The 53,511-nt window shown below is 43.8% G+C and carries 48 protein-coding genes, 3 tRNA genes and 1 other RNA gene (1 of these 52 cut by a window edge); 31 read left to right on the plus strand and 21 right to left on the minus strand.

What is annotated here, in order from left to right; all coding sequences use genetic code 11:
• From AC5JPO_RS12730 to adk, 3 genes are all read left to right on the plus strand, one after another.
• On the plus strand, positions 1-471 hold the 3' portion of the coding sequence (locus AC5JPO_RS12730) for a cytochrome c-type biogenesis protein (protein WP_442967645.1). The gene continues 18 nt to the left of window position 1, outside the view; only the last 471 of its 489 coding nucleotides appear in the window; the start codon falls outside the window, past its left edge; its stop codon occupies positions 469-471.
• Positions 468-1,748: a c-type cytochrome biogenesis protein CcmI gene (gene ccmI, locus AC5JPO_RS12735; RefSeq protein WP_319050642.1), complete on the plus strand. Its 1,281-nt coding sequence runs from the start codon at positions 468-470 to the stop codon at positions 1,746-1,748. The genes AC5JPO_RS12730 and ccmI overlap by 4 nt, the downstream gene beginning before the upstream one ends.
• A 338-nt stretch (positions 1,749-2,086) precedes the next feature.
• Positions 2,087-2,740: an adenylate kinase gene (gene adk / locus AC5JPO_RS12740; protein WP_319050671.1), complete on the plus strand. Its 654-nt coding sequence runs from the start codon at positions 2,087-2,089 to the stop codon at positions 2,738-2,740.
• A gap of 256 nt (positions 2,741-2,996) precedes the next feature.
• Here the strand turns inward: adk and secB are convergent, their stop codons facing one another.
• From secB to rsgA, 4 genes are all read right to left on the minus strand, one after another.
• Positions 2,997-3,449: a protein-export chaperone SecB gene (gene secB, locus AC5JPO_RS12745; RefSeq protein ID WP_057760989.1), complete on the minus strand. Its 453-nt coding sequence runs from the start codon at positions 3,447-3,449 to the stop codon at positions 2,997-2,999.
• Between the two features lie 216 nt (positions 3,450-3,665).
• Positions 3,666-3,929, minus strand: coding sequence for a glutaredoxin 3 (gene grxC / locus AC5JPO_RS12750; protein WP_443526099.1), 264 nt, complete (start codon positions 3,927-3,929; stop codon positions 3,666-3,668).
• Between the two features lie 330 nt (positions 3,930-4,259).
• Entirely contained in the window at positions 4,260-4,712 is a 453-nt protein-coding gene (locus tag AC5JPO_RS12755; protein ID WP_319050640.1) for a rhodanese-like domain-containing protein, read from the minus strand.
• A 171-nt stretch (positions 4,713-4,883) separates the two neighbouring features.
• Positions 4,884-5,987 carry a ribosome small subunit-dependent GTPase A gene (gene rsgA / locus AC5JPO_RS12760; protein ID WP_443526101.1) on the minus strand — a complete coding sequence of 368 codons (1,104 nt, stop codon included), beginning with the start codon at positions 5,985-5,987 and terminating at the stop codon, positions 4,884-4,886.
• Between the two features lie 234 nt (positions 5,988-6,221).
• Between rsgA and orn the strand changes: the two genes are divergently transcribed.
• Entirely contained in the window at positions 6,222-6,809 is a 588-nt protein-coding gene (gene orn / locus AC5JPO_RS12765) for an oligoribonuclease (RefSeq protein ID WP_201598474.1), read from the plus strand.
• A 145-nt stretch (positions 6,810-6,954) separates the two neighbouring features.
• On the opposite strand, the gene AC5JPO_RS12770 is transcribed toward orn, so the two are convergent.
• Both AC5JPO_RS12770 and AC5JPO_RS12775 read right to left on the minus strand, forming a co-directional pair.
• Positions 6,955-7,827 carry a UDP-2,3-diacylglucosamine diphosphatase gene (locus AC5JPO_RS12770; protein ID WP_443526103.1) on the minus strand — a complete coding sequence of 291 codons (873 nt, stop codon included), beginning with the start codon at positions 7,825-7,827 and terminating at the stop codon, positions 6,955-6,957.
• Between the two features lie 123 nt (positions 7,828-7,950).
• Positions 7,951-8,466, minus strand: coding sequence for a peptidylprolyl isomerase (locus AC5JPO_RS12775; protein ID WP_179798385.1), 516 nt, complete (start codon positions 8,464-8,466; stop codon positions 7,951-7,953).
• Positions 8,467-8,781: 315 nt separating this feature from the next.
• On the opposite strand from AC5JPO_RS12775, the gene AC5JPO_RS12780 reads away from it, so the two are divergent.
• The 5 genes from AC5JPO_RS12780 (at position 8,782) to AC5JPO_RS12800 (ending at position 14,435) form a co-directional block, all read left to right on the plus strand.
• Complete coding sequence (locus tag AC5JPO_RS12780; protein WP_443526105.1) at positions 8,782-10,521, plus strand: glutamine--tRNA ligase/YqeY domain fusion protein; 1,740 nt, start codon at positions 8,782-8,784, stop codon at positions 10,519-10,521.
• 164 nt (positions 10,522-10,685) lie between these two features.
• Positions 10,686-11,438: a phospholipase D family protein gene (locus AC5JPO_RS12785; protein ID WP_443526106.1), complete on the plus strand. Its 753-nt coding sequence runs from the start codon at positions 10,686-10,688 to the stop codon at positions 11,436-11,438.
• 211 nt (positions 11,439-11,649) lie between these two features.
• On the plus strand, positions 11,650-12,288 hold the full coding sequence (locus AC5JPO_RS12790) for a peroxiredoxin (protein WP_443526107.1): 639 nt from the start codon (positions 11,650-11,652) through the stop codon (positions 12,286-12,288).
• Positions 12,289-12,509: 221 nt separating this feature from the next.
• Entirely contained in the window at positions 12,510-13,160 is a 651-nt protein-coding gene (locus AC5JPO_RS12795) for a glutathione S-transferase family protein (protein ID WP_319050634.1), read from the plus strand.
• Between the two features lie 324 nt (positions 13,161-13,484).
• On the plus strand, positions 13,485-14,435 hold the full coding sequence (locus AC5JPO_RS12800) for an META domain-containing protein (RefSeq protein ID WP_443526109.1): 951 nt from the start codon (positions 13,485-13,487) through the stop codon (positions 14,433-14,435).
• 236 nt (positions 14,436-14,671) lie between these two features.
• Here AC5JPO_RS12800 and ruvC read toward each other — a convergent pair whose 3' ends face one another.
• Positions 14,672-15,256, minus strand: a complete 585-nt coding sequence (gene ruvC, locus AC5JPO_RS12805; protein ID WP_443526110.1) for a crossover junction endodeoxyribonuclease RuvC — start codon at positions 15,254-15,256, stop codon at positions 14,672-14,674.
• A gap of 153 nt (positions 15,257-15,409) precedes the next feature.
• Here ruvC and AC5JPO_RS12810 point away from each other — a divergent pair, with 153 nt between their 5' ends.
• On the plus strand, positions 15,410-16,033 hold the full coding sequence (locus tag AC5JPO_RS12810) for an FxsA family protein (protein WP_443526112.1): 624 nt from the start codon (positions 15,410-15,412) through the stop codon (positions 16,031-16,033).
• A 118-nt stretch (positions 16,034-16,151) separates the two neighbouring features.
• Here AC5JPO_RS12810 and ssrS read toward each other — a convergent pair.
• Positions 16,152-16,347, minus strand: a non-coding RNA gene (gene ssrS / locus AC5JPO_RS12815) — 6S RNA.
• 246 nt (positions 16,348-16,593) lie between these two features.
• Between ssrS and gpmI the strand changes: the two genes are divergently transcribed.
• Both gpmI and AC5JPO_RS12825 read left to right on the plus strand, forming a co-directional pair.
• Complete coding sequence (gpmI, locus tag AC5JPO_RS12820) at positions 16,594-18,252, plus strand: 2,3-bisphosphoglycerate-independent phosphoglycerate mutase (RefSeq protein ID WP_493853998.1); 1,659 nt, start codon at positions 16,594-16,596, stop codon at positions 18,250-18,252.
• Between the two features lie 231 nt (positions 18,253-18,483).
• Positions 18,484-19,977 carry a S41 family peptidase gene (locus AC5JPO_RS12825; RefSeq protein ID WP_443526114.1) on the plus strand — a complete coding sequence of 498 codons (1,494 nt, stop codon included), beginning with the start codon at positions 18,484-18,486 and terminating at the stop codon, positions 19,975-19,977.
• 99 nt (positions 19,978-20,076) lie between these two features.
• Here the strand turns inward: AC5JPO_RS12825 and AC5JPO_RS12830 are convergent, their stop codons facing one another.
• From AC5JPO_RS12830 to AC5JPO_RS12840, 3 genes are all read right to left on the minus strand, one after another.
• On the minus strand, positions 20,077-21,816 hold the full coding sequence (locus AC5JPO_RS12830; RefSeq protein WP_443526116.1) for a sigma 54-interacting transcriptional regulator: 1,740 nt from the start codon (positions 21,814-21,816) through the stop codon (positions 20,077-20,079).
• Positions 21,817-21,978: 162 nt separating this feature from the next.
• The gene (locus AC5JPO_RS12835) at positions 21,979-23,736 is read right to left on the minus strand and encodes a sensor histidine kinase (protein ID WP_443526117.1); all 1,758 of its coding nucleotides are present in this window, start codon (positions 23,734-23,736) and stop codon (positions 21,979-21,981) included.
• Positions 23,737-23,771: 35 nt separating this feature from the next.
• The gene (locus AC5JPO_RS12840; RefSeq protein ID WP_319050626.1) at positions 23,772-24,407 is read right to left on the minus strand and encodes a response regulator; all 636 of its coding nucleotides are present in this window, start codon (positions 24,405-24,407) and stop codon (positions 23,772-23,774) included.
• A gap of 437 nt (positions 24,408-24,844) precedes the next feature.
• Between AC5JPO_RS12840 and AC5JPO_RS12845 the strand changes: the two genes are divergently transcribed.
• Complete coding sequence (locus AC5JPO_RS12845) at positions 24,845-25,927, plus strand: serine hydrolase (protein WP_319050625.1); 1,083 nt, start codon at positions 24,845-24,847, stop codon at positions 25,925-25,927.
• 93 nt (positions 25,928-26,020) lie between these two features.
• Positions 26,021-26,680, plus strand: coding sequence for a thiamine phosphate synthase (locus AC5JPO_RS12850; protein ID WP_443526119.1), 660 nt, complete (start codon positions 26,021-26,023; stop codon positions 26,678-26,680).
• A gap of 72 nt (positions 26,681-26,752) precedes the next feature.
• On the opposite strand, the gene AC5JPO_RS12855 is transcribed toward AC5JPO_RS12850, so the two are convergent.
• On the minus strand, positions 26,753-27,082 hold the full coding sequence (locus AC5JPO_RS12855) for a TraR/DksA family transcriptional regulator (RefSeq protein WP_443526121.1): 330 nt from the start codon (positions 27,080-27,082) through the stop codon (positions 26,753-26,755).
• 167 nt (positions 27,083-27,249) lie between these two features.
• Entirely contained in the window at positions 27,250-27,399 is a 150-nt protein-coding gene (locus AC5JPO_RS12860; protein ID WP_443526123.1) for a hypothetical protein, read from the minus strand.
• Between the two features lie 121 nt (positions 27,400-27,520).
• On the opposite strand from AC5JPO_RS12860, the gene AC5JPO_RS12865 reads away from it, so the two are divergent.
• The 5 genes from AC5JPO_RS12865 (at position 27,521) to ruvB (ending at position 32,705) form a co-directional block, all read left to right on the plus strand.
• The gene (locus tag AC5JPO_RS12865) at positions 27,521-28,735 is read left to right on the plus strand and encodes a phosphoglycerate kinase (RefSeq protein ID WP_443526125.1); all 1,215 of its coding nucleotides are present in this window, start codon (positions 27,521-27,523) and stop codon (positions 28,733-28,735) included.
• 254 nt (positions 28,736-28,989) lie between these two features.
• Complete coding sequence (locus tag AC5JPO_RS12870) at positions 28,990-29,376, plus strand: hypothetical protein (RefSeq protein WP_443526127.1); 387 nt, start codon at positions 28,990-28,992, stop codon at positions 29,374-29,376.
• 438 nt (positions 29,377-29,814) lie between these two features.
• Positions 29,815-30,852: a class II fructose-bisphosphate aldolase gene (gene fba, locus AC5JPO_RS12875; RefSeq protein WP_443526129.1), complete on the plus strand. Its 1,038-nt coding sequence runs from the start codon at positions 29,815-29,817 to the stop codon at positions 30,850-30,852.
• Between the two features lie 81 nt (positions 30,853-30,933).
• Positions 30,934-31,554 carry a Holliday junction branch migration protein RuvA gene (ruvA, locus tag AC5JPO_RS12880; protein ID WP_319050617.1) on the plus strand — a complete coding sequence of 207 codons (621 nt, stop codon included), beginning with the start codon at positions 30,934-30,936 and terminating at the stop codon, positions 31,552-31,554.
• A gap of 170 nt (positions 31,555-31,724) precedes the next feature.
• Positions 31,725-32,705 carry a Holliday junction branch migration DNA helicase RuvB gene (gene ruvB, locus AC5JPO_RS12885; protein ID WP_319050670.1) on the plus strand — a complete coding sequence of 327 codons (981 nt, stop codon included), beginning with the start codon at positions 31,725-31,727 and terminating at the stop codon, positions 32,703-32,705.
• Between the two features lie 97 nt (positions 32,706-32,802).
• Here the strand turns inward: ruvB and AC5JPO_RS12890 are convergent, their stop codons facing one another.
• From AC5JPO_RS12890 to AC5JPO_RS12910, 5 genes are all read right to left on the minus strand, one after another.
• Positions 32,803-34,230 (minus strand): FAD-binding oxidoreductase, encoded by a 1,428-nt coding sequence (locus tag AC5JPO_RS12890; RefSeq protein ID WP_443526130.1) that lies wholly within the window; start codon positions 34,228-34,230, stop codon positions 32,803-32,805.
• A gap of 95 nt (positions 34,231-34,325) precedes the next feature.
• Positions 34,326-35,984 carry an ABC1 kinase family protein gene (locus AC5JPO_RS12895; protein WP_443526132.1) on the minus strand — a complete coding sequence of 553 codons (1,659 nt, stop codon included), beginning with the start codon at positions 35,982-35,984 and terminating at the stop codon, positions 34,326-34,328.
• A gap of 115 nt (positions 35,985-36,099) precedes the next feature.
• Positions 36,100-36,804 carry a ubiquinone biosynthesis accessory factor UbiJ gene (locus AC5JPO_RS12900; protein ID WP_443526134.1) on the minus strand — a complete coding sequence of 235 codons (705 nt, stop codon included), beginning with the start codon at positions 36,802-36,804 and terminating at the stop codon, positions 36,100-36,102.
• 89 nt (positions 36,805-36,893) lie between these two features.
• Positions 36,894-37,871, minus strand: coding sequence for a bifunctional demethylmenaquinone methyltransferase/2-methoxy-6-polyprenyl-1,4-benzoquinol methylase UbiE (ubiE, locus tag AC5JPO_RS12905; RefSeq protein ID WP_443526401.1), 978 nt, complete (start codon positions 37,869-37,871; stop codon positions 36,894-36,896).
• Positions 37,872-38,073: 202 nt separating this feature from the next.
• Positions 38,074-38,778 (minus strand): FFLEELY motif protein, encoded by a 705-nt coding sequence (locus AC5JPO_RS12910; protein ID WP_443526136.1) that lies wholly within the window; start codon positions 38,776-38,778, stop codon positions 38,074-38,076.
• 467 nt (positions 38,779-39,245) lie between these two features.
• Here AC5JPO_RS12910 and AC5JPO_RS12915 point away from each other — a divergent pair, with 467 nt between their 5' ends.
• Positions 39,246-40,916 carry an ATPase gene (locus AC5JPO_RS12915; RefSeq protein WP_443526138.1) on the plus strand — a complete coding sequence of 557 codons (1,671 nt, stop codon included), beginning with the start codon at positions 39,246-39,248 and terminating at the stop codon, positions 40,914-40,916.
• A 773-nt stretch (positions 40,917-41,689) separates the two neighbouring features.
• The gene (locus AC5JPO_RS12920; protein WP_443526140.1) at positions 41,690-43,297 is read left to right on the plus strand and encodes an inorganic phosphate transporter; all 1,608 of its coding nucleotides are present in this window, start codon (positions 41,690-41,692) and stop codon (positions 43,295-43,297) included.
• 109 nt (positions 43,298-43,406) lie between these two features.
• Here AC5JPO_RS12920 and AC5JPO_RS12925 read toward each other — a convergent pair whose 3' ends face one another.
• Positions 43,407-44,693, minus strand: a complete 1,287-nt coding sequence (locus AC5JPO_RS12925; protein WP_443526402.1) for an aminotransferase class I/II-fold pyridoxal phosphate-dependent enzyme — start codon at positions 44,691-44,693, stop codon at positions 43,407-43,409.
• A gap of 817 nt (positions 44,694-45,510) precedes the next feature.
• Between AC5JPO_RS12925 and msrB the strand changes: the two genes are divergently transcribed.
• The 4 genes from msrB (at position 45,511) to AC5JPO_RS12945 (ending at position 46,985) form a co-directional block, all read left to right on the plus strand.
• On the plus strand, positions 45,511-45,936 hold the full coding sequence (gene msrB / locus AC5JPO_RS12930; RefSeq protein WP_443526141.1) for a peptide-methionine (R)-S-oxide reductase MsrB: 426 nt from the start codon (positions 45,511-45,513) through the stop codon (positions 45,934-45,936).
• 135 nt (positions 45,937-46,071) lie between these two features.
• Complete coding sequence (locus AC5JPO_RS12935) at positions 46,072-46,557, plus strand: glutathione peroxidase (RefSeq protein ID WP_443526142.1); 486 nt, start codon at positions 46,072-46,074, stop codon at positions 46,555-46,557.
• A 223-nt stretch (positions 46,558-46,780) separates the two neighbouring features.
• Positions 46,781-46,856: transfer RNA gene (locus tag AC5JPO_RS12940), tRNA-Val, on the plus strand.
• Positions 46,857-46,908: 52 nt separating this feature from the next.
• Positions 46,909-46,985, plus strand: a tRNA-Asp gene (locus AC5JPO_RS12945).
• Between the two features lie 351 nt (positions 46,986-47,336).
• On the opposite strand, the gene AC5JPO_RS12950 is transcribed toward AC5JPO_RS12945, so the two are convergent.
• Positions 47,337-48,686 (minus strand): MBL fold metallo-hydrolase, encoded by a 1,350-nt coding sequence (locus tag AC5JPO_RS12950; protein WP_319050606.1) that lies wholly within the window; start codon positions 48,684-48,686, stop codon positions 47,337-47,339.
• Positions 48,687-49,062: 376 nt separating this feature from the next.
• Here AC5JPO_RS12950 and AC5JPO_RS12955 point away from each other — a divergent pair, with 376 nt between their 5' ends.
• The 6 genes from AC5JPO_RS12955 (at position 49,063) to AC5JPO_RS12980 (ending at position 53,239) form a co-directional block, all read left to right on the plus strand.
• The gene (locus tag AC5JPO_RS12955; protein ID WP_319050605.1) at positions 49,063-49,326 is read left to right on the plus strand and encodes a YrhK family protein; all 264 of its coding nucleotides are present in this window, start codon (positions 49,063-49,065) and stop codon (positions 49,324-49,326) included.
• 223 nt (positions 49,327-49,549) lie between these two features.
• On the plus strand, positions 49,550-49,912 hold the full coding sequence (locus AC5JPO_RS12960) for an ArsR/SmtB family transcription factor (RefSeq protein WP_319050604.1): 363 nt from the start codon (positions 49,550-49,552) through the stop codon (positions 49,910-49,912).
• 78 nt (positions 49,913-49,990) lie between these two features.
• Positions 49,991-50,398 carry an arsenate reductase (glutaredoxin) gene (gene arsC, locus AC5JPO_RS12965; RefSeq protein ID WP_319050603.1) on the plus strand — a complete coding sequence of 136 codons (408 nt, stop codon included), beginning with the start codon at positions 49,991-49,993 and terminating at the stop codon, positions 50,396-50,398.
• 16 nt (positions 50,399-50,414) lie between these two features.
• On the plus strand, positions 50,415-51,140 hold the full coding sequence (arsH, locus tag AC5JPO_RS12970; protein ID WP_319050602.1) for an arsenical resistance protein ArsH: 726 nt from the start codon (positions 50,415-50,417) through the stop codon (positions 51,138-51,140).
• Positions 51,141-51,190: 50 nt separating this feature from the next.
• Positions 51,191-52,498 (plus strand): arsenic transporter, encoded by a 1,308-nt coding sequence (locus AC5JPO_RS12975; RefSeq protein WP_442967644.1) that lies wholly within the window; start codon positions 51,191-51,193, stop codon positions 52,496-52,498.
• A gap of 174 nt (positions 52,499-52,672) precedes the next feature.
• Positions 52,673-53,239 (plus strand): DUF411 domain-containing protein, encoded by a 567-nt coding sequence (locus tag AC5JPO_RS12980; RefSeq protein WP_319050668.1) that lies wholly within the window; start codon positions 52,673-52,675, stop codon positions 53,237-53,239.
• Positions 53,240-53,432: 193 nt separating this feature from the next.
• Here the strand turns inward: AC5JPO_RS12980 and AC5JPO_RS12985 are convergent.
• Positions 53,433-53,508, minus strand: a tRNA-Asn gene (locus AC5JPO_RS12985).
• Positions 53,509-53,511: the final 3 nt, after the last annotated feature.

Raw genomic sequence — 53,511 nt, forward strand, 5'->3', positions numbered from 1 at the left:
ATTGATGTTTATGACTTTGACTCTGTACAACAAGAAGCTCAGTATCGCGGTCTCATTGAAGAGCTACGCTGTCCAAAATGTCAAAACCAAAACCTAGCAGGCTCTGATGCACCAATTGCTCAAGATTTAAAACAAAAAACTTATAACATGGTCAAAGACGGCCGAAGTGATGGTGAGATTCGTGCTTATATGCAGGAACGCTATGGCGACTTTATCAGTTATAAGCCACCAGTCCGTCCTTCGACATGGATCTTGTGGTTTTTCCCACCATTATTGCTCATCATCTTGATCATTGGATGGTTTTGGCAAAGCAAACGGCGTCAGCTGGTCGCTAGTGGCGACAGTGGCGTGGCAGTAGAGCATACTACTGAGGCATTATCTGCCACCGAAAAAGCGGAGCTTGAGCGTTTGTTATCACGTGCTGATAATAAAGACGATCATGACATTACAAGCCTTGGGGGCAAAAAATGACCATATTCTCTACGGTTGGCTTATTTATTGCGCTAAGCTTACTTATTGCCTTATTGCTTGGTGTTATCGCGATCAAGCCATGGCTAAAAGCACCGCGCAAACACAGTAAGCCTGTGGACAATCAGCTATTAGATATCAACGTTGCCGTGTTCCGTGAGCGTTTGGCTGAGCTAAAAACAGATAAAGATAGTGGCATCATTGATGATCACCATTATCAAAACCAAAAGCTAGAGCTAGAACGTCAGCTCTTAGATGCTCAGCGTGAAGTCGCCCCTATGGTCACGCCTGGTATCAAAAGTCGATTGATCATCATCGTTTGGGTCCCCGTCCTTACAGCCATGGCCTACTTGATGGTCGCTGATCGTACTCCTGTGTTTGAGCTATGGGCTGCTGAGGACAAAGTAGGTCAAGTGGCTGATGATTTATTAACAGGTAAAATTGATCAGCCGCCAGCCTGGGCTATCGAAGATGGTAATCAGCTGATTAGTGCCATGCAGACCAATGTCTATCGCCATGCCTATGACTACAATCGCTGGATGCGCCTATCAGAGCTATTTTTGTCATTAGAAGCGACTGATTCAGCGCTAGAGGCTCTATCACGTGCTTATCGCCTGTCACCCGACAACGAAGAAATTGCAGCGACTTATGCGCAGATCAGTTTTTTTGCTAATCAAGGTCAGCTAGATGCTAATAGTCGCCGAGTACTAGAAGAGTTATTGGCAACTAACCCAGAGCATGAAGGTGCTCAGATGCTGATGGCAATGGGTGAGGCGCGAGCGAATAACTTTGACCAAGCACAAGGCTGGATAAAACGCTTGCGTGCTAGTATTTCTGCCAAGCCAGGCGATCATACGCAGGCGCTCTCAAGCCTAGATGAGCTGAGTGCTAATGTGGCTATCCAGCAGCAGCAAGCCTCTGAAGGTGTTGAGGTGACCGTTAAGATAAATTCAAGCTTGCTACCGTTGGTCAAAGCTGATGATGTGCTGTTTGTCGCGATTCGTGATGTCAATGGTGGACCACCGTTTGCCGCCAAGCGCTTACCGATCAGCGCCATCAAGCAAGGCGAGGCTACTATTAGCCTAAGCGATCTTGATGCTATGATGCCAGGACGTACTATAGGATCTGCTCGAGGAGACAAAGTACAGTTGGCAGTCATTGCTCGTATCAGCCACAGTGGTAACGCAGTCGCAGAGTCTGGAGACCTGTCAGGTAATCCCGTAGTGATTAGTGCTGATCAAACTCAGGCCAATGTAGAAATCAATCAGCAAATACCGTAGCATAGTCTACTCACTACAAAAGCGTAGCAGCCTCATTCTGGTTGTAAGTGAGATATATTGCTTTGCAGCAGTTAAATAACGGGTGGTTTTAATACTCTTTTAAGTTCGCTGTACTATAGACTTCTCTGTTACTATGAGTCGCTATCACCTTAGTGACACTGTCCGTTATATAAGGGCGCAACAGTGTTGTATGAACAGCTAAGTCATAGCAACTCATAACCGTAATTATGAAAATACTTGAGGTTTGCAAAGCCACAAGGTAAGGTAGCTTTGCAAACCATTAATCCCTAAGTTTTATTAATCCCAAAATCCTATCTATTAAGGAGAGTCGTGTAATGATGCGTATTATTTTGCTAGGACCACCAGGCGCCGGTAAAGGTACTCAAGCCCAGTTTATTTCTAAAGAATATGACATTCCACAGATCTCAACTGGCGACATGCTACGCGCAGCAATCAAAGAAGGTAGCGAGCTTGGCAAAAAAGCCAAGGATATTATGAATGCTGGTGGTTTGGTTTCTGATGATCTTATTATCAACCTAGTCAAAGAGCGTATCGCTAAGCCTGATTGTGTCAACGGTTGTATCTTGGATGGTTTTCCGCGTACTATTCCTCAAGCGCAGGCACTTGCAGATGCTGATGTTGCCATCGATCATGTGGTCGAAATAAGCGTACCTGATGACGAAATCGTCAGCCGTTTGTCTGGCCGTCGCCAGCATCCAGGTTCGGGTCGTGTTTACCATGTGGATCACAACCCACCAAAGGTTGATGGTATCGATGATGTCACTGGCGAAGCGCTTATTCAGCGTGAAGATGACCAAGAAGCGACTATCCGCGACCGTCTGTCTACGTATCATGAGCAAACGTCAGCATTGGTTGGTTTTTACCAAGACAAAGCGACTGAGGGTGATGATGCACCTAGCTATGATAAGTTTGATGGTACGCAAGGTATTGATGAGGTCAAGCAGCAGATCTTATCAGCGTTAAAAGGCTAATGATCGATTGTAACTAATTCATTTAGCCAGTCGATATCGTCATTAAAGACCCTGTTTGATAGCAGGGTTTTTCTATATCTGTTGATCCAATATGTCTATTAATTCAAGATCTTACAGATTTATCTTTCATGATGGCTAACAAATAATTTTGTAAATTCTCATGAGAAATCACACAAAAAAAACCGCTTACTCATTATAAGTAAACGGCCTCTTATCAAATATACGACTGGTAGAGCTCATATATTTTAATTAATGCTTATGCGTTACCTTGAGCATCCACTTGCGCTTGCTGCTGGCTTTGCGCGTATGCTTGATCAAAGTTCACAGGAGCGAGTAGTAATTGCGGGAAGCTACCACGCGTCACGATGTCGCTGATGACCTCACGAGCGTATGGGAACAGCACGTTAGGGCAGTATGCACCTAAGATTTGACCGATTTGGTCTTCTGGGATGTCTTTTAGTAAGAAAATACCTGCCTGATGCACTTCAGCGATAAACGCTGCTTCTTCCGCATTTTTGGCAGTAACGCTCACGGTAAGGATGATCTGATAATGGTCATCATCTAGCTTTTCAGCATTGCTAGACAAGTTGATATCAAGCTCTGGGTTCCACTCTTTGGTGAATACGCTCGCGCCTGGTACTTCAAGTGACATATCTTTTACGTAGATGCGCTCTAATGCCAATTGTGGTTGTGCTTGTTCTTCAGCCATGATAAATCCTCTAAAATTAAATCAAATAATTGGGCAAACGGTCATTTTAATAGAAATTCATTGTAATATAAATAGGGACGAAAACTCGATGTTTTTATCACTACTTCTTGATACTGTATTTATATCAAGGACTACATTTGAATCAAAAGCTATGTTTGAACCCACCGCTGTCTGTCTTTATAGGCATAAAAACAGACAGTAGCGTAAAGTAGCAGATTAACCTGCTAATAGCTCGTCAAGTTTGCCTTGCTGGTTCATTTGGTTAAGCTCATCAAAGCCACCAACAAAGGTATCACCAACAAAAATTTGTGGCACAGTGCGGTAGTTATTGGTTTTTTGCATCAATGCTTGGCGATCTTCACGGCTCATATCATGCATACCGATTTCTTCATAATCAACGCCTTTAGTCTTTAATAATTGTTTGGCGTTTGAGCAGTATGGGCAGATAGGTGTGGTATAAACTTTAACTGGTACAATCATGGTTAATCCTTATTTATAAATTTGTGAGACAACAGCACTATTATAGATAACACGATTAATTATCATAGTCTACGTGTTGGTATAGTCTGTTATCAATGAGTAAAGTACAAATGTATTCGGTTGTGTTCACTACTAAAGTGGGGATAGGTACGACAAATTCAAGCCGTCTCAGTTTAAAACGCCTCACAGCATTAACTTTGTCACTTTAACTTTACTGCCTTATAAGTACTGCACAAAAAAAGACACCTTATTAAGAGGTGTCTTTTTATTTTTTGAGCGCCAGTCAGGTAGTGGTAAACACTAACTAAGCATAGCGTTGAAGCAGGCTTGCTATTTGCTTAGACTGGGCTTTGACTTACCTTTCTTTGATTTAGCGTCTTTTATACCAACCAATGGCATGCCAGCACCTTGCCAACCACCGACACCGCCCTCTAGACGATAGACGTCATCTTTGCCAATCATTTGAATGGCTGCGCCTGCTTGTACGCCCATATCACAGATAATAATTACTGGCTGCTCAATCGCACGAATCTCTTCTAAGCGGTCTTTCAGGTCAGTGAATGGTATGTTGCGGCTGCCTTGAATATAACCTGATTCAAACTTCTTCTTGGCGCGAATATCGATCAGCTGCGCGTTTTGAGAGTTGACCATCATGCCAAGAGTGTTGGGCGATATTTTTCTACCGCTACGTTTGTTTTCAATGGTAAAAAACAGGATAGCAAGTACGGCTAATATACCAAATAAAAACGGGTGGTTGCCCACAAATTCCAGCGCACGATCCAAACCATACCTCCAAAAAAATAAGTGTTCTATCAGGCTGAGAAGCCAGCCCAATGATAATGAACAAGGCGCTATTATACCGATAAGGTCATCTATAGTAAACGGGCGATGACACGGTCAATAATCGAGCTGTCATCTTGCTTTTGAGATGACGTCAATTGAGCCTAATAAGAATTAGTAAGGCTTAGTATCTGCCTCTTCTCTTAGCGTCACGAGGTTTTCAACGCGGCGCTGCAATACAGTCCCATCCGCCACGGCTTGCCATAGTGCACAGCCTTTACTGTTATGAGTGTGGCGACAGTCACGGAATTGACAGTCACCGGCCAATGGCGCCAGCTCAACGAAGCCTGAAATAATATCATCAGGGGTGAGGTGCCAGATACCATACTCACGGATACCTGGGGTATCGACGATACCGCCTTGGGTAAGATCGTCTGGGTTAAATGGCAACAGTCGGCTCGTCGTGGTGGTATGTTGACCAAGCTTAGAGTTTTGCGAGATGACATTGACGCTTTGACCAGACTCTGGAAGTAGGGCATTGATCAGACTGCTTTTACCAACGCCAGATTGACCAGCAAAGATAACTAGCTTTTTATCTATGTAGCGTTTTAGCTCATCGAGTCCTTCTTGTTCGTCACTTTCGGCGACGTTTTCAGGACAATCGACCGAGGTGAGTACGCTCTCATAGCCAAGTGCTGCATACTGTGCCAATAACTCATTGGTATCAACACCGTTTTCTTGAGCCAACAGATCGGCTTTGTTGAGGACGAGTAGTGGTTTGACACCCGCGTGATGGCACACCACCAGATAGCGATCGATTAGTGTTGGCGCGGCGGCAGGCAATGGGGCAAAGACGATGGCCAGAATATCAACATTGGCGGCGACGGGTTTGAGCTTATGATAACGATCAGGACGAGAGACCAGTGAGGTACGCGGCTTGACCGCTTCGATACGTCCAAAGCCGGTGTTGGAGTCGGCATTCCAGCGTACTTGGTCGCCAGCGGCTAGCATCGGTAGATTGGTACGTACATGACAGCGCCAGATGTCGCCAAGCGCGAGCGCTTGCCAAAACGGCTCAGGATCATCAGGGGCGACTTCTGGCTGTTCAGGTATCACTGAAGGCAGGCTTGTGACTTGTACTTCTAATTGCTTACCGTAGTGCGCCATGACCACGCCATCCATCAAGCTATCATCGATGCTGTCTTGATTGGACAGTTGCTGCTTGTCGATGCGACGAATCTGTTGTTTAGTCAGTTTGCGTTGCCGGATTAATGCCATGGGTTTGTGACCTATTATAAAAATATTGCTAAGTGTAGCGTGAAAATTTGCTAACATACAGCCTAAAGCGTCTGCGGCAGACAGTGGTTTTGTAATATTGTAGCGACTCTAAAGGTTTTCTGAACCGAATAGCGCGTTGTAATACTGCTCGAGCACGGATGTCTACGTGTAATACGTTTTTTCAATTGTTTTTCTAAAGTTGCTTTTCCAAAATTATGAATGATAGGATATTTTATGGCTACCGGTGACCATCCCAATAAGATTAAGATCAAAAACCAAGGTAAAAAAGGGCTGGTATGGATTGACTTAGAAATGACCGGACTCGATACGTTAAACGATGAGATTATTGAGATTGCCACCGTCGTAACTGATGAAGATTTGAACGTGCTTGCCGAAGGGCCTGTGTTTGCGATCAAGGTGTCGGATCAAGTTTTAAATAAGATGGATGATTGGAATACCAAGCAGCATGGACAGTCAGGATTGGTCGACCGTGTGCGCCGTAGTACGGTGACACTGGCAGAAGCGGAAGCTGAGACCATTAAGTTCCTAAATAAATGGGTTGATAGTGGTAAGTCACCAATGTGCGGTAACTCTATCTGCCAAGATCGTCGCTTTATGGCGCGCCAAATGCCAGAGCTTGAGCGCTTCTTTCATTATCGTAATCTTGATGTGTCGTCGATCAAAGAGCTGTGTTTCCGCTGGCGTCCTGACATTCTAAAGAACTTTGAAAAAGGCGGCAGTCATTTAGCTTTAGACGATATTCGTGACTCTATTCGTGAGCTAAAGCACTATCGTCAGCATTTCTTTAAATTGATGGACTAGAGAGCAAGCGATAAGTAGCTCAAGCATGTAGTAAACATAAAAAGGGTCTGTTGAACTATCGACAGACCCTTTTTATATTGAAAAGATGTTTTTGAAGATGCATTGTTTAAAATGCCATTAAGTTTAAAACGCCATTACACGCATTTTAGCGAACAAGAAATTCAAACTCGTACAACTTAAACTCAGCATCATTACTATTCAAACTCTCATTTGAATGCTCGTCTTCTGTTACCGCGCCAATTACCGCATTAACTTTTGGCTGGCGAGCGTCTTTACCTAACAGTCGCCAGTCGCCAAGCACATAGCGCTTTTTATCAGTGGTAGCTTGATGGATATCGGGACGGTGGGTATGACCGTGCAGTAGTGCATCGCTAGCAGTAATGGCTTGATATACGGCTTTATCATTCACATCCATGATATAAGCGGCTTTATTGGCATTATTTTTCTGGCTTTTTTTGCGCATATTATCTGCGATGGCTAAGCGTTTTTCTAATGACTTGTTGAGCAGATACCACTGAGTCAGACGGTTACGCATGATTTTACGAAAGAACTGATACTTCTTGTCATCCGTGCAGAGTGCGTCACCGTGTTCCAAGCGGTAATTCTGTTGACCAATAGCCAAAGTATACGGTTCGCTGATCAACTCACCACCGAATAGATTACAAAACGGCTGACCCAACAAAAAATCACGATTGCCATGCATGACCAATATCTCGCAACCATTGATACGTAGCTGCTTGAGTTTGGCGATAAGCGGCGTTAGCCAATGCGTTATTTGTTCGTCCTCTGACCCTTCTTCTTTTAATAGGGGTAAATACATATCATCGCCTAGCCATACCTCAAACCAATCACCCAATATAAAGAGACGCTTAAGAGCAGGCAGAGCAAAACAGTCATCCAGCAGCGTCAAAAAAGCCTGCACTAAGGCAGGCTCCTGAGGCGATAAATGCAAATCGCTAATCAATACTTGCCGCACTTGATGAGGGCGGGTCGTGATTAAGTGATCAAAACTTTGCATTTATCTTTGTCCTCGTGACTTATCGTATAGCGAGCATGACTCAATAAGTTCTACTACAAAATGCTCGCTCATTCACAGCTATTATTGAGTAGCTGCTATTAAGTAGCTTTTATCGAATAGCTATTACTGAGTAACGATGGTTGCTGAATTGATAACAACTGGCTCTTTTGGCACATCAGCATGCATACCGAAACGACCCGTTGGGACGCTGCGCATTTTTTCGATAACGTCCATACCGCTAGTTACTTTACCAAATACGGTGTAACCCCAACCTTGCATGTTTTTGCCAGAGTGGTTTAGGAAGTCGTTGTCTTTTACGTTGATGAAGAACTGGCTGGTTGCTGAATGCGGATCTTGGGTACGCGCCATTGCGATAGTACCTTTGTCATTTTTCAGGCCGTTGTCCGCTTCGTTTTCGATAGGCGCATTGGTTGGTTTTTCATTCATCTCAGCGTCCATTCCACCGCCTTGAATCATGAAACCATCAATGATGCGATGGAAAATCGTACCGTCATACTGACCAGATTTTACATAGTTCAAAAAGTTTTCTACGGTTTTTGGCGCTTTTTCTTCGTTGAGTTCGATAACGATCGCACCCATATTGGTTTCAAGTTCTACTACTGGTGGCATGTCTACCATGGGATATTCCTTTTTGATTGCAGCGCCTTAAATGACGCTGTCAAGTGGTGGTTAAAAGTTGGTGTTTAAAAAGTTACGGGTAGTCTAACGGCTTTTTTATCCCGTGTCATGTATCAGGCTGTTAATGCGTTTGCGAAACCTGATAGAATAACGCAACTTTACCTATTTTTGATCAGCTTTGACAAATTGTGATAATGCGGTTGCACTATCCAAGTTTTTATATTCTCGCTTTATTTTAATACTTTAGTTTAAACGTTTCGTGATGCGTGATGGCACGCACCATGAACTGACAATTTGCGTTAGGAGCAATACCCGATGAGTGAGCACTCAAACAACACTGCACAAAAAGACGAACCAAAAAATGATTTTATTCGTAATATCATTCGTGACGATGTCAATGCGCAAAAGTATGAGCAAATTGTCACGCGTTTTCCGCCTGAGCCAAATGGCTACTTACACTTAGGTCATGTCAAATCTATCTGCCTAAACTTTGGGGTGGCCGAAGAGTTTGGCGGTGTATGCAACCTGCGTTTTGATGACACCAACCCAACCGCAGAAAAACAAGATTTCATTGATAATATTGAAAATGATGTGAAGTGGCTCGGTTTTGAGTGGGCAGGCGAGGCGTACCACGCATCAAGTTATTTTGATCAGCTGCATGCATGGGCAATCCAGTTGATTGAGCAAGGCGACGCCTATGTTGATTTACAGTCGCCTGAGCAAATTAAAGAAAACCGTGGCTCATTTAATGAAGCGGGCACGCCTTCACCATATCGTGATGCCAGCGTCGAAGAAAATCTAGCGCTTTTCAATGATATGAAAGAAGGTAAATACGCTGAAGGTAAGGCTATTTTGCGCGCCAAGATTGATATGGCAAGTCCAAATATGAACTTGCGTGACCCTGTTATTTATCGCGTCATGCATCAATCCCATCATCAAACTGGTGACAAATGGTGTATCTATCCGATGTATGACTTTGCTCATCCGCTCTCTGATGCGCTTGAAGGTATTACTCATTCGTTGTGTACCCTTGAGTTTGAGGATCACCGTCCGTTCTACGACTGGGTCATCGAAAAAGTCGGCTTTGATGTGCCGCCGCACCAGTACGAATTTAGTCGCTTAAACGTTGATCACACATTGACCAGTAAGCGTAAGCTCAAGCAACTTGTTGATGAAGGCATCGTGAGCGGTTGGGACGATCCACGTATGCCGACCGTCGCTGGTATGCGCCGCCGTGGTTATACGCCAGAGGGCTTGCGTGATTTTTGTGAGCGTGTGGGTGTGACCAAAGCGGATAGTGTGGTTGACTTTCGTCTATTAGAGTTTAGCGTTCGTCAGTCATTAGAGACAATGACTGCGCGCGGTATGGCGGTGTTAAAGCCACTAAAAGTGACGATTACTAACTTTAGCGAAGCGGTCAGCAGCTGGGAGACACAAAAAGCCGATAGTGTGAACGCGCGTTTTGATGATGAGGCGCAGACGCTTTGGTTGACTCAGCCCAAACACCCTAACGTCGACATGGGTGAGCGCGAGATCCCATTTACCGAGACGCTATACATTGATCAAGGTGATTACGAGATTGAACCACCAGCAGGTTATAAGCGTCTCTCTCCAGAAAAGCCAGAGATTCGTTTGCGGAACACCTACGTGTTAGCCGTCACTGAGCATATCACTGACGAGAGTGGCAATGTCGTCGAGCTAAAAGCAACGATTGATCCTGCCACTCTTGGCAACAACCCTGAGGGTCGCAAGGTTAAAGGGGTGATTCACTGGGTATCTGCCAGTCAAGGCGTACCAGCAATCGTACGTATGTATGAGCAGCTATTTAGCGTTGAGGATCCAAGTAGCGTCGCTGACGTTCATCAGGCATTGAATGCTAACTCATTAACTGAGCTAAATGCTGTCGTTGAGCCATCTTTAGCCAGTGCTGATGCTGGCACGCGTTTCCAGTTTGAGCGCGAAGGGTATTTTATCTCTGATAGCGAAGATCACAGTACTGATAAGCCAGTATTTAACCAAATCGTTAGCTTACGCGACAGCTATAAGCCCGCTTAATCTGATACTGACTAAATCTATAAAAGGCATTACCACGGAAGCTGATGTGTTGAGATAATACTGAACAATAGTAGTTTGCAAGCAAGCCCATTTCTAGTACGCTAGGGATGGGCTTTTTTTGGACAATTATAAAGTTTTTGACAGTAATATTTGAGGAAATGAGCATGGCAAAATTTTTGAACAGCAGTGGGACGACCTATCATCTAGAAGAACTGATTAAAAACGCTTCTGATCGGTTGATTATTATTAGCCCATATTTGAAGCTTAATGAACGTATCAAAGAATTATTAGAAGACCGCAACCGTCTCAAGATCGACATTCGCATTGTTTATGGCAAGAATGATTTACATCCAGAGGAAATAAATTGGCTAAAAAACTTAACGTTTATTCGTACTAGCTTTTGCAAAAACTTGCATGCCAAATGCTACCTGAATGAAAACGAATGCATTATTACCAGTTTAAATCTTTATGAATTTAGCCAGGTCAATAATAATGAAATGGGCGTGCTGATTTATCGTAATGACGATGCCAAACTTTATGCCGATACTTACGAAGAAGCGCAGCGCATCATTCGTATCAGTGATGAGGTTAGAATGTCTCTTGAAAAGGTAAGTGAAACCCAAAGTCAGCCTGAACCTAATACCAAAACAGCAAGTACAGCATCTCAGACGCCAGTAACGTCGACTGCGCCAACGACAGATGCCACACCTAATTATTCTAAATTGACCACTGCCAAGCTTGCCAAAGAATTGGGCGTTAAGACACAGGAGCTTAATGAAAAATTGCTTGCAGCAGGTTACCTACAATCTCAAGAGGGTGAGCTTGTATTGACTGATGCTGGACGTGCTGCTGGTGGCACTAGTAAAAAGGGCAAGTTTGGTGAGTTTTGCTTGTGGGATGCAGGCATGGTTGTATAAGAAGCTGTGAGAATAGTTACTTGTTTGCTAAGTGGTAAATGGAATAACCGCATTACAATCCGTCACAAGACATTCATAACCAGTTTGTTACTATAAAGTCAGTTTTTAGGGATGTGCTTGGTTTTTACTACTCAGCACATCGAAGATAATAATAGAGCGCGAGACCGACGTGTCGATAACAGCGTTCATCAACATAGCTAAGGAATACAGCATGGCACATTTACGTTTAGGTGATACCGCACCCAATTTTGACGCGGCAACCACAGAGGGTGATATTAATTTTCATGAGTGGGCAGGTGACAACTGGGTCGTTTTTTTCTCGCATCCAGCAGATTTTACGCCAGTATGTACCACTGAGCTTGGGCGTGCAGCCGCATTGAACGGCGAGTTTCAAAAGCGCAATGTGAAGCCGATTTGTATTTCTGTCGATAGTCTAGAAGATCATAAGTCTTGGGCAAGTGATATCGGTGAGACGCAAGGGACAGATATGAACTTCCCAATCATCGCTGACCCTAATAAGGAAGTCGCTGAATTATATGACATGATGCATCCTAATGCAGACAGTACGCACACAGTACGTAGTGTGTTTATCATCGATCCGAACAAGAAGGTGCGCCTAACACTGACATATCCTGCGAGCTGTGGTCGTAACTTTGATGAAATCATCCGCGTTATTGATGCATTGCAATTGTCTGACGAATACAATATCGCCACGCCAGTAGATTGGAAAGAGGGTGATGACGTGATCATTCCACCAAGCGTCAAGAACGAAGATATTGCTGCCAACTATCCAAAAGGTCATAAAGAAATCAAGCCGTACTTGCGTACGACACCTGCACCAAACAAATAATTAGCTTGGTTGCATAGATATGATTAAATAGAGCCTCATGACTCAATGTCGTGGGGCTTTTTATATTTTGACTCATGAGCAATAAGCCTTTGCCATGAGGGTCAGAGTAGGCTATAACTGTGGTATAAAGCATCAATAGATTGGTACTCAGTACTACCACGATCATAATAAAGCGTATTAACGCTAAGCTGTTGTTCAATCATTATTACAAGGAATTTACTATGAAAAAACTATACGTTACTCGTACCGCACCCAATCCGCGCAAAGCACTTATTTTATTGGCTTCAAAAGGCATCGATGTCGATGATATGGATGACATTGATGTGATTGATATTGACTTTGCTGCAAACGAGCAGATGTCAGAAGCCTTTACTCAAATGAACCCAATGCAGACCGTACCCGTCTTAACACTAGATGACGGTACCGTGCTCAATGACTCACAGGCAGTTTGCGAGTATTTAGATCGCGTTTATGGAGAGCGTTCGGTCATGGGTAATGACGTGGTGCAGCGTGCCCAAGTGTGCTCTATGCGCCGTGTTGCTGAGTTCGAGGTGATGTACAATTTGATGCTAGCATTCCAGCACAGTCACCCGTCCAAAGCACAGCGTGTTGAACAGGTGCCAGAGTTCGTCGCGCCATCGATTGCTCGAGCTATCAAGGCAATGGGGTATTTTGAGACAATTTTGGAGGGTCGTGAGTATCTAGTAGGTGAGCAACTGAGCTTTGCAGATATCGTGCTTTATCTAAGCCTAGACTTTGGTAAAGTGCTTAAGATTAATCCTAATGAGCAAGGTGAAAACCTAGCACGCTTTTATCAAAAGATGAATGAGCGTTTTAGTATTAAAAATATAGCCAAAAACAAGTCTGCATGAACCAACGTTAAAATTTAGGTATTCAAAGATCTATTAGCCTGAGAACCAAATTTAACCTGAGAAACAAATGCATTTTAAGTAATATCAAGGATAGCTGATATTTATTGGCTGTCCTTTTTTTCGTAATACTTATGGCATCAAACAACAATAGATTTAAATAATAATAAAAATCAACATTTCATTACATAAGGCAATATCCCTCAGTCTATAGTGGTCAATCTAAATTGATTATAATAATCTCATTCCACATGATCATTTAATAAAAGCCAGTATGAAAACCAGACATAGAAAAAAGTGATACACGCTTACTACGAGGTATGAAATATGGTAGGTAGAGCAAAAAAACCAACAACGATAATATTTTTATTGCCTAGTGTGTTGGCAATAAGTTTGATGCTAAGTGCTTGTCAAAAAGAAACAACAACTAGCGAAGAGAGTGCATCAGATAGCACTGAAGTCAACGACGCATTAGATTCGGTAGCGAGCGAAAACCTGACGTCCAATGTGAGCCCTACATCAGACCCAGTCAGATCAACTATGTCTAATGCTGAAGCGCAGCTGATTGACACCTTATCTCGTCATCGTTGGACACTTGATAGTGTCACTGATGCGAACCATCAATCTGTGACCGAGTTTGCGAATATTAATAGCCAAGTTACCCTAGTGTTCAATGAGCATCAAGGACAGAACACGCTCAGTTATAGTGTTGGTTGCAATACAATTAGCGCCGCCTACCAACTACAAGGACATACGCTGACTATAGATGAAGGTATGAGCACCAAAATGTCTTGTAGCGAACTCGATAGCGCCGAAAATACTTTGAATACACTGATGCTAGGTAACAGTGAGTTAAAGGTGACTCAGAGCGATAGCCCAGTGTTGACACAGTTTACCAGTGATAATGCCACCTTGGTCTGGAGCGGTAGACTCACCCCTCAAGCGAAATACAACAGCAAGGGTGAGGCAGTGTTTTGGGCAGTAAATGCTAAAAAAGTAGACTGTGAAATGAATAATGATAAACAGTGTTTACAAATCAAGCCGGTCACCTACGATAACCAAGGCATAAAAACTCACGAAGGAAAGTGGAGAGTATTTTCTGGAGAGATTGATGGCTACCATCACGATGGCACGCATGAGGAGGTACTACGCTTACAGCGTTATCAGCTAGGTACCAGTGAGCTACTAATGAACGATGAGCCACTAGAGAGTGACACGAATGATGACGCCTATGCTTATGTGTTAGACGCTGTTATCGAAAGCTCAGTTGCAGAATAACTCAATACAATGTAATCCATTAACCCATCTGAACATTTCAAAACAAATAGGCATTTTAAACGTCGACAGCTATGAGATGTCGATAGCTATTAGATATCGAAAGTTAGGATGAAAATAGGCAATAAAAACACGCACCATTGGACGCGTGTTTTTATTGCCTATTTTATGCTTGAGTATCTATTTGTGTCAGTGTTTAATGACTTTAACAGCACTTATCTTAACAGCGCTTATCTGTTCTAACGTAAGTTACCCAAGTCTTCTTCGGTTAGACGCCAGCGCCCTTTTTTCTTAGAGCCGCCACGGCCTCTCATGGAGCTGTTTGATAGTATTTTATTCATAGAGTGACTTGAATGCGCATGACAAATAGCGCAGGCAAGACCGTCAGCAGCATCTTGTTGTGGTACCACCTCTAACTTCAGTATTCGGCAGACCATCTCTTGCACTTGCTCTTTTGCCGCCGCGCCATAGCCACATACCGATTGTTTGATCTGCCGAGCAGTATATTCTGATACTTCTAGATCCAGTGCGACCATCGCTGCAATCGCGGCACCTCGTGCTTGTCCCAGTTTGAGCGCAGAATCTGGGTTTTCTGCCATAAATACCTGTTCGATAGCGGTGTAAATGGGTTCGTCTGCATATTTCAAATGATGCTGTGTGATACGAGTCAATCCATTAAAAATACGTTTGAGACGCTCAGGCATCTCCTTAGTATCTGTGCGAATCGTACCTGCATCGATATAGGTGAGTTTATCACCCGTTTGCTGGACTATCCCATAACCGGTCATACGTGACCCTGGATCAATCCCAATAATAATTGCCATAGTATTCCGTCTTGCTTACATTTTGTTTTATGGCTTAAAAATGAGCCGTAAGTTTGATAGTATAGCAACCAATCCCCATATACATCATATGTTAGCCATTTTAATTTACATGGCACTCAATTTATTGGTTTTTATTTTATAGGACGACACTTTATGGGTCAGATAGTTGGTATAGCCATCGTTTGGTTTATTATCGAGATGCTACTGTGGTATTTGCTTGCTCAATTTATGAGCGGCTGGTGGGTGTTCATGTGGTTTATTGTTGCAGCGGTTATCGGTATTTCTCTTGTGCGTAAAGGTATGGCTTCTCTAAACCCAATGGCCCAGCAAATGAAAGCGGGTGGCATGATGAACCCTGCAATGCGTCCGCCAGAGTCTACGATGATCAAAAGTATTGCTATGGCAGCAGCGGGTATCTTATTGCTGATTCCAGGCGTATTAAGCGATTTGCTTGCGCTACTGGTTGTACTACCACCTGTACAAAAGAAGCTTAAAGACGTGGCTAACAACTATGTCATGAATAATCAGCAAAAAATGATGGAAATGATGGCAAAGCAGATGGGTGGTCAAATGGGCGGCGGACAAAACCCGTTTGGCGGCATGGGTGGTCAAAACCCATTCGGTGGAGCAGGTGGTATGAACAATCAAAATCCATTTGGTCAGCAACAGCAAAACCCATTTGGTGATGTGTTCAAACAACATACAACGGTTGATGGCACTGCCAAGAATGTTCCTAAAGATGTGAAAAAAATCACTAAATCTGCTAATGATGAGTAACGGCTATCCAGTCATTCATCCAACATAAAAAAAGCCCCTTTCGCTAATGGCGAAAGGGGCTTTTTAGTGGCAGTAAAAACACCTAATATAATACAAAGGATGCGTTTACAGACCGAATGAAACAACCGAAGTGCCGCTGTAAGATGGTGACCCATGAACCGTGAAGTTCAGGGCGGATGCGTCATCATCTCTGCAGGTTTCCTGATACACCGCAAGCGGTGCAGGCATACACAATGAGACAATAGGTACCACATCCTGGTAAAGCATTATCGGCTCAGGGAATAAACATCTACTAGCCAACACTTCAGAATAGATTCATCTTAACTAATGAAATGAGTGATTGCAAGTGTGAGTTACAGATTGATACTCAGTATCGTTGGTTACATGACTGGTATGGGTTTGCTGACAAATACGGCGGTATAAAAACGATACAAAACCGTTCATTTATTAGTAAAAAATTGTCAGTTTTTCAGCTATTTTAAGATTTGTGTTAATATAGAGAGCTTTCAATACCTTAACACAGCATGATAGGCGTTCATTCACTCGAGGAGCGGTAATATATGACCAATACCCAGCAAGCATCAAAATCTATTGATGACAATCAGGCGCAGCTTAATAGTAAGCAAGATGGCGCACCGAATAAAAAAACGCCGCATGTTTTAATGATATTAGACGGCTTTGGTCATCGCGAAGACGATAAAGACAATGCCATTGCTGCGGCCAATATGCCAAATCTGGACAAAATATACCAACAGTATCCTCATGGACTCATCTCCGCTTCAGGAGAAGACGTAGGCTTACCAGATGGGCAATTTGGTAACTCAGAGGTTGGCCATATGAATCTGGGTGCTGGTCGTGTGCTTTATCAGGACTCAACACGTATCTCAAATGAACTTGCCAATCGTGAGTTTTACAAAAACGAAGCGCTTGTTAATGCAGTCAAAGCTGCCAATAAGCGCGGTGGCAATGTCCATATTATGGGCCTGCTTTCTGATGGCGGTGTTCACTCTCATCAGGATCATATCGAAGGCATGTGTCATTCGGCATTGGTTCACGGTGCCAAAAATGTCTTTATTCATTGCTTTTTAGACGGCCGTGATACGCCGCCTAAGTCTGCTGACAAGTATATCAATCGCTTGCGTGACTATATCAACAAGCTCAACGCCCATTATGAAGGCGGGCATGTACAGATTGCTAGCATCATCGGCCGCTACTATGCAATGGACCGCGACAATCGCTGGGATCGCGTACAAAAAGCCTATGAGCTGATCACAGAAGGCAAAGCTGAGCGCCTATCGACCAGAGCAGATGGCGCTGTCCAAGCCGCCTATAAAGCGCGCGAGACTGATGAGTTCATTAGCCCCACGACGGTGATTGGACGTGACGAAGTGCCTTATACGGTCGAAGACAATGATGCACTAATCTTTATGAATTTCCGTGCTGACCGCGCTCGCGAACTTGCACAAGCGTTTGTTCTGCCAGATCACGAGTTTTCTGGATTTGCTCGTCAAAAACAACCGAAGCTTTCGGCATTTGTGATGCTAACGAAGTACTCAGATATTTTGGCCAATAATACAAAAACTAGTATTGCCTATTATCCAACATCTTTGGCCAATACATTGGGAGAGTACTTACAGGATCAAGAGAAGACGCAGCTACGTATTGCAGAAACTGAGAAGTACGCACACGTCACGTTTTTCTTTAGCGGTGGTCGCGAAGAAGAGTACGACGGTGAGACCCGTATTTTAGTACCGTCTCCCGATGTCGCGACTTATGATCTAAAGCCTGAGATGAGTGCGCCTGAAGTCACTGATAAGCTGGTAGAAGCGATTGAATCTGGCAAATACGATGTGCTAGTCGTGAATTATGCCAATGGTGACATGGTTGGGCACACTGGTATCTTCGATGCTGCGGTAAAAGCAGTAGAGGCATTAGATGTGTGTGTTGGACGTATTGAGTCAGCAGTGCGTGCGGCTGGTGGCGACATGCTTATCACTGCCGATCATGGCAACTGTGAGCAAATGCAAGACTACGAGAGTGGTCAAGTGCATACTCAGCATACGACAGAGCATGTACCACTGATCTACGTAGGCACACAAAAGCTGCAAGTACGCCATGGCGGTAAGCTTAGTGATGTGGCACCGACTATTTTGGCATTGATGAATGTCGATGCACCTGCTGAGATGACTGGTGAGAGTCTATTGGTTTCAGCATCGTAAGTCGGTTGCCTCAAGTTATCCGTACATTGGATAACTTGTAGAAAATAGTTAATTAGATTAATGATATAAACTAGAAAAGGGAAAGGTATTTATTATCTCTCCCTTTTTTTGTGACGTATTTTGTCCCATGATTTGCAAAACTGCTCTAGTCCGAGAGAGGCTTTTGGTGTTAACTTATACGGTAATACATAACAATAATGTCATACATTCTATTATTTAAATGAGTTTCTTATGCCTTCTATTTCTCTTATGCGTTCATCTTTGTCCAAACAATTGGGAAAAAAGGCGCTTAGATCATCAATCGCAAATAGTAATCTCAAGCCTAGTCACCTCAAACATAAATCTCTCAATTCTGTAGATCCTAAACGCTTATTAGTACTGGGTTTGCTAGGGTGGTGTGTTGCCAATACGAGTGCGCAAGCAGCAGACCCAACTGATGCATCCACCCCGAGTCCTACAGCGAGTCTACAACTGATCAGTTTGAATGCAGATACCGTAGCGTCTGAAGATGATATTGATATGTTAGCAGCTGCTGATGAGTCAGATGATTCGATAGACAGCGTCCCAGATGAAAGTGCGTTAATGGATGATACCGATAGCATTGACACAAGCATTCCACCAGAAGTCCAGCAAGTATCGTTAAATGCGATTTCTCCTGAGACGCTAAAAACCTTTGTGGCTGTCGTAGACTTGGTACGTCGTCAGTACATCGATGCGGTCAATGATGAGGAGCTATTCAACAACGCGATGAGCGGTATGTTGACCAAGCTTGATAGCCATGCTGAGTTTTTAGATGCTGAAGCCTACGAAAACTTACGTGCTTTTACAGAGGGTGACGTCGGCGATATTGGTATCAAAGTGACCTACCAAGCAGATGCAGGATACTGGGTTGTGACAGACGTTATCGATGACTCGCCTGCTGACAAAAAAGGAATCGCCGTTGGTGATTACCTGCATCAGATTGATGAGTTCAAGCTTGATGAGAATAGGAAAAGCAACGATATTGATCAGCTGCTAACAGGCATTGCTGGTACACAAGTAGATATCATTACGTCTAAGGCAGGTCGCCGCAAGCACACCACAACGTTACAGCGCAATAATAGCCACCCCCAAGTTATTCAAACAAAACTCGTCGACGGTATGGCAGTTATTAAACTGCCTGCCTTCCAAAACAATAGCCGTGAAAAGCTGTTGGAAGGTTTGATTGATTTGAACGCGCCTATCTCAGGAGTATTGTTGGATATGCGCGACAATCCAGGTGGGGTGCTCACATCAGCGGTGAGCGTTGCCAGTTTATTTATGAGTGATACTGATGTCGTACAAGTACAGGCACGCCAAGACCAATCACGCGTACTACCGACACAAGGGAATGCGTTACTCAAACCTTTGCCTATGGTTGTACTACAAAACCGCTACTCCGCATCCGCAGCTGAGGTATTAGCCAGTAGCTTACAGGCGCAAAAACGGGCGACTATCGTCGGTGAAGTAAGCTATGGTAAAGGGTCTGTACAATCTGTTATACCACTCAACGATGAGCAAGCAGTGAAATTAACGGTAGCTAACTATATGACAGCATCAGGCAGGCAAATAGATGGCATTGGAGTTGAGCCTGACGTTTCCCTATCAGGTAATGAGAGTACTTGGGAGCAGCAGGCACTAAGCTTGTTAAAAGCCCGTGCACTTGATTCTGGCATTCGTTTTGTTCGAAAGGCTACGATACAGTAGCCTTTCGTTGACTAGTAACTAAAAATTTAGCTGTTACCTAACAACATATCGTAATACAACGTGTCATTTTCAATAAAGCAACTTTAATACTTAGATAAACTAATCAGACTGGTCTTCTGCTATTTCTAGTTTTTTCATGCGATACCGCAATGAGCGAAAAGTGGTTCCTAACAGTTCTGCTGCTTGGGTTTTATTCCAACCAGTCTGCTTAAGTGCTGTGATAATCAACTGTCTTTCTTGCTCTTGTAGGTAATGCTCTAAGCCCTGAGGTGGCAACTGCCCATCAAGGGGTTCTTGAGCGCTTGTGTTACTGCTATTGTCTAGCTGGGTAGTATGCGTGAGCGATGCTGTCTTATTAATATCCGTTTGCTCATCCGTATCCGTTTGAGTGGCTGATGGTGCTACTTGGTTAGGTGTTGATTGTATCACCGACGAATAATGCTGAATATTAGTACGATAAGGATGTAGATTCGTTGTTTCTGGCTTGGTCTGTATAGCGGTTACCTCAACGCTAGACTGCGAGGTCCGCTCATGGTTTTCTGCTACTTGGGATATCGATTGAGCAGTTGGTTGCGACTTGCTTTGATCATCTACATGTTGGTAAGCGCTTTGATTGTCGTTCTGGTTGGTGTTTTCGCCGTGAGATTGTGTGTCTTCAAGGTTTTGCTCAAGCTCAGGAAGACCCAAGTGATAGGTGTCAATCTCTGAGGTCTCAGCCAAGGTCACTGCACGCTCAAGTAAGTTGCGAAGCTCACGAACGTTACCAGCAAAATCGTGACGTTGCAGACGCGCGCAAGCATCACGTGTCAGTGATGGCGGGGTATCTAGTTGCCATTCTTCAGAGATTAGTGCCAAAAAATGTTCTGCCAAAACAGGGATATCATCACGGCGAGCATTGAGCGTTGGTAGCTTGAGTTCGATCACATTGATACGATAGTATAAATCTTGTCGAAACGCGCCATCTGTCACCAACTGACTCAAATCTTTGTGAGTGGCGGACAATATACGGATATCAACAGGGACTTCTTTGGTATCACCAATGGCTCTGACCGTTTTCTCTTGAATAGCCCGCAGTAGTTTCACTTGCATGGCCAATGGTAAGTCTGCCACCTCATCTAAGAATAACGTGCCACCATTTGCTTGCTGAAACAGACCTTGTTTATCGGCAACTGCTCCTGTAAAGCTTCCTTTTTTGTGACCAAAAAACTCTGATTCCATTAGCTCAGAAGGAATAGCGCCGCAGTTCACTGGTACAAAGCTACCATCACGTCGTGGGCTTAAGTCATGAATCAGTCTAGCGACAACCTCTTTACCTGTACCTGACGCACCAGACAAAAATACGGGCGCCTGTGACCGTGCCAACTTTAAAATAGTATTTTTGAGAGGATGCATCACAGCAGAGTTGCCAATCAGCCTAGTGTCTAATAGTTTTTGTTCAGGCGAGCACTCAGGTGTGGTTTGTGCTTCATTATCTTGATGAATAACTTTCAGGGCATTTTCGACCAACTGACGTAGACGTGGCAGCTCAAGTGGCTTATTCACAAAATCAAAAGCACCGATTTTCAATGCTTCAATCGCTAGATCCATACTGCCATGAGCGGTAATCACCGCAATGGGAGTGTTGGAGCTATTGCTAACTTCTTTTACCAACTCTAATCCTGAGCCGTCAGGAAGCTTTAAATCAGTCAGACAAAAATCATAATCATTGTCCTGCCAGTAGGATCTTGCTTGCGCCAACGTATAAGCAACATCACTTTTGATGCCCATCTTGGTTAAAGTGATTTGCATTAATCGGCATAGATCCACTTCATCATCAACGACCAGCGCTTTTGTTGTCATACATTATCTCATTGTGTTTAATGGCTACAAAATATTAATAGCTAGGGCCAGATAGGGTAGCGCTTTTTGTAAAAGAGTATGTCAATCATACCTGGCTTCTATAATGATCAATATTGACTACTCAAGAATTACAAATAGACAAGGTTTTGATCTAAAGCGATGCTAATAGAGGTTTTCTTCAACAGCTTGAAAATTATGATCAGAGTCAATAGCGGGTATAATTAAACGAAAGCATGTTTTTTCGTGTTCAGCAATATATAGCAAGCGTGCCTGATTGGCCTCACAAAAAGCTTGTGACAAATACAATCCTAGACCAGTCCCTGTTTTGTCTGTTGTAAAAAATGGGTTAAACAAATGTTTTAGATCTTCATTGCTTACACCATTACCGTCATCTAATACATCGATTATAACATCGTTGTCGGCGTAGTAAATTTCAATTTCCACATAAGCATGAGGGTGGCTATAGCTACTATAACGTAAGCCATTATTGATCAAGTTTATCAATATTTGCTCTAATTGATGAGGATCAAATTGGATAGTAGGTTGGGTTTTTACCCGTAGAAAAATGTCGTGTCCTTTGAAGTAGTTTTCTAAAAATGCGGGCATCCATTCAGCCAATACAATTGATTGCTGAGAAGCGGCTTGTTGGCGCGACAGTTTTAAAATATCTTCGATGATACGGTTCACCCGTTTCGTTTGTGAAAATATCATTTTATAGAGCTCATGATTGCCCGCCATATCCACATTTGGTGCACTGGCCAATAGACTTTCATCTGTCTCAAACTCAGTAAAATCTTCCATTAAGAGCTGGCTGGCTTGTGAGATAGCAGCGAGAGGATTTCTGATCTCATGTGCGATACTGGCTGTCAGCTGACCCAATGATGCCAGTTTCAATTGCTGTGCGCTGGCTTGTTCACGGCGTAAGTCTTCTAAAATAATTAATTTACTGTCATCTTTTAGTGGAATGATTTGTACACGCAGCTTACCAAATATCGAAGCATTGGCTACCTCAGGCACATCATAAGTAAACGTACGCGATTGTCCTGTAGCCACTGATAAGCAGGCTTTGATTAGCTGAGTATGTTGTCTGCTCAGTTGCTGTTCAAAGTTGGACAAAACGGCATGGCTACGGTCATCTCCTGTAGCCATCAAGGTTTTATGTGCTTGTATTGAAGGGCTCTGTGCAATACTGAGCAATTGGTGAGCTGCAAGGTTTGCAAGGACAATATGCTGTCTGTCGATGACGATAACCCCGTTGACCATTTGCGTGATGACTTCTTGATTGATCACATTAAGTCGTTCGACTTCTTTGGCATGGGTTGCAGCTACTTTTTCAAGTTGCACCAAACGCTGAGAGATGGACCAACTCAAACCGCCCACTGCCAAAAAGCTGGCTGACATCAGTAACGCATCACCCAAGTTAGCTAAGCTCATACTATTGGCAATGGCATAGAAAAACTGTTGGTAAATGACAAAAATAATAGCCAGTAGGGTAATGACTAGGGCTTGAGAGCCGTGGAGTAGCATGAAACTGGCGGCAACGACGACCATGTATAGCATGGTCAGCTGTAAATCAGGCTCCCCTGCGGTATAGAGCAATAGACTCAATATAATAACGTCGAGCACCAGACCAAATGCGAGCTGCCGGCGCATCTGTTTGTTCACCACATAAAACAGGCCCAGCAAAATCAAACTCAGCATCACATAAAAACTCAATGCGGTTTGCTGCAAGAAGCTGGGGAGAGAGTCGTTGTTATCAGCTCGAGCAGCGATATATAGCATCAGCATAGAAAATATGCTGACGATAAAACGATAACTGCTATAAATGATGCCCAACCTACGCAATTGCGGCAGAGGAATCGTATCATCTTGATGGATGTAGCGTGTGATGGCAGAGACAAGTCTGGTAGCAGGTTTCATAAATTGACCATTACAAAAAAGAGGTGCTGAGTAGCTTAGGGTTGAATCAAACCATGGCGAATGGCAAGGTGGGTCAATTTCACATCACTATCAACCCCGACTTTCTCGTAGATACGGTAGCGATAAGTGTTGATGGTTTTGACACTGACAAATAATTGATCAGCAATTTGCTGAGGGCTTTGGCAATTGACGACCATCATGGCGACTTGTTTTTCTCTATCACTTAATAACTCAAAAGGTGAAGTAGCATTATCAGACAACAAAACATCGGCCAATTGCTCAGCAACATCTTGACTGAAATAACGACCCCCTTGATAGATTTTTTTGACAGCGCGTATCATCTCGTCAAGCGGAGTGCCTTTTGTGATATAACCATTTACGCCAGCTTTTATCAACATTGAAGGATAAGGCTGGGCTGACATGCTACTCACTGCCAAAATCTTAATACCCATATCGAGCTGAATAAGGCGTTTGGTGGCCTCAAGCCCGCCGATATTTGGCATATTGACATCTAGCAATACCACATCAGGACGTAGCTGCTTGGCCTGTTTTATCGCCATATCTCCGCTGTCTGCTTCACCCACTACTTCGATATCGGGGCTGTCTGATAACATGCGACTAATACCCATCCGCACCAAATCATGATCATCCACCACCAATACTTTAATCATAACCATACTCTTTGTTGTTTGTCAGAATGAATTTTTTATAAGAATGAGATCGTAGGAAAAACGAAACTGTTGTGAGGTATATTTTGTTTCCGAATATAAAAAACATTGATAATGCACCACGTAAATGTCAGTACTTAGTCCGTTTGAAAGTTATCAGTTAATATAGAAAGGTATCAAGAATCATAGCATTCTAAGTTAAGTTATATTTCTATATTGTGAATCAATGTTTCCACAATATAAACTGGTTGTGTCAAAGTTTGAATGGAGTCAAAAAAAACCACTAAATCAGTTTGATAGATTAAACTTAAATGTAAACCATGATACACTAAAAATACAAAAGCTCTATGTGAGTACTTACAAACACATCTACAAACGCTACGTACGTTTTTGGCGTCAGACAGTATGTAACTGGCGTGATAGCGACAGCAGGAGGCATAATGAAGCAACTACCATTAACCAAACAGCAATTGATCGCTGCTATGATTTCATTGAGTTTGGGCAGTGTTGCACAAGCCGCACTTACAATTAATGGTAGCACTGAGACGACCTCTAGTGCCCGTATGAGTTGGGGCGGTGCTGATAGCCTATCTGAAGCACGCAACATTATGTATAAGTCTAACAGCTCAGCCATCAAAAAAGTCGATAATGGTTATGGTACGACCAATATCACGAACACCAATAGCTTTGCGAGCAGTAGCAACACCAATGGCGCTCGTTACAATACAACTTACCGCGGTGCATTTGGTAGCAGCAACATGATCCCAATCAGTACTGACTCGCGCAGTGTTGCGGTAATTGATGCCGAAACTGGCGAATCTATCTACGAAAAAGATGCAGATATTGCGCGCCCTATGGCCAGTATTACAAAAGTAATGACAGCTATGGTAGTGCTAGATGCTGGTCTCGATATGCGCGAAGAGATCACACTTGATCCAGAGGATTTTGTTGGTCCCAAGCGTGCAAGCTCACGTCTAAAATCAGGTGACCGCATGAACCGTGCAGAGCTACTGTTGATGTCTTTGATGAAATCTGAGAACCCAGCGGCAAAAAGCCTAGCGCGTAATTATCCAGGTGGCTACAATTCTTTTATGCGTGCAATGAACCGAAAAGCACAAGATTTGGGTATGAGCACGGCATTTTTTGGGGATCCAACTGGACTTGATAAACGTAATGTTGCTTCCTCAAATGATTTGGTAAAAATGGTACGTGCGGCTGGCAATTACGATGTCATTCGTCGTTTTTCTACCACCAAGAGCTATGACTTCTTTGTCTCGAACTACTCAAGCGGTAACCGTACTTATAGTGCCAACAATACCAGCAGTTTAGTTCGTGCAGGTGATTATCCAATCGGTATTTCAAAAACAGGCTTCATCAATGAAGCTGGGCGCTGCGTTGTAATGGAAACACGTGTTAATAATCGTCCAGCGATTATCGTTATCTTAGGTGCAAACAGCTCAGCGACACGTTGGGGAGATGCCAAGAACATCCTAAATAGCTTAGCAACACGCCGTACGGTATAAAGCGTTTATTTTGAATACATAAAGGGCTGTTATTTTACATAACGGCCTTTTTATTGTGTTGTGTTTAAGAATAATAAATCAAGGATGTTTACTATGAGTCAATCACCATCATCTCAATCTATTATGCCACCGAAGCTCTACTTGCTGACCAATGATGATGAGTTTGGTCTGTTGTACCAAAAGCTAGAGGCAGCGCTATCGACAAATTTGATTGGGCTATTACAGATTCGCCGCAAGCAAATTGTCAGCTTACCAAATGGTGATGCGATGCTCTATGAGGAAGCGAAGCAAATTGTCGAGTTGGCTAACATATATGAGGTCCCAGTCGTCATTAATGATGACATTGAACTGGCAGTAAAGCTTGGCGTCGGTGTGCATCTGGGTCAAACAGATGGAAAGATTAGTGATGCCTTGCAAGTTCTAGCACCATCCCAAATCATTGGACGTACCTGCCACGGTGATATAGAACTCATCAAAAAAGCGAAAAAGAACGGAGCAAGCTATGCGGCAATGGGTGCGGTGTTTGCCTCTACCACTAAACCAAACGCGAACATTGTCTCACGTGAGCAGCTAATTGAAGGATGTCAGCAGGGCATACCGATATGTGTCATAGGTGGATTGACTGCAGAAAACATCTCAGAACTGGCAGATATACCTATTGCTCTTGTGGCAGTAGTGGACGATATCATGGGGTTACCAGTAGATAAGGTTGCCGAGCGTTGTTATGAATGGCAGCAGGCACTTTCTAAATAGAAAATACCTGCTTAGAAGGAAAACACCTACTTGATAAAATGCTTTAAAAAATAGATATAAAGAGCTGAGTAACTATTCGGCATGTTCCATACATAAAGTAGCGTAGGGCAGTGCTTCTAATCGTTGCTCTTCGATTTGCTCTCCGCACACTTCACATTCGCCATAAGTACCGTTTTCGATACGACTCAATGCATTTTCAACGTAAATGAGACTTTGGCGTGCTTCGCCCATTAGATTCTTGCGCATATCGTTCTGACGATATGAGATGGCTTGATCCTCCCAGTGCTCATTGAGATCATCTTGTGGGTTTTGGATATGATCTTCAATTTTGTCGATGCGAGACTCGTATTCATCTTTTAACTTTAATAAGTTTTGTTTTGCATTGTCTAAATCAATACTCATAATGCTCTCCTAAAAGGTTATTGTTATTGTCAACGCTCCTATCATAAAGACCCTGACTGCTGAGTACCACCACGAAATGTTACTGTTTATTGAATCGGCTCAACGCTAGTAGATGCAATCGATTCGTTGAAATAGACGTCTAAAAATAATAGCTCGCTATATCAACATTACGCAGGTTTTTGTAGCGTTGCTTGCGAGCCTATGATAGAAAACTGGTAGAATATATCGCCGCTGATTTCTATCTGCTTATCCAGTCCAATAAAATAAATGGGTAAACAGCCTGAGCGTTTAGCGATAAAGACATAAATAATAAGCATGCAAAGCGATAATCCAAATCGTTGAGTACATATAATGGCTCATAGTTAGAAAGACTATTGGTCTTATTAATAATGATAGCAGTCGTAAATTAACAAATATGTTGATATATAGGAGCAGGCAATGAATTTTTTGCGTATGAGTGAGCTGAACTTAACGGACAAAGTAGTACTGATCCGAGAGGATTTAAACGTCCCTATCAAAGACGGTAAGGTTACAAGTGATGCCCGCTTACAAGCAAGTTTACCCACTATCGAGATGGCGTTAGAGAAGGGCGCTGCTGTGATTGTATGCTCACATCTAGGACGTCCAACAGAAGGCAATCCTGAGACCATCTACTCATTGGCACCAGTTGCTGATTATTTGACAGACAAACTGGGCTCGAAAATATCGACGCCAGTACGCCTTAATAGTGACTACCTAATGCAAGGTACCGCAGCAAAACCTGGCGAAGTTGTACTACTAGAAAACGTACGCTTTAACGATGGTGAAAAGAAAAACGATACGACTTTAGCCAAGAAGTATGCTGATTTGTGCGATGTTTTTGTCATGGATGCCTTTGGTACCGCGCACCGTGCACAGGCATCAACAGAAGGGGTTACCCAAGCGATGCGTCAAGCAGGTAAAAGCGTTTGCGCAGGACCTTTGCTGGCAGCTGAATTAGACGCCTTAAGTCAAGCGCTTGAAACGCCAGCACAACCGATGCTTGCTATTGTTGGTGGATCAAAAGTGTCTACTAAACTAGAAGTACTACATAGCCTAGCTGAAGTGTGTTCGCAAATTATCGTTGGTGGCGGTATTGCCAATACTTTCTTGGCCGCTCAAGGACACAGTGTTGGCGCCTCACTGTACGAGGCAGATTTGCTCGATACTGCGCGTGACATTATGACCAAAACTGAGATCTTGCTACCGGAGCATGTCGTTGTTGCCGATAAAGGCGATATCGATTTTGCTGATTTTACAGGCTCTCTACAGAAAGCTGCAGCAACCATCAAGTCTGTTGATGCAATCGGCGACAATGACATGATATTGGATATCGCACCACAAAGTGCAGAGCAGCTTGCTGATGCCATTATTAATGCAAAGACAATCTTGTGGAATGGTCCGGTAGGTGTTTTTGAAGTCGATGCTTTTGGTCAAGGCACACAAATACTGGCAACTGCCGTAAGAGACAGCGACGGTTTCTCTATAGCTGGTGGCGGTGATACATTGGCGGCTATTGACAAGTACCAAGTTGCTGATGGTGTGAGTTATATGTCGACAGGTGGCGGTGCGTTTTTAGAGTTCGTCGAAGGGAAAGTGCTCCCGGCAGTTGCAGCGCTGCAAACTGATGCCTAAAAAGTTAACGTTACTCAGCAGTTTAGTAACATTAGACGTACAACTAATAGTAGGTATCTAAGGTAGTCTGTGAAAATAATATTTTGACTGTTGTTTTTCTTATTTTTATTTACATAAGTGAGAACGATAGTCATTCATTATCAAGCGGTAATTATTTGTTTATATACTGAAAATTATTATTGCATGTCTCATTCGCACTCTATAAAATAGCGCGACCATGTATCTTGACATGCATTATTTACGAGAGGTTTATTATGTTAAAACGTCATTTGTTACTTGCTAGCGTACTTGCTGGTACTTTCGCAGTTACTGCATGTAGCCAACAAACTGAAGAAAATACTGAAGCTGCTGTTGAGTCAGCTGGTGATGATGCTGCAATGAATGCTGAAGCTGCTGAAGCTGAAACAGACGCTGCTGCTGCCGAAGCCGAAGCTGCTGCACAAAACGCTGGTGATGAAGTTGCTGAAGGCGCTGAAACTGCGGGTGCTGCTGCAACAGACGCTCTAGAAAACACTGGTGATGCTATCGCTGAAGGTACTAACACAGCGGTCGAAAACACTGCTGAAGCTGTTGCTGATGGCGCTAACGCTGTTGCTGACGGTGCTAACGATGTTGCAGTTGATGCAGAACAGCAGTACTAAGCAAAGTAACAAGTACTTTGATGACTGTTTGGATATTATCAGTAACTGATAGATCATCCTTTTAATTAGTCATTGCTTTATAAGCCTCGAAATACTAGAAAAGCCTTGGTGATTGCCAAGGCTTTTTGCGTTGTGCGCTATTAGGATAATGGATAGCGTGACTTAACATATTTGATTTGGTATATGTCACTCAATCTATGCCACCAAGCCTATATGACTCAGAACAAGTATGATAGAAGTGGTTGGCGCAGATGCACTAATCAGACTGACAAATAGTCAGGTAACCGCTACGAAGACAGGACAATTTTTGCTATAATCACCGCGTGATGACCACGCCCAAAATTATTTAGGGTTTTATCATTCTGCATGTCGTCTTATAGGCAGTAGAGTGGTCGTCATTTCTAACATACTATTCAAAATCCAATCAGAGAGCGTCTTATGGCCCTAATATCCTTACGTCAACTTCTAGATCATGCCGCTGAACACAGCTATGGTGTTCCTGCTTTTAACGTTAATAACTTAGAGCAGATGCGTGCAATCATGATGGCTGCGGATGCTTGTGATTCACCTGTCATCGTTCAAGCCAGTGCAGGCGCACGTAACTATGCAGGGTCGGCATTTTTGCGTCATTTGATCATTGCTGCTATCGAAGAGTGGCCACATATCCCGGTGGTAATGCATCAAGACCACGGTATGTCACCAGCTATCTGCCAACGCTCAATTCAGCTTGGCTTCTCATCAGTCATGATGGATGGCTCGCTTGGTGAAGATGGCAAAACGCCAATGGATTACGATTATAATGCTAGCGTTACTCGCGAAGTTGTCAAAATGGCACATGCTTGTGGTGTCTCTGTAGAGGGCGAGATTGGTTGCCTAGGTAGTCTAGAGACTGGTATGGCTGGTGAAGAAGATGGTTCTGGTGCTGAAGGTGTATTAGATCACGAACAGCTATTGACTAGTGCTGACGAAGCTGAGCAGTTTGTAAAAGACACCAATGTCGATGCGTTAGCGATTGCTATCGGTACCAGCCATGGTGCTTACAAATTCACGCGTCCACCGACAGGCGATATTTTGTCTATTGAGCGTGTAAAAGAGATTCATGCGCGTATTCCTAATACTCACCTTGTCATGCATGGTTCTTCATCAGTGCCACAAGAATGGCTAAAAGTCATCAACGAAAACGGCGGTGATATCGGCGAAACTTATGGTGTGCCTGTTGAGCAGATCGTAGAAGCGATCAAACATGGTGTACGTAAAGTCAATATCGATACTGATTTACGTCTGGCATCAACCGGCGCTATCCGTGAGTTCCTTGCGAAAAATCCAAGTGAATTTGATCCACGTAAATATTTCAAAGCGTCTATGGTCGCGATGTCAGACATCTGTACCAATCGTTTTGAAGCGTTTGGTTCAGCAGGTCAAGCGCACAAGATCCGTCCAACTAGCCTTGAAGGTATGGTTGGTTTTTACCAGTAGTAGACTATACTGGTAAAAGGTACGTTTATACAATGAATGGCAGCTGATTTTTATAATCGCTCATACAAGAGGTCGTAAATAATGATTGGATTGATTACTGGACAGGTGCAGTACTTGATGGCGCCGACGGCTTGTATCATGACAACCTCTGGTGTGGGTTATGATATCGAGCTGCCATTGCCGTCGTTTTGTCAACTACAACTCAATGAGCAGGCAAGTATTTGGACGCACTTTCATGTCCGTGAAGATGCGCAACTGCTTTATGGTTTTATTGACCGCAAAGAACGTGATGTTTTTCGTCAACTGATCAAGATCAATGGCGTTGGGGCAAAAATGGCATTGGCAATGCTCTCTGCAATGTCAGCAGCTGAACTTAAAATGCATGTCGAGCAAGAGTCGGAGACGGCCTTGACTCGTATACCAGGTATCGGCAAAAAAACAGCTCAGCGCTTATTAATTGAGCTAAAAGATAAGCTAAAAACTATCGAAGTTGATAATGGTGCGTTTGAGTTGACGCCTCAAGAAACGACGGTTTCTCATGAAGGCAGTATTATCGCTGAGGTAGAGGGTGCGCTGATCAGTCTAGGGTACAAAGAAAAAGAAGCGCAGCTCGCGATAAAAGCAGCCAAGAGTAAAGGGGACGGTTTCTCTGATACTCAAGGTTTGCTAAAAGCCACACTACAGCAACTGTCTGGCTTTTGAGTTATAACAGCTATCAATATAGTATCATTATGCAGTAAATAAATAAGCGACATTGAATGTCGCTTATTTTCGTTTTGGTACCTGTTTAATGATGTTTTGCATGACTTATGCGCAGCGTTTGGTTATGCTATTTATTACCTAATATTTTTAATATAACGATAAATTCTATGATGCAAGATCGCCTAATTAATCCATTAGAAGGTGCCAGTGATGCACCCGATGCCAACATCCGACCAGCACTATTGGCTGAGTATATTGGTCAGCCAGTGGTACGTGAACAGATGGAAGTGTTTATCGGTGCTGCTCGTGGCCGCAATGAAGCGTTGGACCACACCCTTATATTTGGGCCACCAGGATTGGGCAAGACGACCCTCGCCAACATCATTGCCCGTGAGATGGGGGGCAATCTACGCTCTACCTCAGGACCTGTGCTCGAGCGCCCAGGCGATCTGGCAGCCATGCTGACCAATCTAGAGGAAGGCGATGTACTGTTCATCGATGAGATTCATAGATTGAGCTCGGTCATCGAGGAGATACTATATCCAGCAATGGAAGATTTCCAGCTGGATATTATGATTGGTGAGGGGCCTGCGGCGCGTTCTATTAAGCTTGATTTACCGCCATTCACATTGGTGGCAGCAACGACGAGAGCTGGGCTGTTGACCTCACCATTACGTGATCGTTTTGGTATTGTGCAGCGTCTTGAGTTTTATAATATTGCTGATCTTACAACGATTGTCAGTCGAGCAGCGCGCCTCATGCGTGTGCCGATGAGTGAAGATGGGGCGATTGAGATTGCTCGCCGTGCTCGTGGTACGCCGCGGATTGCCAATCGTTTGCTACGCCGAGTGCGTGATTATGCTGAGGTAAAAGGTGATGGCAGCATCAATGGCGCGATTGCAGGTAGTGCGCTAGATATGTTGGCAGTAGATAGACGCGGTCTTGATCATCTAGACAGACGATATATCGAGATTTTGCATGAGCGTTTTGATGGCGGTCCTGCTGGGGTCGAAGCAGTCGCAGCGGCGATGGCTGAAGATCGTGGTACGCTTGAGGACGTGATTGAGCCTTATCTCATTCAACAAGGGTATGTGCTGCGTACCGCTCGTGGACGGGTGCTGACACAGATGGCGATTGATCAAATGTTATAAGCATAGAAATAGAAAAGCGCCTACTTTTGATTGAAAGTAGGCGCTTTTTTCGGCTGTCGCTTTGACTTCAGTATAGGCTATGATTTTTTTAATAATTTTAAAAAATGGGCAGAGCTTCAGGCCATATTTTTCCTGGGTTTAAAATGTTTTTAGGATCGAGCGCTGACTTGATAGCTTGCATCAGCATTAGGCCGCTGCCATGCTCTTGCTGCATGTATTTTTGTTTGCCTTGTCCAATACCATGCTCCCCTGTACAAGTGCCATCCATCTCAATAGCCCGTGTGGCTAGGCGCCCGATAATACCCTCAGCGGTGGCGACTTCATCAGGATTGCCCGCATCGACTAACAACAAGACATGAAAGTTGCCATCACCAACATGACCGACAATAGGTCCAATCATACCAGCGTCTTCAATATCTTTTGCGGTGGCACTCACGCATTCTGCAAGTCGTGAAATAGGCACGCAAGCGTCAGTGGATAACGCACTGGCCTCAGGTCGTAGCGCAGAGCTGGCATGATATGCATTATGTCTTGCTTGCCAGAGACGTTTGCGCTCAGCTTCATTCGTATCCCAAGAAAAATCACGGCCGCCAAATTCTGCGATAATATCACTGAATAGTTGAGCCTGTTCAGCAACGCCTGCTTCTGTGCCATGAAACTCGACAAATAGTGTCGGCGTCTCAGTAAGATTGAGATTGTCATATTGATTACATGCTTTGATTTGCATCGCGTCTAGTAGCTCAATACGCGCGATAGGTAAGCACATCTGGATAGTCAGCATCACTGCCTGACAGGCATCTTCGATGGTTGAGAAGTGACAAATACCGCTACCGATACATTCGCTGATACCAAACAGTTTGAGCGTGATCTCGGTGACAATCCCTAGTGTTCCCTCCGATCCAATCATTAATCGCGTCAGGTCATAGCCTGCAGCAGATTTTTTAGCTCGCGTACCTGTGCGTACGATATCTCCGCTCGCCGTTACTACTTCAAGCGCGAGTACCACATCTTTCATAGTGCCATAACGCACTGCATTGGTACCTGAGGCGCGAGTGGCGACCATACCACCAAGACTGGCATTCGCACCGGGATCTATCGGAAAAAACAGCCCTGTATCACGTAAGTAGTGATTTAACTGCTCACGCGTCACGCCAGGTTGCACCGTCACAGTCAAATCTTCATTATGAACCTGCAAGATAGCATCCATGGCATGCATATCGATGCATAAACCGCCATAGGGTGCATTCAGCTGACCCTCTAACGATGAGCCAATACCAAAAGCGATCACGGGCATCTCATACTGATGACAAATCTCGACCGCTGCTGCGACTTCTTGCTTATCTTGCACCGTTAGTACGGCATCTGGCGGCTGATTGGCCAGCCACGTCATCGTATGGCCATGCTGCTCGCGCACTGTTGAGTTCACACTCAATTGTTTGCCAAAGCGTTCCTGCAGTGCTGCAATAGCCAAGCTATGGTCTGGTTTGAGAGTGTTGTGAGTCTGTGACAATGCTACTGATGACATGATGGATCCTATAAATAATGCGATTATTCAGCCTTAAATTAACATAATCGATATTTATTTGATATCGCTAATAACAGGCATTTGTTCTATTATAATTACATTAGGATACGCCATACAACGACTAAAACAGCTAACAAATAAAACAAGGGTGCAAACCAGCCCACTTGCGTTGCAATACCAATACTGATACCGAATCCAGCCAGTGCCAACCAATCGCGGCGACGGTCATTGAGCATGTCAGCGCGGATCTGCTGAATTTCACGCAATTGACTGTCCTGACGTGATCCTTGTGAGGCAAGGCTTTGTAGACCTTGATCAAGTAGTTTAGGGATATCGGTGGTAGACAGTAGCATTTCAGGCAGCTGCTGACGTAACTGTTGTAGATTACGCATAGGATCTAACTGCTCCTTAATCCAACTGCTCAGGATGGGCTTGGCAAGCGACCAAATATCCAGATCAGGATACAAGTCGCGACCGAGTCCTTCTACATGAACTAAGGTTTTGAGCAATAGCATCAGTTGAGGCGGGATGCTCATATGATGACGACGCGCAATGTCTAAAATCTGCATTAGTACGCCAGCAAAATCGATATCATTGATTGATTTTTGTAGCATAGGGCCCACGGTGCGCTTCATATCACGCATTAGGGCATGCTTGTCAGCATTTGGTGGTATCCAGCCTGCACGGCTAACGATATCGACGACCGCGGTAAAGTTGTTATTCATGACCGCAAGTAGCATTCGTGCCACGATAAGCTGATCGTCTTTTGATAGGGTGCCCATGATGGCGCAATCAAGCCCGATATAGCGTGGTTCATGCCCCAAATCAACTGCTGCCATACCTTCGTGTAGTGTCTGCACAGGCGGTGTCTCAACGAATACATTACCTGGATGCATATCGGCATGAAAAAAGTTATCACGGAACACTTGCGTAAAGAATATCGTTAGACCTTTTTCGGCAAGCGCTGCACGGTCATAACCCAGCTGATCGAATATCTCAACTTGTGAGATGGGCACCCCTTGGATACGCTCCATGACCATCACGTTTTTGGCAGCATCATACACTTCAGGCACATACATCAATGCTGAACCCAAGAAGTTGTTGCGCATTTGCGTGGTATTGTCAGCCTCAAGCGTCAAATCCAGCTCATTGAGCATGACTTGCCGATAGTCTTCGACGATATCAATGATATGTACGGCGCGCGCAGCTTCTATACGGGCAGATGCCCAACTTGCCAGTTCTCGTAGTAATTCAAAATCAGAAACGATCACAGTACGAATATCAGGACGTACGACTTTTACGACGACTTCACGTCCGTCATGCAATGCTGCCGTATGGACTTGTGCAATAGAGGCTGCCGCCAGTGGCTTAATATCAAATCGGGCAAACAAGGTATCGACAGGCTGACCGAGACCATGTTTCGCGTGCTCAATTTGAGCGACAGCAATATCAGCATCAAAAGGCTTAACTTTGTCCTGCAGTTGTACCAATTGAGCGATAATCTCAGGTGGTACCAGATCGCGGCGTGTTGAGAGCAGCTGGCCTAATTTGAGGAATAGTGTACCCATATCTTCAAGCGCGTATTTAATGGCATTTGGCTGGTGCTTCTTGCCCCATGCTGCCGGATGCGTACGAATTAGGCGCATTAACGGTTGTAGCTGCGGCGCTTCCTCGACAGAAAAATGGGTATCGAGGCGATATGTGGCGGCAATACGCCAAAGCTCAAGTAAACGGGCGCGGTGAGATAGTAGCATGGGATAGGGTACTCTGGACAAAAACGAAAATAGGGTAGGCGCTATGTTTTATAGTAAATATGACCAGCAATACTGATTGCTGATCATGGGTTAAATACGCTACTCATAAAACAAACTACTGATGAAATGAGTTGTTGAGGAAACGTGCTTGCTCTTCTTTGATAGCAGCAAGCTTGGCTTGTTCACGTTCGACATCTGCCCGCAGCTTTAAGAGTTGCTGTTTGAGGTCATTGGCTTCAGCGACTTCGACAGGATCAGGTGTGCTATTACCGGCAACGTCGTTGGCCCAATCACTAACATCGTCAAAAGCACGTTTGGCATTGTGACGCCAGGTACCTTTGAGCTGAGAGATGAGAAGATGTAATTGACTGGCCATCGGTTTACCAATCAGTGGCTCAAGCTGACCTGCTACATCGGGATCAAAGCCTGCCACCAGCTGTTTAAGCTGCATTAGTACTTTGTAATCACCAGCGATTGGTAAGTTACCTTCAGCGCCGCGCATCAGATTGAGCAGCTGCGCAGGATTGTCTACAGTGATGGTACAGTCTGGCCGGCTATGACCAAAACGCGCGCGCTCCATACTGGCTCTTTGGCGTTCGCTCATCTGGCCACTTGGCTCAAACACACTTTCAGTCATGACTGGCTCAAAACGCAAGCGTTCATGAGAGAACAGGACATCTAAGTCAATATCAGGCATGCCCATATTGAGACGCAATACTTTACCCGCAAGTGGTGCCAAACCTGCTTTGGTAATCTCGTCACTTGCAATCGCAATATTAATCAGCTTTTCGGCACCAGCCAATAGTAATACAGTTAGCATAAGGCTCTCGCATCGTTAAGTGAGCGCTTGATTAGCGCATAGAATATTAAGTATTGACGTCAGTTCAATAGGGTATTGCCAGTTGTGCTCTACGCCTTAAAGCCGCGGTGCACAGCAACAATACCAGCAGTCAAGTTGTGATAATCACAGTTTTCAAAGCCAGCTTGTTGCATCATTTGCTTTAAGGTCTGCTGATCAGGGTGCATGCGAATTGATTCCGCCAAGTATTGATAGCTCTCAGAATCATTAGCAATCAGCTTGCCCATGACTGGCAGGGCGGTAAACGAATACAAATCATAGGCTTTTGATAATGGCTCAAACACGGGCTTTGAGAATTCCAGAATCAACAAGCGACCGCCTGGTTTTAGCACGCGGTACATGGCTTTTAGCGCTGCGTCTTTGTCTGTGACGTTACGTAGACCAAAGCTAATGGTCACTAGATCAAAGCTTTCATCATCAAATGGTGCCAATGTTTCAGCGTTCGCCAGTACAAAATCAACATTGTTACAGCCAGCATTGATCAGACGTTCACGGCCCACCTCTAACATAGCAGCGTTGATATCTGACAATACAACATGACCGTTTCTACCGACTTCACGGCTAAATACTTTAGCTAAGTCGCCCGTACCGCCAGCGATATCTAATACATGCTGACCCGCACGAACGCCTGATAGACTAATAGCATAGCGCTTCCATAGACGATGAATACCAAATGACATCAAGTCGTTCATGATATCGTATTTTTTGGCGACAGACGTAAAGACATCAGCCACGCGTGCTTGCTTTTCAGCTTTATTGACGGTCTTGTACCCAAAATGCGTTGGCTCGTCGCCATCAGTATCTGGCGTATGCGGATTGTTGATGTCATCGCGTTGGTTAAATAGTGCTTGCTTGATCGTTTGCGCGGTACTGTTGTTAGCGCTACTACTCTTATTGCTGTTTGGCATAGTCGTTTGCTGGCCTTGCGGCGTTCCAGTTGGTAGATCTTGAACTTTGGTAAAGTCATTGTTGCTGTTATGAGCAGCATTGCTGTTATCTGCGTTAGATGCCGCTGTCTGGGCACGCATTATCTGTGCGCTTATCTGCTGGTTATGAGCGATACTGTCCTCTACCAGTTTGTTTTGCAAGTGACTATTGGTAGGTATGGTATGGTCAAGATGGGCACTGTTATTGTTTGAAGTATCGGTCATCGTGTTTCCCTATCGTTTTTATTAGACTACATACAGCCTAATGTATTATAAGAGCTGATTGAACTCTAAATGATGTATTCTATGATACACCAAACCCTACTGGCTTATCGCTATTATGCACCTCATCGACGATCAGTAGTTCACGCTTACAAAACGGCTCAATAAAGTCGCTGACACTCTTAAGAGGTTTCATCGCCTTAAAGCCTGTATCAATAAAGTCATAAAGCGGTTGATAACCGTGACGATATGCTGTGGTCTTTGCTAAGCCAAACGCCTTTTTTAGCATGAATGAGTTTAAGTGTTTGTCCGTGCGATAGCATACCTCTTTTAGATTGGCAATCTGTACTCGGCGCTCTGCCTCTTCGTCCACAGCACGGTAAGCGGCCAGCATGTTGTCTTCGTTCACAGGCAAGTTTTGATCGAGCAGCCACTGTGCTAAGTGCAAGTCTAGCTCAATGGCCAAAATCGCGGCTTGGATGCCCATGCTACCAGCTTCTAACGCAGATTCTTTGGCAAGACGCTCTAGTTTTTTGGCTTTTGGCAATATACGTGCTAGCTGTTCAGCCAACACCTTGAATTCATCACCCCCATACAACTGGGTCAAAAAATAATCTGCCATTAGCTGGTTTTTTGGCTGCTCAAACAGTGCGCGATGAGTATGACGTATGCGTGCTTGCTGCCATGTTTGTACTTCTTTGAGCTTAATGCTCAGTTGCTCATCCTGATGATGAGGTAGTGCCCAAAAACGGTTCAAGTGCTGTTGTAGATCAGCTAAAGCGGCCATGGCAGTAAATCCTATAGAGGTAAATAATATTTTAAAAAGTAGGTATGTTGATTTGATGTAGTGAGTGTTTGAGCATCTATGTTAACAAGCACTAAAAATTGTGTTCACCTTAAAAGAAAATAAATAAGAATACAAATGCCAAACTGTTACATAGCACTATTATTTACTCGATTGGCGTGGTGCTATGATTAAGTGAGATAAAAATAGCCGAAAAGACAATTCAAAGAACGTTTTGCTAGCAATATCCGCTGTGTGCAGAAGCACTTAGCGGAAATCTTCTTAACGCATAGCTTTTTAATTAACAGCTTCTTCATGACAGGCTTCTTGGTCAAAGGTTTTGATATTATCTGACAATAAAATGACCGAGCAATAATAAAGATCAGCAAAAACATCATTTAATAAAGACAAAGTTACTAAGAATATAGCTACCAAAAATACAGTTACTATAAATAAAAGCGAGTCCAATCATGTCCCAAAAAAATGATACTACTGAACCTGCGGCACTACAAGCGGTGAGTGCACAATTTAGTGAGCAAGTCGTCGAGCAGCGCCTAACGCCCAATCCTTTGAGCCAGTTCTCTATGGATGAGGATGCGCTGAGACTGGCGCTAGTGACAGCGCAATATGCACTAAGAGCCACGCGTCAGCAAACCACCAACAAACCAACAGGACTATTGGTGCTTGTCAATGGGATGGAGCAGGCAGGTAAGGGCACATCAGTTAAGCAGCTCAGACAGTGGGTTGATCCAAGACTACTCAAGGTTGAAGCAACCATTGGTCAGGCATCACTAAGCTATCAGCCTATTTGGCAAGCCCATACGAGTGATATGCCGCGCCATGGTGATGTGATGGTGTATTTCGGTAATTGGTATGCTGACTTGCTATACAACATCATGCGATTGGCAGCATCAGATGATAAAAGTGACCAAGATCAGTCTACGAATGCTCAGTTAATGAATAATAGTATCGACACAGACGCACTACCTATTGCTCAGTGGCAAGACTATCTACAGCAACAATTAGAAGTGTTAAAAGCGTTTGAACAAGACCTTGTGGCCAATCATACCAGAGTATTGAAATGCTGGTTTCATGTTGACGCTGACACGCTGCAAAGTCGCTTGGAAGATGATGAAGCGGATCCGCAGTTTTTGTATCAAATAGACTGGAACAGCAAAAAAGTCATCGAAAAATTTAATGAGGTAGCAGCGACGCTACTCGAACAGCAAGGTGATTGGATTATTATCGATGGCGACGACAAGTCTGTAGCCGCTGATAACTTCTGTCATGAAGTCTTGCATGCCATGCAAGCCTCACTGGTAAGTAGTCGCAAAAGTGCACCCAAGGCTGAAAAATCTCAATCTAAGAAGAAAAAGTCTCAGTCAGATGCTGACAAAAAGCCCTTTAAGCCTGTCAAGATACCTAAGAAATTGACTGACATAGACGACTCAAAAATCAGTAAGTCTGACTACCGCGAAGCACTGGCAGAGAAGCAAGCGCGTCTTGCTGAGCTATTACGTGCGCGCAAAGGTCGCCATATCGTCTTTGCTTTTGAGGGCATGGATGCCGCTGGAAAAGGCGGTGCGATTAAGAGACTAGTGGCAGCGCTCGATCCACGTGAGTATCAAGTTTATAATATTGGCGCACCGATGTTATACGAGACCCAGCATCCTTACTTATGGCGGTTCTGGACCAGATTGCCTGCTGAGCAAACCAATCGTATCAGTCGTATCGCTATTTTTGATCGCACTTGGTATGGGCGCGTATTGGTTGAGCGTATTGAAGGGTTTGCAACCAATGACGAATGGCAGCGCGCGTATGATGAAATCAATCGCTTTGAGTCAGATTTGGCAGCTGCAGGAACGTTGGTTATAAAATACTGGTTGGCTATTGGCAAAAAAGAGCAGCTTGAACGTTTTGAGGATCGCCAAGACACACCGCACAAGCAATTTAAGCTGACTGATGATGACTGGCGCAACCGTGATAAGTGGTCTGATTATGTGCAGTCTGCCGCGGATATGCTGGCACGCACAGACACAAAAACAGCGCCATGGTGTGTTATTGCAACCAATGAAAAACGCCAAGCACGTTTGGATGTGTTAGATCATGCGATTGAGCAGCTATCAGCAGTAGCTGAATAAAAATAACTAATTTTTAATGATTAGGTTTCACTATTAGAGTTTTGATGTTTTGGTTTTCAGAACTTGGCTTCAATGCCTGCGCTTTAATGTCTGGACTTTAATAGTTAGGCCTGTGATGGTCATGATTTGAATAGTGATTTTTGACAATGGTTTATACTGACAGCTCGCTGTTGATAGCGCCTACAAGTTGCCTATTAATAGGCTAATGGAACAAAACATACTCAATTCAATCTGTCATCGAGAAAGAGTGACATCAAACGTACACATTCCCAGTTACAAATCTTGCAATATCATTATGCATTATGTGATTATATTTAATATAATAGGGGCAAAATTGCCTCTGTTATGTCATAAAGTCTCCTAGTAAACGAATATTTTATGATTAGGGCAGAGATTCAACCAATATTACTGCCGTACTAGAGATAAATAAAAACAGTACCACTATCAGAGTTGTAAGCCGCGAGATGCTGTAATCGAATGATTGAGCACTATACCTTGCGGCTTTGTGATATATGGAGTGATGTGTTTTGGTAGGGAGTATTTCTTGTTGACCTACTATTATCGACCTAAATCAGACGTGCAAAAGCAACGATAGATTTAGGATTACGGCAGCAATAGCATGTTAAAAGTTCATTATTTTAAGTTCACTGTTTAGAAAACACATTGCGCACATATCAAGCAGTCGAAATGCAGATTAGCATCATCTGCTTAAATGCTACGCAATGTCCTAATCGCATATAATTTCAATCAGCTTACGCAGGACGTATCAACGTATGGGTATTAGCAACAGTTCTACAGAGCCAACTCAACCAGTCGGCTCTATGAAAGTAAATCTATTTTTTGCCATTCTATTAATTGCGATGACCGTCTACTTTTTGTGGTGGGGTTTAGATTACACCATGCGTCAGCAAACGACGCTGTTCATTGTGGCAACCGCGTTTGGTGTCTTTATGGCATTCAACATCGGTGGTAACGATGTTGCCAACTCCTTCGGTACTTCGGTAGGGGCAGGAACGCTAACCATTCCCCAAGCGTTAGGGGTAGCCGCGATATTTGAGGTTTCTGGTGCAGTATTGGCAGGTGGTGAGGTTACCGATACCATTCGTAAAGGTATCGTTGACTTGGACGGTCTGACAGTCACACCCAACCAGTTTATTTATGTCATGCTCTCAGCATTGATCGCCGCTGCATTTTGGCTGCTATTTGCCACACGCAGGGGGCTACCAGTATCGACGACTCATTCTATTATTGGCGGTGTCATTGGTAGTTCTATCGTTCTAGGATTCGATTTGGGTGGTAGCGCTACTGCACTATCTACCGTAGATTGGGGTACGGTTGGTACCATCGCTATTTCTTGGGTTCTATCACCGCTGCTAGGTGGTGTATTAGCATATATCCTATATGGTCTCATTAAGAAAAATATCATTGCGTATAATGATCAAACAGAAGCCCATATCGGTGAGCTAAAAGCCAATAAAAAGGTACTAAAGCAAAATCATAAAGAGTTTTTGGATGGTTTGACAGAGTCAGAACAGCTGGCTTATACCTCAGCGATGCTACGTGATCAAGAAATCTATAAAGATGATGATTGTGTCGTCACAGACTTAGAAACTGATTACTACAAAGAGCTTTATGAAATCGAAAACGAGCGTAGTAATCTTGATACGCTAAAAGCGCTTAAGCAATGGGTACCTATTATTGCTGCATTGGGCGGCGCAGTCATGACTTCCTTGGTCGTGTTTAAAGGTCTTAAAAACGTTAATAGTAATCTGACCACGCTGCAGGGTTTCTTGATCATGGGTATGATCGCAGCCTTAGTTTGGCTAGCGACCTTTATCTACACCAAGAGTATTCGCGGTAAGCACAAAGAAGATCTGACCAAGGCTACTTTTATTATGTTCAGCTGGATGCAGGTATTTACTGCATCAGCCTTTGCCTTTAGTCATGGTTCAAACGATATCGCTAATGCGGTTGGTCCTTTTGCTGCCATCATGGATGTTATCCGTACCAATGAGATTGCCTCACAAGCAGCAGTACCGCCAGCTGTCATGCTGACTTTTGGTGTTGCGTTGATCGTAGGTCTTTGGTTCATCGGTAAAGAAGTGATTCAAACGGTTGGTACCAATCTAGCAAAAATGCATCCTGCGTCAGGATTCTCAGCAGAGCTTGCTGCTGCTGCGGTTGTTATGGGTGCATCAACCTTAGGTCTACCGGTATCTAGTACGCATACTTTGGTAGGTGCTGTACTTGGTATTGGTATCGTCAATAGAGACACTAATTGGGCGCTAATGAAGCCAATTGGTCTTGCATGGGTAATCACCTTGCCAGTTGCCGCTGGACTATCAGCGATCAGCTATGTTGTTTTGAAAAACATTTTTTAGTATGTGTCTCGTTGCGACATTTAGGTTGCGACTATGCTAAGAACAACAAAAAACGCTTATTAGCCTCATGCTAATAAGCGTTTTTTTGATCCACTCGCTAACGGTGTGTTTAGTCGGTACCAAACTGTTGACGCTTCTTTGCAAAAAACCTATCCAGTCTATCCATCGCGTTTTCTAAGTCGTGCAGATTAGGTAAAAAGACCAAGCGGAAATGATCTGGTTTGTCCCAATTAAATCCTGTTCCTTGCACCATCAATACGTTTTCTTCGACCAGTAAGTCCATCATAAAGTTCATGTCGTCGTCGATAGGGTAGACTTCTGGATCCATTTTTGGAAAACAATAAAATGCGCCTTGGGGCATGGTGCAAGAAATGCCTTTAATTGCGTTAAGACGTGAGACTGCCATTTCGCGCTGCTTATATAGGCGACCTTTTTCCGAGGTTAGCTCTTGCATACTTTGGTGACCACCCATAGCGGTTTGAATAGCGTATTGTCCCTGAACATTAGAACAAAGGCGCATAGAGGCTAACATATCCAAGCCTTCAATAAAGTCAGTAGCGTGCTGCTTGCGACCAGATACCATCATCCAGCCTGAGCGAAACCCTGCAATACGGTGTGATTTTGACAAGCCATTGTATGAGAGCACCAGTACTTCGTCAGTTAAGGTGCTCATAGGGGTGTGCACGTGATCATCATAAAGAATACGATCATAAATCTCATCTGCCATGATGATCAAATTGTACTCTTTGGCAACCTCAATAATCTGTTTTAGTAGCTCATCGCTATACAGGGAACCTGTTGGGTTGTTGGGGTTGATAACCACGATGCCTTTTGTCTTGGTGGTAATTTTAGATTTGATATCTTCAATATCAGGGTGCCAGTTGTCTTCTTCGTTACAGCGATAGTGTACAGCGGTGCCACCAGCGAGGTTAGCAGCCGCTGTCCAAAGCGGATAGTCTGGCATCGGAATCAGTACCTCATCGCCATCATTCATCAGTGCCTGCATAGTCATCACAATCAGCTCAGAGACCCCATTACCTAGATAAACGTCACGCACATCTACCGCTGACAGCAGCCCTTTAGACTGGTAGTACTGCAAGATCGCTTTGCGCGCTGAAAAAATGCCTTGCGAGTCTGAGTAGCCAGTAGCTTCAGATAGGTTCATGGCGACATCACGCAAAATTTCATGAGGCGCTTCTAAACCAAACGGTGCTGGATTGCCAACATTAAGCTTCAATATGCGCTTGCCCTCAGCCTCCATTTTATTGGCAGTCTGTAATAGTGGGCCACGAATGTCGTAGCAGACGTTCTGCAGTTTGTCAGATTTTTTGATGGTATTCATAGCGTGACCGTTTGTCGAATGAGTGTATGTGTGTTTGACAGTATTAGAAGACATAGCAGGTTGAATAGTGTCTGTTTTGGTATTTATTTGATTATGTGACGTCGCATTTATGTCAGTAGCTATTTCAGTAGCTATGTCGGCATCTGTATCTTGCGTAATCTGTTTTGTAGGTACAGTTAATTCATTGTTGTCAGTGCCTTCGCCCTTTAGCTCTCCGCGTAGCAGGTAGCCTTCGCTACACCCCAAAATACGGGCGAGTGTGGGCAGCTTTGATGAGACGATGCCATTGGTGCCACGTTCCCAGTTTGAGATAGCGCCGCGACTGACCTTGGCACCAGCAGCTGTCATGGCTTGTGCCAATTGTTCAGCGGTGAATCCTTTGTCATGTCGTAACTGGACCAACCGTTCTGCTTGCGTGCTTTTATTCTTATCATCAGACATTGTTATTGGAACCTTTATTGATTAGTAAACTTATAACCTGAGATACGTGTTTTTACTTAACACTAATGCAAGATATTATTGCATTCAAAAGTGTTTTGCAAATAGTTTTAAACAAATAATCTTATATGCAAGTTATACTTGCATTAGCTATAAACAACTCTTCAATTAGGAATGTTTGTATATCAATAATAGGCGTTAGACGTATCAAAATTACATCTTTACCCATTATTATGTAGAGGTAATTTGCTATATTTTACTTAATCAATCTCATTAGCAATGCTACTTATCCAATAATATTAGCAGCACTCCCTTTGTTTATACCTTGAATAGTGAGGCAATAACCAACAGATAGGGCACATCGTTTTCATAATTATATGGCGATAAAACAGTTATCGAGATTAGACAATAAATACTCGAATAAGGATAAATTATGCAAGATAATCAATTAAGCAAAGAAGAGATCAGCCAATTGACTGAAGCTGACTGGAAAGAGCGTCTAAGTGCTGATGAATACCACGTGATGCGTGAGAAAGGTACGGAGCGTCCATTCACAGGTGTGTACAACGATGCAACTGATGATGGCGTCTATCGCTGTAAGGGCTGCGGTGCTAGCTTGTTTGATTCGAGCAGAAAGTTTGATGCTAGCTGCGGTTGGCCAAGTTTTGATCAAGGTATCGACAACAGCGCGATTGACGAGCACGTTGACAACTCGCTTGGCATGACTCGCACAGAAGTCACCTGTAGCAACTGCGGTGCCCATTTGGGTCACGTATTCCCAGATGGACCTACTGAGACGACAGGTATGCGCTACTGCATCAACTCAGTATCTATTGATTTAGATAAGTCTGAGAAGTAGGGTTTTATTATTAGCAGTGTGAGAGGGAAGTACAGAGTGCTTCCTTTTCAATATTTTCTACTGTTCATATCATTAAGAAGATAAAGCTTTTGAACCAACACCAAAAATAACCAAACCTCGATTTAAGGATGAATAATGAGTACTATTTATGATTTTACCGCTGAGCGTATGGACGGTAGTTCGCAAGCATTCTCTGATTATAAAGACAACGTATTGCTAATCGTCAATACGGCAAGCAAATGTGGTTTTACGCCGCAGTTCGAAGGGTTGGAATCGTTATATCAACAGTACAAAGATCAAGGGCTGGTAGTTGTCGGCTTTCCTTGTAATCAATTTGGTAGCCAAGACCCAGGCAGTAATGACGAGATTGGCGCGTTTTGCCAAAAGAACTATGGTGTCAGTTTTCCTATGATGGCAAAAACCGATGTCAACGGATCAGATGCTCATCCTATCTACGAATGGCTCAAGGATCAGAAAGGTGGTGTGCTGACCGACGGTATCAAATGGAACTTCACGAAGTTTTTGGTCGATAGTAAAGGACAGGTTATTGACCGCTATGCTCCAACAACTAAGCCAGAAGCAATCAAAAGTGATATTGAGCAGGCACTAGCGAATAAATAAATGGCATCTACCAAAAACTTTGATTTTTTGGAAAAATATAAAATCAACAAAAACATATGCTTGCTAAATATTTGGATAAAAACGTCAAAAATATCTCAAAAAGTAGAAAATAGCGTTTGACAGCCATGTGTAAATCTATATAATACACACCCACAGCAGCAGAGCTTAGTGACAAACTTAGGGCTCAGTTGATGTTGAATAAATTGCATCGCAATTGTTCGAAGGGTGATTAGCTCAGTTGGTAGAGCGTCTGCCTTACACGCAGAATGTCGGCGGTTCGAATCCGTCATCACCCACCACTTCTTAGCAAGTGGGCTCCTTAAATAAGAGCAAGAAGCTAAGACGACCTAAGCAGCGGTAGTTCAGTTGGTTAGAATACCGGCCTGTCACGCCGGGGGTCGCGGGTTCGAGTCCCGTCCGCTGCGCCATATTTAAAACGAATTTAGACTTTCGAGTTTAAGCAAGTTTCGCCTCAAACATTAGGTTGTTTGGGGTTTTTTTGTGCCTGTGTTTTTATCTATGTTTTATGAGTTATAAGTCAGATAAGAAAATATAGTAAGAGTTATAATCTAGAATTATAATTTATATGTAGTTAAGTCATATCAATTAAAGGTCAGCTAGAGCGTGAACCCTTCTTTTACATCAGTCTTGTATTGAATAAAAGAAGGGTCATCATATTTATTTTAGATACAGCGTTTTAAAGGAGCTTTGCTTAAAGTGTATTATCTATAATTTATGACACGTTTGGCTCATTATAGGCTCTAGCTACAGATAGAGGGTTAGTCACGCGTTGCTTGCCATGCGCCCATTGATCCTAGATAGATATCAATATGCTCAAAACCTCGACTAGCAAGCCATCCTGCTGCTATCGTTGCTCGAGCTCCGCTGGCACACATCAAGGTATAGTGGCGACTCTGGTCGAGCTCACGCCAACGCTTGTTCAGATGACCAACATAGATATGCTGTGAGCCTTCAATCGCACTATCGTTTCTCTCGTCGATATCACGTACATCTAGCAAAGTCCAGTTCTGAGCATTGTCCAGACGATTTTTTACTTCAGAGGTGTCAATCATAGGGGTTCGCTGCATCCGCGCGCCTTGGGCAGCAGCAGGAACGACACCCACATAGCCCCCGACAATATTATCAAAAGCAATGCGTACCAGATGCTCCATTGCAGTCGCTAGTTGCTCTTCATCAGAAGCAATCAGTGCCAAGCTTTGTCCTTCCTCAATAAACCACCCAGCAAATGCAGGTAGCATATTGACAGGTAAGCTCATCGATTCAGGCAGGTGTCCGGATGCATAGGCCATTGGCTCACGAATATCGATGAGATGATCGGCACCGCAGTCATGCAGCTGCTTGAGCGAGAGGCTACGAGGACGCATAACAGTAGGAGGTGCTTCACCGCCCTCCATGTTGAGACGCTCCATCAACCTAAAGTAGGGCGGTTGATAATGGTTTTCGTTAGTCTTAAAGTCAATAAATGCCTCACGATCAGTAATCTGCAAACGCGGGTTATTCATTCGTTCATGACCAACAGTAGAAAACTCACGCTCCGCCATACCTGAGCCACATACTGAACCAGCACCGTGAGCGGGATATATAATGGCCTGATCTCCAAGTGCTAGAATGTCTTGTAACGAGTCATAAAGTAGACCTGCCACTTCCCTGCGACGATCAGGATAGAAATCGGTACGGCCCACATCACCGACGAATAGTGCATCGCCTGTAAAGACGCCGACGGCTTTGTCTGGATATGCGGTATCAAACAGTGCATAAGCCAGATGATCATCGGTATGGCCAGGAGTCTCCAGAGCATGGATTTCAAGTTGACCGATGATGAAGCAATCACCATTACGTGCTGTCTGAGCGTAGACAATAGGTTGTTCTGGGTTTGGTCCGTGCAAGACGATAGCCCCTGTCAAGGCTGCTAAAATAGGGGCGCCAGAGACCAAATCCTCATTACGATGCGTCTCAAAAATATGTGTGATTTCAAGCCCTGCTGCACGCGCTTTTTCTACATATATCGCGCAGTCACGACGCGGATCAATCACCGCTGCCTTACCACCAGAGCCTACCAAATAGGATAGGTGAGACAGTCCAGGTGTTTTAATTTTTTCTAATAGCATGGTCTTTTCCTTATTATAATTATGTCAAATGAGATTTTTGCCAGTAGCATCTTACTAGTTACATTGATTTGTCTGATTGAATTCTTACTCACTGAGATTTTCTTAATATCTATCAATATACAATAACATATATTAACTTTATATTTATATAGGTATTCATCCAATAAACAGCGATTTTTTGGATCGATATTTAGCGTCTCATGTATGCTGTTTTCAGGTTTAAAAATTCTATAAATGTAATAAAGTTATTGAACGTTAGTTAGTGAAGTTAAAAACAGACGTCTTATTTAGTAGGTTTTTTACAGTAGCTTGTTGACAGAGATGCTGGCCAATTGATATATCTATGACTCAAATACATGCAAGTAAAGGATAAATTTTGAGTGACCACAAGGCATTAGATGTTGATGTTGGGCAAGAGCATATTGTCATACAGCGACGATATGACGCTTTGGGTGCAGTGAATGATTTACTCATTGCTGTTTGGTTTTTGATTGGTAGCTTTTTCTTTTTGAAAGAATCGTTGACGACGGACGGTACATGGCTATTCATCCTTGGCAGCGCACAACTACTTATCAAACCGCTAATTAAGCTAATTAGCTTGATTCATGTTGGTAGGGTATTTAAACGCGCAAAAAAATAATAAGTTGCCAAGGTAGGTAATACTATATCAAGCCGTAGCATCAAATTATTTCCTATCCAGTCTTACTTCTGAAACTGATAATTGCTAATGCTTGTGGTGCATTACTAAGGTGCGTTGGTTTGATTTATCATGCCATGATGAATAATGCCTGATACCTCTAAGAAATGAAAACCTCGTTCAAAAAACATTGAACTATTTTTAATATGTCTGTATTATTGGACATATGGAAATAACTAATGCTATTGCAAGCTTTGCTGCGCTCTCTCAAGATACTCGATTAAAGGCTTTTAAGCTGCTGGTCAGCCACGAGCCTGAAGGTCTCCCTGCGGGCGAAATAGCCCGTCAGCTTGGTGTGCCGCACAATACGATGTCAGCTCATCTAGCGGTGCTAGCACGAGCAGGCTGGGTAGTCTCTCAACGACACAGTCGGCAAATCATTTATCGAGCATCACTCTCCCATATGGACAGCGTCATTCAATTCTTACTCCAAGACTGCTGTGCAGGGCATCCAGAGCTGTGCGCCTCACTTATGGATAGTTTGAGTGGCTGCCGAATGGATGCGTCTGCCGAACAAAGCCATCATTAAACCTATTATCCATTCAATAACGGCACTCACTTAAACGCCTTTCACTTAAAAGACACACACTTAATAGGTAATATCACTATGAAGCCATTGATTTTTCATAACCCTAATTGCGGTACCTCTCGTAATACCCTCGCTATTATTAAGGCATCAGGCGAAACGCCAGAAGTAGTGGAGTATCTAAAAAATACACCGACGCGCGATCGTTTGGTTGAGCTATTAGCGCAAATGCAAATCTCTCCGAGAGAACTATTAAGAAGCAAAGAAGCTATCAATGATGAGCTAGGGCTAGATAATCCTGAACTCTCTGACGATCACATTATCGATGCGATGATCGCGCATCCTATCTTAATCAACCGTCCTATCGTAGTAACCGAAAAGGGCGCAGCTTTATGTCGTCCTTCAGAGCGAGTTTTTGAGCTGTTAGATAACCCAATAAGCAGCTTTACCAAAGAAGATGGCGAGGTTGTCTCTCATGGTAAACGCTAAGGCTACGCAGCCATCTATGACGACCTCTAATATTGATGACTTGCCCAATATTGATATCGATAATCTACAGCCTATCGATATTAAGTCTCTTATTGCACCAAATGATTCACGTCACCCACCCAAAATACTGGTGTTGTACGGCTCTGTCCGCGCGCGCTCATTCTCTAGATTAGCTGCTGAAGAGTCGAGCCGGTTGCTACGTTGGTATGGTTGTGAAGTGCAGATGTTTGACCCATCTGGTTTGCCGTTGCCTGACGATGTAGATTCGGACCACCCAAAAGTGCAAGAATTGCGGGAGCTGGCACAGTGGTCTGAAGGCATGCTGTGGGTGAGTCCAGAGCGCCATGGCAGTATCACTAGTATCATGAAAGCACAAATCGACTGGATACCATTGTCACTAGGTGGCGTGCGACCCACTCAGGGTAAAACACTAGCGCTGATGCAAGTCAGTGGTGGTAGTCAGAGCTTTAATACGGTCAATCAAATGCGTATTCTCGGACGCTGGATGCGGATGATTACTATCCCTAATCAATCTTCGATCCCTAAAGCGTTCTTAGAGTTCAACGATGACAATCGTATGGATATGTCGCCTTTATACCTGCGTCTGGTTGACGTCTGTGAAGAGCTGGTGAAATTTACTTGGCTCACACGCGGACGCTCAGCATACCTTACCGATCGCTATTCAGAACGCGTTGAAAGTGCTGAGCAAGTATCAAATCGCGTTAATCAAAAATCGATCTAGTCTTTTATAAAAAATCGGCTGAACAAAGTCAGCTTAAGTAAGGTTGCATCATGCTTGCATTTGCTATTTTTGTGGTTACTTTAGTATTGGTTATATGGCAGCCTAAAGGATTGGGTATCGGCTGGAGCGCTATGGGTGGCGCGCTTGTCGCGTTGGTGTTCGGTGTGGTGCAGCTATCAGATGTCGGTATTGTTTGGGATATTGTTTGGGATGCAACCTTTACTTTTGTGGCGCTGATTATCATCTCGCTTATCCTAGATCGGGCAGGGTTTTTTGGCTGGGCGGCACTACATGTGGCAAGGCTAGGTAATGGTCAAGGGCGCTTGCTATTTCCGATGATTGTCGTGCTTGGCGCCTTTATTTCTGCATTTTTTGCCAATGACGGGGCAGCGCTATTACTAACACCCATTGTGATTGCTATCTTGCTGCGTTTGAATTTTTCGCCGCCGTCAGCTTTGGCATTTATCATCGCAACAGGCTTTATCGCTGATACGGCAAGTCTGCCCTTGGTTACGTCAAACTTGGTTAATATCGTCAGTGCCAATTATTTCGATATTGGGTTTGGTCGTTATGCGGCGGTCATGGTACCCGTCAATATCGTGTCTGTATTGGCGACACTACTGGTACTATGGGTTGTTTACGCGCGTCATATCCCTAAGCGCTATCCAGTTGATAACTTAAGTGCTCCAGAGTCTGCTATTACAGATCCATTGGTGTTTCGGGCTGCATTTCCGTTATTGAGCTTGCTGCTTCTTGCCTATTTTGCGACTGAACCGTTAGGGCTGCCGATTTCACTTGTCACTGGTGCGGCCGCCCTTGTTTTGATGGCCATTGCTGGTCGCTTGTGGCAAGGCGGGCGCAGTGCAGTCGTTTCTGTGAGTGAGGTGTTACGTAATGCACCTTGGCAAATCGTGTTATTCTCCATTGGTATGTATTTGGTGGTTTATGGTTTAGGTAATGCAGGTCTCACTGCATATGGCGCACAAATCCTTAATTGGTTGGGAGAGCAGGGCGCAGTCATTGCCACAGTAGGAACTGGGTTTTTATCTGCTATTATCGCGTCTATCATGAATAATATGCCAGCGACTTTGGTCGGCGCGCTAGCGATTGATCAGGCTCAAGTGCCCGCAGCGACGCGAGAGCTGATGATTTATGCCAATGTGATCGGCAATGATTTGGGCCCCAAGTTTACACCGATTGGTAGTCTTGCCACTTTATTATGGTTGCATGTACTGGCAGAAAAAGACTATAAAATCAGCTGGGGACAGTATATAAAAATAGGCTTGTTGATTACGCCTCCTGTGCTACTCGTAACATTGTTAGCTTTGGTTGTTTGGTTGCCTATGCTGTCAAGCTAATCAAAGCATTAGCAAGCCCGCTTTACTAGAACGCCAATTTGATAAATGTATCGATGATCAGCTTTGTTTGGGCATGATAAGGTCTCCATGCAATCCGTGTTTTACCTAAAATGAGGGTATAAAATGACAATGCTTACTGTGAACACCATCCTCAAACCTCGTCAGTATTTGCTAATGCCAATCCGCGGGGCAGCTGTATTGGTTACTGCGCTTCTATTGTCGGCATGCGCACAGTCTGATAATACTGATGAGGTAAGTGTCAATACCAGTAAAGATGCAAACGTTGAAGCGGTAGTAGAGTCTACAGCAGCGACACAAGCAAGCCAGACTGGTATTTTGAAGAATGTATCTGCAACCGTCTACAAAGATGCCAACTGTGGTTGCTGTAAAGAGTGGATAGATCATGCACAGACGCACGGGCTAGTCTCGACAGCCCAGCACCCAGCTGATTTGTCATTGATTAAAGACCGCTATAGCGTTCCTAATGAGATGCGTTCTTGTCACACGGCAGTGACGACCGATGGCTACATCTTTGAAGGTCATGTCCCGGCGAAGTATGTGGCAGAGTTTTTACAGAACCCACCAGAGCAAGCTATTGGGCTCGCTGTACCTGGTATGCCAGTCGGTAGCCCAGGTATGGAGTATCAAGACCAGTTCTCGCCTTATCAAATTATGCAAATGAATAAGGACGGTATAAATCAAGTATATGCAGATATTGAGTCCATCGCTCAGCAGCTATAATTTGCCGATGATATTATTGAGACACAAAAATGTGAGCTAAAAGAAATGCAGACGCTTATCGAAACGTTGGAATAAGTGTAGCGCTAAATTATTCTAAATAATAAGCATAAAAAAACCCCCATCAAACTGATGGGGGTTTTGGCAAATGCCATAATTGAATCTATAGTGACTCAAAAGGTTTACTACTAAAATGTGGCTCTCCAACCTGGGCTCGAACCAGGGACACACGGATTAACAGTCCGTTGCTCTACCAACTGAGCTATTGGAGAATA

The sequence above is a fragment of the Psychrobacter sp. H25 genome (assembly GCF_059076335.1).

Coding starts and splice junctions, on each gene's coding strand:
- adk (WP_319050671.1), top strand. CDS start 2,087: ATGCGTATTATTTTGCTAGGACCACCAGGCGCCGGTAAAGGTACTCAA.
- AC5JPO_RS12770 (WP_443526103.1), bottom strand. CDS start 7,827: ATGCAAAGTTTTGATCACTTAATCACGACCCGCCCTCATCAAGTGCGG.
- ruvC (WP_443526110.1), bottom strand. CDS start 15,256: ATGGCAATTATTATTGGGATTGATCCAGGGTCACGTATGACCGGTTAT.
- AC5JPO_RS12775 (WP_179798385.1), bottom strand. CDS start 8,466: ATGGTAGACATGCCACCAGTAGTAGAACTTGAAACCAATATGGGTGCG.
- AC5JPO_RS12790 (WP_443526107.1), top strand. CDS start 11,650: ATGGCACATTTACGTTTAGGTGATACCGCACCCAATTTTGACGCGGCA.
- AC5JPO_RS12795 (WP_319050634.1), top strand. CDS start 12,510: ATGAAAAAACTATACGTTACTCGTACCGCACCCAATCCGCGCAAAGCA.
- orn (WP_201598474.1), top strand. CDS start 6,222: ATGGCTACCGGTGACCATCCCAATAAGATTAAGATCAAAAACCAAGGT.
- ubiE (WP_443526401.1), bottom strand. CDS start 37,871: ATGCGTGCCCAGACAGCGGCATCTAACGCAGATAACAGCAATGCTGCT.
- AC5JPO_RS12830 (WP_443526116.1), bottom strand. CDS start 21,816: ATGACAACAAAAGCGCTGGTCGTTGATGATGAAGTGGATCTATGCCGA.
- AC5JPO_RS12920 (WP_443526140.1), top strand. CDS start 41,690: ATGGGTATTAGCAACAGTTCTACAGAGCCAACTCAACCAGTCGGCTCT.
- AC5JPO_RS12950 (WP_319050606.1), bottom strand. CDS start 48,686: ATGCTATTAGAAAAAATTAAAACACCTGGACTGTCTCACCTATCCTAT.
- AC5JPO_RS12850 (WP_443526119.1), top strand. CDS start 26,021: ATGAGTCAATCACCATCATCTCAATCTATTATGCCACCGAAGCTCTAC.
- arsH (WP_319050602.1), top strand. CDS start 50,415: ATGACGACCTCTAATATTGATGACTTGCCCAATATTGATATCGATAAT.
- arsC (WP_319050603.1), top strand. CDS start 49,991: ATGAAGCCATTGATTTTTCATAACCCTAATTGCGGTACCTCTCGTAAT.
- msrB (WP_443526141.1), top strand. CDS start 45,511: ATGCAAGATAATCAATTAAGCAAAGAAGAGATCAGCCAATTGACTGAA.
- AC5JPO_RS12780 (WP_443526105.1), top strand. CDS start 8,782: ATGAGTGAGCACTCAAACAACACTGCACAAAAAGACGAACCAAAAAAT.
- AC5JPO_RS12975 (WP_442967644.1), top strand. CDS start 51,191: ATGCTTGCATTTGCTATTTTTGTGGTTACTTTAGTATTGGTTATATGG.
- AC5JPO_RS12810 (WP_443526112.1), top strand. CDS start 15,410: ATGGGTCAGATAGTTGGTATAGCCATCGTTTGGTTTATTATCGAGATG.
- AC5JPO_RS12825 (WP_443526114.1), top strand. CDS start 18,484: ATGCCTTCTATTTCTCTTATGCGTTCATCTTTGTCCAAACAATTGGGA.
- AC5JPO_RS12925 (WP_443526402.1), bottom strand. CDS start 44,693: ATGTCTTCTAATACTGTCAAACACACATACACTCATTCGACAAACGGT.
- fba (WP_443526129.1), top strand. CDS start 29,815: ATGGCCCTAATATCCTTACGTCAACTTCTAGATCATGCCGCTGAACAC.
- AC5JPO_RS12935 (WP_443526142.1), top strand. CDS start 46,072: ATGAGTACTATTTATGATTTTACCGCTGAGCGTATGGACGGTAGTTCG.
- AC5JPO_RS12835 (WP_443526117.1), bottom strand. CDS start 23,736: ATGAAACCTGCTACCAGACTTGTCTCTGCCATCACACGCTACATCCAT.
- AC5JPO_RS12865 (WP_443526125.1), top strand. CDS start 27,521: ATGAATTTTTTGCGTATGAGTGAGCTGAACTTAACGGACAAAGTAGTA.
- AC5JPO_RS12910 (WP_443526136.1), bottom strand. CDS start 38,778: ATGGCCGCTTTAGCTGATCTACAACAGCACTTGAACCGTTTTTGGGCA.
- AC5JPO_RS12840 (WP_319050626.1), bottom strand. CDS start 24,407: ATGATTAAAGTATTGGTGGTGGATGATCATGATTTGGTGCGGATGGGT.
- ccmI (WP_319050642.1), top strand. CDS start 468: ATGACCATATTCTCTACGGTTGGCTTATTTATTGCGCTAAGCTTACTT.
- AC5JPO_RS12890 (WP_443526130.1), bottom strand. CDS start 34,230: ATGTCATCAGTAGCATTGTCACAGACTCACAACACTCTCAAACCAGAC.
- AC5JPO_RS12845 (WP_319050625.1), top strand. CDS start 24,845: ATGAAGCAACTACCATTAACCAAACAGCAATTGATCGCTGCTATGATT.
- AC5JPO_RS12895 (WP_443526132.1), bottom strand. CDS start 35,984: ATGCTACTATCTCACCGCGCCCGTTTACTTGAGCTTTGGCGTATTGCC.
- gpmI (WP_493853998.1), top strand. CDS start 16,594: ATGACCAATACCCAGCAAGCATCAAAATCTATTGATGACAATCAGGCG.
- rsgA (WP_443526101.1), bottom strand. CDS start 5,987: ATGGCATTAATCCGGCAACGCAAACTGACTAAACAACAGATTCGTCGC.
- AC5JPO_RS12900 (WP_443526134.1), bottom strand. CDS start 36,804: ATGCTAACTGTATTACTATTGGCTGGTGCCGAAAAGCTGATTAATATT.
- AC5JPO_RS12860 (WP_443526123.1), bottom strand. CDS start 27,399: ATGCTTATTATTTATGTCTTTATCGCTAAACGCTCAGGCTGTTTACCC.
- AC5JPO_RS12960 (WP_319050604.1), top strand. CDS start 49,550: ATGGAAATAACTAATGCTATTGCAAGCTTTGCTGCGCTCTCTCAAGAT.
- ruvA (WP_319050617.1), top strand. CDS start 30,934: ATGATTGGATTGATTACTGGACAGGTGCAGTACTTGATGGCGCCGACG.
- AC5JPO_RS12785 (WP_443526106.1), top strand. CDS start 10,686: ATGGCAAAATTTTTGAACAGCAGTGGGACGACCTATCATCTAGAAGAA.
- secB (WP_057760989.1), bottom strand. CDS start 3,449: ATGGCTGAAGAACAAGCACAACCACAATTGGCATTAGAGCGCATCTAC.
- ruvB (WP_319050670.1), top strand. CDS start 31,725: ATGCAAGATCGCCTAATTAATCCATTAGAAGGTGCCAGTGATGCACCC.
- AC5JPO_RS12980 (WP_319050668.1), top strand. CDS start 52,673: ATGCCAATCCGCGGGGCAGCTGTATTGGTTACTGCGCTTCTATTGTCG.
- AC5JPO_RS12855 (WP_443526121.1), bottom strand. CDS start 27,082: ATGAGTATTGATTTAGACAATGCAAAACAAAACTTATTAAAGTTAAAA.
- AC5JPO_RS12915 (WP_443526138.1), top strand. CDS start 39,246: ATGTCCCAAAAAAATGATACTACTGAACCTGCGGCACTACAAGCGGTG.
- AC5JPO_RS12800 (WP_443526109.1), top strand. CDS start 13,485: ATGGTAGGTAGAGCAAAAAAACCAACAACGATAATATTTTTATTGCCT.
- grxC (WP_443526099.1), bottom strand. CDS start 3,929: ATGATTGTACCAGTTAAAGTTTATACCACACCTATCTGCCCATACTGC.
- AC5JPO_RS12870 (WP_443526127.1), top strand. CDS start 28,990: ATGTTAAAACGTCATTTGTTACTTGCTAGCGTACTTGCTGGTACTTTC.